Origin of the sequence: Pseudomonas sp. Sample_14 (genome assembly GCF_004307515.1) — a bacterium.
GTDB lineage: Bacteria > Pseudomonadota > Gammaproteobacteria > Pseudomonadales > Pseudomonadaceae > Aquipseudomonas > Aquipseudomonas atacamensis.
The window spans coordinates 15232-71672 of sequence record NZ_RCOC01000058.1 but is presented as its reverse complement, the minus strand read 5'-3'; the positions used below and the strand labels follow the sequence as shown (position 1 = coordinate 71672).

Annotated in this window: 53 protein-coding genes and 3 pseudogenes (1 of these 56 running past the window's edge); 29 read left to right on the top strand and 27 right to left on the bottom strand. The window is 57.2% G+C overall.

Features of this window, described 5'->3' with window-relative positions; genetic code table 11:
* The 3 genes in view from D8U61_RS13190 to D8U61_RS13180 are tightly spaced (at most 51 nt apart) and all read right to left on the bottom strand, a layout consistent with a single transcriptional unit that may run on beyond the window.
* Positions 1 to 51 carry the beginning of an acyltransferase gene (locus tag D8U61_RS13190; protein WP_125927120.1) on the bottom strand. It extends 855 nt beyond the left edge of the window, so the window shows 51 of its 906 coding nt (coding positions 1-51); the start codon lies at positions 49 to 51; its stop codon lies beyond the left edge, outside the window.
* Positions 52 to 2151 (bottom strand): phosphate acetyltransferase, encoded by a 2100-nt coding sequence (pta, locus tag D8U61_RS13185; protein WP_024011632.1) that lies wholly within the window; start codon positions 2149 to 2151, stop codon positions 52 to 54. It abuts the gene before it with no gap.
* 51 nt (positions 2152 to 2202) lie between these two features.
* Entirely contained in the window at positions 2203 to 2529 is a 327-nt protein-coding gene (locus tag D8U61_RS13180; protein WP_073473919.1) for a DUF3565 domain-containing protein, read from the bottom strand.
* Here D8U61_RS13180 and D8U61_RS13175 point away from each other — a divergent pair.
* The 3 genes from D8U61_RS13175 (at position 2498) to D8U61_RS13165 (ending at position 4848) form a co-directional block, all read left to right on the top strand.
* On the top strand, positions 2498 to 2983 hold the full coding sequence (locus D8U61_RS13175; RefSeq protein WP_016771661.1) for a peptidylprolyl isomerase: 486 nt from the start codon (positions 2498 to 2500) through the stop codon (positions 2981 to 2983). The genes D8U61_RS13180 and D8U61_RS13175 overlap by 32 nt on opposite strands.
* Positions 2984 to 3106: 123 nt before the next feature.
* Positions 3107 to 3589, top strand: coding sequence for a glutathione peroxidase (locus D8U61_RS13170; RefSeq protein WP_016771660.1), 483 nt, complete (start codon positions 3107 to 3109; stop codon positions 3587 to 3589).
* Positions 3590 to 3744: 155 nt separating this feature from the next.
* Positions 3745 to 4848 (top strand): NADH:flavin oxidoreductase, encoded by a 1104-nt coding sequence (locus tag D8U61_RS13165; protein WP_122601853.1) that lies wholly within the window; start codon positions 3745 to 3747, stop codon positions 4846 to 4848.
* A gap of 127 nt (positions 4849 to 4975) precedes the next feature.
* Here the strand turns inward: D8U61_RS13165 and D8U61_RS13160 are convergent, their stop codons facing one another.
* Both D8U61_RS13160 and D8U61_RS13155 read right to left on the bottom strand, forming a co-directional pair.
* The gene (locus D8U61_RS13160) at positions 4976 to 6175 is read right to left on the bottom strand and encodes a glycosyltransferase family 1 protein (RefSeq protein WP_130887176.1); all 1200 of its coding nucleotides are present in this window, start codon (positions 6173 to 6175) and stop codon (positions 4976 to 4978) included.
* A 40-nt stretch (positions 6176 to 6215) separates the two neighbouring features.
* Positions 6216 to 6437, bottom strand: a pseudogene (locus D8U61_RS13155) (EI24 domain-containing protein); the annotation flags it as partial.
* A 327-nt stretch (positions 6438 to 6764) separates the two neighbouring features.
* Between D8U61_RS13155 and D8U61_RS13150 the strand changes: the two are divergent.
* From D8U61_RS13150 to D8U61_RS13140, 3 genes are all read left to right on the top strand, one after another.
* Positions 6765 to 7130, top strand: a complete 366-nt coding sequence (locus D8U61_RS13150; RefSeq protein ID WP_130927082.1) for a helix-turn-helix transcriptional regulator — start codon at positions 6765 to 6767, stop codon at positions 7128 to 7130.
* Between the two features lie 11 nt (positions 7131 to 7141).
* Positions 7142 to 7690: an ImmA/IrrE family metallo-endopeptidase gene (locus D8U61_RS13145; protein ID WP_130927081.1), complete on the top strand. Its 549-nt coding sequence runs from the start codon at positions 7142 to 7144 to the stop codon at positions 7688 to 7690.
* 700 nt (positions 7691 to 8390) lie between these two features.
* Positions 8391 to 8798, top strand: a complete 408-nt coding sequence (locus tag D8U61_RS13140) for a hypothetical protein (protein WP_130927080.1) — start codon at positions 8391 to 8393, stop codon at positions 8796 to 8798.
* Between the two features lie 191 nt (positions 8799 to 8989).
* Here D8U61_RS13140 and D8U61_RS28090 read toward each other — a convergent pair whose 3' ends face one another.
* The gene (locus D8U61_RS28090) at positions 8990 to 9208 is read right to left on the bottom strand and encodes a hypothetical protein (RefSeq protein WP_130927079.1); all 219 of its coding nucleotides are present in this window, start codon (positions 9206 to 9208) and stop codon (positions 8990 to 8992) included.
* A 148-nt stretch (positions 9209 to 9356) separates the two neighbouring features.
* Here D8U61_RS28090 and D8U61_RS13130 point away from each other — a divergent pair, with 148 nt between their 5' ends.
* The 3 genes from D8U61_RS13130 (at position 9357) to D8U61_RS13120 (ending at position 11655) form a co-directional block, all read left to right on the top strand.
* Positions 9357 to 10433, top strand: coding sequence for an RES family NAD+ phosphorylase (locus D8U61_RS13130; RefSeq protein WP_130927078.1), 1077 nt, complete (start codon positions 9357 to 9359; stop codon positions 10431 to 10433).
* A 212-nt stretch (positions 10434 to 10645) separates the two neighbouring features.
* Positions 10646 to 11134 carry an ImmA/IrrE family metallo-endopeptidase gene (locus D8U61_RS13125; protein ID WP_130927077.1) on the top strand — a complete coding sequence of 163 codons (489 nt, stop codon included), beginning with the start codon at positions 10646 to 10648 and terminating at the stop codon, positions 11132 to 11134.
* 11 nt (positions 11135 to 11145) lie between these two features.
* On the top strand, positions 11146 to 11655 hold the full coding sequence (locus tag D8U61_RS13120) for a hypothetical protein (RefSeq protein WP_130927076.1): 510 nt from the start codon (positions 11146 to 11148) through the stop codon (positions 11653 to 11655).
* A 333-nt stretch (positions 11656 to 11988) separates the two neighbouring features.
* On the opposite strand, the gene D8U61_RS13115 is transcribed toward D8U61_RS13120, so the two are convergent.
* Positions 11989 to 12609 carry a recombinase family protein gene (locus tag D8U61_RS13115; protein ID WP_130927075.1) on the bottom strand — a complete coding sequence of 207 codons (621 nt, stop codon included), beginning with the start codon at positions 12607 to 12609 and terminating at the stop codon, positions 11989 to 11991.
* Between the two features lie 405 nt (positions 12610 to 13014).
* Between D8U61_RS13115 and D8U61_RS13110 the strand changes: the two genes are divergently transcribed.
* The gene (locus D8U61_RS13110; protein ID WP_206663086.1) at positions 13015 to 14637 is read left to right on the top strand and encodes an SEC-C metal-binding domain-containing protein; all 1623 of its coding nucleotides are present in this window, start codon (positions 13015 to 13017) and stop codon (positions 14635 to 14637) included.
* Between the two features lie 132 nt (positions 14638 to 14769).
* Here D8U61_RS13110 and D8U61_RS13105 read toward each other — a convergent pair whose 3' ends face one another.
* Positions 14770 to 15000, bottom strand: coding sequence for a helix-turn-helix transcriptional regulator (locus D8U61_RS13105; RefSeq protein WP_130927074.1), 231 nt, complete (start codon positions 14998 to 15000; stop codon positions 14770 to 14772).
* A gap of 96 nt (positions 15001 to 15096) precedes the next feature.
* Between D8U61_RS13105 and D8U61_RS13100 the strand changes: the two genes are divergently transcribed.
* Together D8U61_RS13100 and D8U61_RS13095 are read left to right on the top strand one after the other, a co-directional pair.
* Positions 15097 to 15471, top strand: coding sequence for a helix-turn-helix domain-containing protein (locus D8U61_RS13100; protein ID WP_130927073.1), 375 nt, complete (start codon positions 15097 to 15099; stop codon positions 15469 to 15471).
* A 10-nt stretch (positions 15472 to 15481) separates the two neighbouring features.
* A complete protein-coding gene (locus D8U61_RS13095; RefSeq protein ID WP_130927072.1) occupies positions 15482 to 15691 on the top strand; it encodes a hypothetical protein in 210 nt (69 codons plus the stop codon).
* Between the two features lie 823 nt (positions 15692 to 16514).
* Here the strand turns inward: D8U61_RS13095 and D8U61_RS13090 are convergent.
* From D8U61_RS13090 to cysZ, 4 genes are all read right to left on the bottom strand, one after another.
* A complete protein-coding gene (locus D8U61_RS13090) occupies positions 16515 to 17954 on the bottom strand; it encodes a hypothetical protein (RefSeq protein ID WP_130927071.1) in 1440 nt (479 codons plus the stop codon).
* Between the two features lie 1220 nt (positions 17955 to 19174).
* The gene (locus D8U61_RS13080) at positions 19175 to 20002 is read right to left on the bottom strand and encodes a hypothetical protein (RefSeq protein ID WP_130927069.1); all 828 of its coding nucleotides are present in this window, start codon (positions 20000 to 20002) and stop codon (positions 19175 to 19177) included.
* 241 nt (positions 20003 to 20243) lie between these two features.
* Entirely contained in the window at positions 20244 to 21563 is a 1320-nt protein-coding gene (locus D8U61_RS13075; protein ID WP_130927068.1) for a site-specific integrase, read from the bottom strand.
* 88 nt (positions 21564 to 21651) lie between these two features.
* Positions 21652 to 22404 (bottom strand): sulfate transporter CysZ, encoded by a 753-nt coding sequence (gene cysZ / locus D8U61_RS13070; RefSeq protein ID WP_130887177.1) that lies wholly within the window; start codon positions 22402 to 22404, stop codon positions 21652 to 21654.
* Positions 22405 to 22716: 312 nt separating this feature from the next.
* Here cysZ and trxB point away from each other — a divergent pair, with 312 nt between their 5' ends.
* Positions 22717 to 23679, top strand: coding sequence for a thioredoxin-disulfide reductase (gene trxB / locus D8U61_RS13060; protein WP_016771656.1), 963 nt, complete (start codon positions 22717 to 22719; stop codon positions 23677 to 23679).
* Positions 23680 to 23873: 194 nt separating this feature from the next.
* Here trxB and D8U61_RS13055 read toward each other — a convergent pair whose 3' ends face one another.
* The 5 genes from D8U61_RS13055 to D8U61_RS13035 all read right to left on the bottom strand — a co-directional run bounded on the left by D8U61_RS13055 (position 23874) and on the right by D8U61_RS13035 (position 26379).
* Positions 23874 to 24212: a HopJ type III effector protein gene (locus D8U61_RS13055; RefSeq protein WP_110600288.1), complete on the bottom strand. Its 339-nt coding sequence runs from the start codon at positions 24210 to 24212 to the stop codon at positions 23874 to 23876.
* On the bottom strand, positions 24205 to 24501 hold the full coding sequence (locus D8U61_RS13050) for a DUF1244 domain-containing protein (protein WP_056782977.1): 297 nt from the start codon (positions 24499 to 24501) through the stop codon (positions 24205 to 24207). The genes D8U61_RS13055 and D8U61_RS13050 overlap by 8 nt, the downstream gene beginning before the upstream one ends.
* A gap of 95 nt (positions 24502 to 24596) precedes the next feature.
* On the bottom strand, positions 24597 to 24968 hold the full coding sequence (folX, locus tag D8U61_RS13045; protein ID WP_016771653.1) for a dihydroneopterin triphosphate 2'-epimerase: 372 nt from the start codon (positions 24966 to 24968) through the stop codon (positions 24597 to 24599).
* A 72-nt stretch (positions 24969 to 25040) separates the two neighbouring features.
* On the bottom strand, positions 25041 to 25751 hold the full coding sequence (gene folM, locus D8U61_RS13040; protein ID WP_110600284.1) for a dihydromonapterin reductase: 711 nt from the start codon (positions 25749 to 25751) through the stop codon (positions 25041 to 25043).
* 58 nt (positions 25752 to 25809) lie between these two features.
* Complete coding sequence (locus tag D8U61_RS13035; RefSeq protein ID WP_073473745.1) at positions 25810 to 26379, bottom strand: antibiotic biosynthesis monooxygenase; 570 nt, start codon at positions 26377 to 26379, stop codon at positions 25810 to 25812.
* A 211-nt stretch (positions 26380 to 26590) separates the two neighbouring features.
* Here D8U61_RS13035 and D8U61_RS13030 point away from each other — a divergent pair, with 211 nt between their 5' ends.
* Positions 26591 to 27550 (top strand): MerR family transcriptional regulator, encoded by a 960-nt coding sequence (locus D8U61_RS13030; RefSeq protein ID WP_038861127.1) that lies wholly within the window; start codon positions 26591 to 26593, stop codon positions 27548 to 27550.
* 3 nt (positions 27551 to 27553) lie between these two features.
* Here D8U61_RS13030 and D8U61_RS13025 read toward each other — a convergent pair whose 3' ends face one another.
* Both D8U61_RS13025 and D8U61_RS13020 read right to left on the bottom strand, forming a co-directional pair.
* Positions 27554 to 28159: a hypothetical protein gene (locus tag D8U61_RS13025; RefSeq protein ID WP_024011639.1), complete on the bottom strand. Its 606-nt coding sequence runs from the start codon at positions 28157 to 28159 to the stop codon at positions 27554 to 27556.
* Positions 28160 to 28213: 54 nt separating this feature from the next.
* On the bottom strand, positions 28214 to 28690 hold the full coding sequence (locus D8U61_RS13020; RefSeq protein ID WP_125927124.1) for a PAS domain-containing protein: 477 nt from the start codon (positions 28688 to 28690) through the stop codon (positions 28214 to 28216).
* Between the two features lie 154 nt (positions 28691 to 28844).
* Between D8U61_RS13020 and D8U61_RS13015 the strand changes: the two genes are divergently transcribed.
* The 4 genes from D8U61_RS13015 to D8U61_RS13000 all read left to right on the top strand — a co-directional run bounded on the left by D8U61_RS13015 (position 28845) and on the right by D8U61_RS13000 (position 32224).
* Positions 28845 to 29300: a flavodoxin gene (locus tag D8U61_RS13015; RefSeq protein WP_110646375.1), complete on the top strand. Its 456-nt coding sequence runs from the start codon at positions 28845 to 28847 to the stop codon at positions 29298 to 29300.
* Positions 29301 to 29475: 175 nt separating this feature from the next.
* Positions 29476 to 30258 carry a class II aldolase/adducin family protein gene (locus D8U61_RS13010; RefSeq protein WP_024011642.1) on the top strand — a complete coding sequence of 261 codons (783 nt, stop codon included), beginning with the start codon at positions 29476 to 29478 and terminating at the stop codon, positions 30256 to 30258.
* Entirely contained in the window at positions 30258 to 31160 is a 903-nt protein-coding gene (locus tag D8U61_RS13005) for an alpha/beta hydrolase (protein WP_130887179.1), read from the top strand. Before D8U61_RS13010 ends, D8U61_RS13005 begins: the two co-directional genes overlap by 1 nt.
* A 152-nt stretch (positions 31161 to 31312) precedes the next feature.
* A complete protein-coding gene (locus D8U61_RS13000) occupies positions 31313 to 32224 on the top strand; it encodes an SDR family oxidoreductase (RefSeq protein WP_024011644.1) in 912 nt (303 codons plus the stop codon).
* A gap of 41 nt (positions 32225 to 32265) precedes the next feature.
* On the opposite strand, the gene D8U61_RS12995 is transcribed toward D8U61_RS13000, so the two are convergent.
* Positions 32266 to 32523, bottom strand: coding sequence for an immunity protein (locus D8U61_RS12995; RefSeq protein WP_122508245.1), 258 nt, complete (start codon positions 32521 to 32523; stop codon positions 32266 to 32268).
* On the bottom strand, positions 32520 to 34556 hold the full coding sequence (locus D8U61_RS12990; RefSeq protein WP_241663620.1) for an S-type pyocin domain-containing protein: 2037 nt from the start codon (positions 34554 to 34556) through the stop codon (positions 32520 to 32522). The genes D8U61_RS12995 and D8U61_RS12990 overlap by 4 nt, the downstream gene beginning before the upstream one ends.
* Positions 34557 to 35353: 797 nt before the next feature.
* On the opposite strand from D8U61_RS12990, the gene D8U61_RS12985 reads away from it, so the two are divergent.
* The 4 genes and pseudogenes from D8U61_RS12985 (at position 35354) to D8U61_RS12970 (ending at position 44848) form a co-directional block, all read left to right on the top strand.
* Positions 35354 to 37147 (top strand): DUF1302 domain-containing protein, encoded by a 1794-nt coding sequence (locus D8U61_RS12985; protein WP_130927066.1) that lies wholly within the window; start codon positions 35354 to 35356, stop codon positions 37145 to 37147.
* 23 nt (positions 37148 to 37170) lie between these two features.
* Positions 37171 to 38538, top strand: a pseudogene (locus tag D8U61_RS12980) (DUF1329 domain-containing protein).
* 138 nt (positions 38539 to 38676) lie between these two features.
* The gene (locus tag D8U61_RS12975) at positions 38677 to 41232 is read left to right on the top strand and encodes a LuxR C-terminal-related transcriptional regulator (RefSeq protein WP_130927065.1); all 2556 of its coding nucleotides are present in this window, start codon (positions 38677 to 38679) and stop codon (positions 41230 to 41232) included.
* A 151-nt stretch (positions 41233 to 41383) separates the two neighbouring features.
* Positions 41384 to 44848, top strand: coding sequence for a DUF6543 domain-containing protein (locus D8U61_RS12970; RefSeq protein WP_130927064.1), 3465 nt, complete (start codon positions 41384 to 41386; stop codon positions 44846 to 44848).
* Between the two features lie 27 nt (positions 44849 to 44875).
* On the opposite strand, the gene D8U61_RS12965 is transcribed toward D8U61_RS12970, so the two are convergent.
* Positions 44876 to 45655: an IclR family transcriptional regulator gene (locus tag D8U61_RS12965; protein WP_024011648.1), complete on the bottom strand. Its 780-nt coding sequence runs from the start codon at positions 45653 to 45655 to the stop codon at positions 44876 to 44878.
* Positions 45656 to 45818: 163 nt separating this feature from the next.
* Between D8U61_RS12965 and hmgA the strand changes: the two genes are divergently transcribed.
* Genes hmgA through maiA form a run of 3 tightly spaced genes read left to right on the top strand, consistent with a single transcriptional unit; the run spans position 45819 to position 49079 of the window.
* Complete coding sequence (gene hmgA, locus D8U61_RS12960; RefSeq protein ID WP_122750886.1) at positions 45819 to 47123, top strand: homogentisate 1,2-dioxygenase; 1305 nt, start codon at positions 45819 to 45821, stop codon at positions 47121 to 47123.
* A 3-nt stretch (positions 47124 to 47126) separates the two neighbouring features.
* Positions 47127 to 48431 (top strand): fumarylacetoacetase, encoded by a 1305-nt coding sequence (fahA, locus tag D8U61_RS12955; protein WP_130927063.1) that lies wholly within the window; start codon positions 47127 to 47129, stop codon positions 48429 to 48431.
* 12 nt (positions 48432 to 48443) lie between these two features.
* Positions 48444 to 49079 carry a maleylacetoacetate isomerase gene (maiA, locus tag D8U61_RS12950; protein ID WP_016771636.1) on the top strand — a complete coding sequence of 212 codons (636 nt, stop codon included), beginning with the start codon at positions 48444 to 48446 and terminating at the stop codon, positions 49077 to 49079.
* Positions 49080 to 49219: 140 nt separating this feature from the next.
* Here the strand turns inward: maiA and D8U61_RS12945 are convergent, their stop codons facing one another.
* A complete protein-coding gene (locus D8U61_RS12945; RefSeq protein ID WP_024011653.1) occupies positions 49220 to 50023 on the bottom strand; it encodes a transglutaminase family protein in 804 nt (267 codons plus the stop codon).
* A gap of 184 nt (positions 50024 to 50207) precedes the next feature.
* On the opposite strand from D8U61_RS12945, the gene D8U61_RS12940 reads away from it, so the two are divergent.
* Positions 50208 to 51227 (top strand): Glu/Leu/Phe/Val dehydrogenase dimerization domain-containing protein, encoded by a 1020-nt coding sequence (locus tag D8U61_RS12940; RefSeq protein WP_130888940.1) that lies wholly within the window; start codon positions 50208 to 50210, stop codon positions 51225 to 51227.
* Between the two features lie 184 nt (positions 51228 to 51411).
* Here D8U61_RS12940 and D8U61_RS12935 read toward each other — a convergent pair.
* Positions 51412 to 51651: pseudogene (locus D8U61_RS12935) on the bottom strand (YebG family protein); the annotation flags it as partial.
* 346 nt (positions 51652 to 51997) lie between these two features.
* On the opposite strand from D8U61_RS12935, the gene D8U61_RS12930 reads away from it, so the two are divergent.
* Complete coding sequence (locus D8U61_RS12930) at positions 51998 to 52498, top strand: phosphate-starvation-inducible PsiE family protein (protein WP_016771633.1); 501 nt, start codon at positions 51998 to 52000, stop codon at positions 52496 to 52498.
* On the opposite strand, the gene D8U61_RS12925 is transcribed toward D8U61_RS12930, so the two are convergent.
* Positions 52495 to 52812 (bottom strand): DUF3509 domain-containing protein, encoded by a 318-nt coding sequence (locus D8U61_RS12925; RefSeq protein ID WP_016771632.1) that lies wholly within the window; start codon positions 52810 to 52812, stop codon positions 52495 to 52497. The genes D8U61_RS12930 and D8U61_RS12925 overlap by 4 nt on opposite strands.
* Before the next feature lie 263 nt (positions 52813 to 53075).
* Positions 53076 to 54452, bottom strand: a complete 1377-nt coding sequence (locus tag D8U61_RS12920; RefSeq protein WP_130927062.1) for an L-serine ammonia-lyase — start codon at positions 54450 to 54452, stop codon at positions 53076 to 53078.
* A 135-nt stretch (positions 54453 to 54587) separates the two neighbouring features.
* On the opposite strand from D8U61_RS12920, the gene D8U61_RS12915 reads away from it, so the two are divergent.
* Both D8U61_RS12915 and D8U61_RS12910 read left to right on the top strand, forming a co-directional pair.
* The gene (locus D8U61_RS12915) at positions 54588 to 55535 is read left to right on the top strand and encodes a LysR substrate-binding domain-containing protein (RefSeq protein ID WP_130927061.1); all 948 of its coding nucleotides are present in this window, start codon (positions 54588 to 54590) and stop codon (positions 55533 to 55535) included.
* Between the two features lie 200 nt (positions 55536 to 55735).
* The gene (locus D8U61_RS12910) at positions 55736 to 56143 is read left to right on the top strand and encodes an HPF/RaiA family ribosome-associated protein (protein ID WP_016771629.1); all 408 of its coding nucleotides are present in this window, start codon (positions 55736 to 55738) and stop codon (positions 56141 to 56143) included.
* A 106-nt stretch (positions 56144 to 56249) separates the two neighbouring features.
* Here D8U61_RS12910 and D8U61_RS27905 read toward each other — a convergent pair.
* The coding region (locus tag D8U61_RS27905) for a hypothetical protein (protein WP_206663085.1) at positions 56250 to 56441 on the bottom strand (192 nt) is incomplete at its 5' end.

The following is a 56441-nucleotide window of genomic DNA, read 5'->3' as shown; positions in this document are numbered from 1 at the left end:
CAGCAGCGAGGCGATTACGCCGCGCACGGGTGCGGGTAGAAAATCCAGCATTTACACATCCATAGGTCGGTTGGCGGCTTGAATCGCGGTGAGCGCGATGGTGTAGACGATGTCATCGACTTGCGCGCCGCGCGGCAGGTCGTTCACCGGTTTGCGCAGGCCTTGCAGCATCGGCCCGAGGCTGACGCAATCGGCGCTGCGCTGCACGGCTTTGTGCGTGGTGTTGCCGGTGTTCAGATCGGGGAACACAAACACCGTGGCGCGCCCGGCGACCTGACTGTTCGGCGCCAGTTGCCGCGCCACGTCGGCGTTGGCGGCAGCGTCGTACTGCAACGGGCCGTCGATCAACAGCGAGTTTTGTTGCTCATGGGCGAGCAGAGTTGCCTCGCGGACTTTCTCGACTTCTTCACCGCGCGCCGATTCGCCGCTGGAATAGCTGATCATCGCCACCCGTGGGGTGATGCCGAATGCGGCTGCCGAGTCGGCGCTTTGCAGGGCGATCTCGGCCAGTTCCGCGGCGCTCGGGTGCGGGTTCATCACGCAGTCGCCGTAGACCAGCACTTCTTCCGGAAAAAGCATGAAGAACACCGACGACACCAGCGTGCAGCCCGGTGCGGTCTTGATCAGTTGCAGGGCCGGGCGGATGGTGTTGGCGGTGGTGTTGATCACACCCGAAACCAAGCCGTCGACCTCGTCCAGCGCCAGCATCATGGTGCCGATCACCACGGTGTCTTCCAATTGTTGCTCGGCCATCGGTGCGTTGAGGCTTTTGCTCTTGCGCAGGGCGACCATCGGCTCGACGTAACGCTCGCGGATGTGGTCCGGGTCAAGGATTTCCAGACCCGGCGGCAGCACGATGCCTTGCGCGCGGGCGACCGCTTCGACGTCTTCGGGTTTGGCCAACAGCACGCAGCGGGCAATCCCGCGTTCCTGACAGATCGCCGCCGCTTGCACGGTGAACGGCTCGCTGCCTTCGGGCAGCACGATGCGCTTGTTCGCCGCTTGCGCGCGCTGGATCAATTGATAACGGAACACTGCCGGCGACAGGCGCATCTCCCGAGGCGTACCGCAGCGCTGATGCAGCCAGTTGGCGTCGAGGTGGCTGGCGACGAAATCGGTGATGATCTCCGCGCGCTCGCGGTCATCGATCGGAATTTCCTTGTTCAGGCCATTGAGCAGATTGGCGGTGTCGTACGAGCCGGTGCTCACCGACAACACCGGCAAACCGGCCTGCAACGCGCCTCGGCACAGGTCCATGATGCGCGGGTCGGGCAGGGTGTCGCTGGTCAGCAGCAGGCCGGCCAGCGGCACACCGTTGATCGCCGCGAGGCTGACGGCGAGGATGATGTCGTCGCGATCGCCCGGGGTCACCACCAGCACGCCGGGCTTGAGCAGCTCGACGGTGTTGCGCATGGTTCGTGCGCAAATGATGATTTTGCTCATGCGCCGGGTTTCGTAGTCTCCCGCGTTGAGCACTTGCGCACCCATCAGGTCGGCGACGTCGCGGGTGCGCGGCGCATTGAGTTCCGGCTGAAACGGGATGCAGCCAAGCAAGCGGAAATCACCGCTGCGCAGCAACGGCGAATGCTCTTTCAGGCGTGTGGCGAAGGCGTCCATGCTCTCGTCGGTTTTGACCTTGTTGAGGATCACTCCGAGGACTTTCGGATCTTTCGGGCCGCCGAACAATTGAGCCTGAAGCTCGACACGGCCAGAAAGCTCGGCGAGCACTTCGTTTTCCGGCGCCGAGACCAGAATCACCTCGGCATCCAGGCTCTTGGCCAGGTGCAGATTGACCCGCGCGGCGTAACTGGCGCTGCGGGTCGGCACCATGCCTTCTACCACCAGCACGTCTTTGCCGACCGCCGCTTGCTGATACAGGGCGATGATTTCTTCGAGCAATTCGTCGAGCTGACCGTCGCCGAGCATGCGTTCGACGTGCGCCAGCCCCAACGGCTGCGGCGGTTTCAGGCCATGGGTGCGCGCCACCAGTTCGGTGGAACGCTCAGGGCCAGTGTCGCCCGGATGTGGCTGGGCGATCGGTTTGAAGAAGCCGACTTTGAGACCGGCGCGTTCAAGCGTGCGCACCAGCCCGAGGCTAATGGAGGTCAGACCCACGCCAAAATCGGTGGGGGCGATAAAAAAAGTTTGCATGGGAATTCTCTATGCAAGGGTGTCAGCCTATGTCTGGCCGACTACCGAAATTCAGTCGCCAAGGTTAGCGCTAACCGAGCCTTGTGCACACCAACCGCAGGCAAAGGGTTGACCTGTTTTTTCAATACGTTGCGCCGGATCCAGGACCCAGGCACGGGTTTGCCACGGCGGTTGGTGGCGCAGGTGCTGGGTGTGGCCACAGGAAAGCTCGACCACCCAATGGCCATCTTCGTCCTGATGGAAGCCGGTGATGGTCGAAACCCGTTTGTCCGGGTTGTGGTCGCTTTCACGCGATTGCTTCGCTAAACTTGGCCTTTCTATATTCTTATGCAAAAGGTCTCGCCCCATGCTGATCGCCGCCAATAAGGCTGTCTCCATCGACTATACCCTGACCAACGACGCTGGTGAGGTCATCGACAGCTCCGCCGGCGGCGCTCCGCTGGTTTACCTGCAAGGCGCAGGCAACATCATCCCGGGCCTGGAAAAAGCCCTTGAAGGCAAAGCTGTCGGCGACGAGCTGAAAGTAGCCGTTGAGCCGGAAGATGCTTACGGTGAATACGCCGCTGAACTGGTCAGCACCCTGAGCCGCAGCATGTTCGAAGGCGTTGACGAGCTGGAAGTCGGCATGCAGTTCCACGCTTCGGCGCCGGACGGCCAGATGCAGATCGTCACCATCCGTGATCTGGACGGCGACGACGTCACCGTTGATGGCAACCACCCTCTGGCCGGTCAGCGCCTGAACTTCGAAGTGAAGATCGTTGATATCCGTGACGCCAGCCAGGAAGAAATCGCTCATGGTCACGTCCATGGCGAAGGTGGCCATCACCACTGATTTTCTGCGCTAAGCTTCGAGTACTGGAGAGGCGCCTGTGGGCGCCTTTTTAGTCCGCGGCTGTCCTTGGTGGCCTCGCCAAGTGGCTGTTTCGAGTAGAACACGAGAATCCTGGAGTTCGGCATGAGTGCTTTTCACGACCTTAAGTTGACAGCCCTGGATGGTCAGGAGCTACCGCTGGCGCCGTTCAAGGGCCAAGTCGTGCTGGTGGTCAACGTGGCCTCCAAATGCGGCTTGACCCCTCAGTACGCGGCACTGGAAAACCTCTACCAGCAATACAAAGATAAAGGCTTTGCTGTGCTGGGCCTGCCGTGCAACCAGTTTGCCGGTCAGGAGCCAGGCTCGGAGAAAGAGATCCAGGAGTTCTGCAGCCTCAACTATGGCGTGACCTTTCCGTTGTCGAGCAAGCTCGAAGTCAACGGCCACGAGCGGCATCAGTTGTATCGCCTGCTGGCGGGCGAGGGCGCCGAATTTCCCGGTGACATCACCTGGAACTTCGAAAAGTTTCTGCTCGGCAAGGATGGCCGGGTACTGGCGCGGTTCTCGCCGCGCACGGCGCCGGATGATCCGACAGTGATTGCCGCGATCGAAAAAGCCTTAGCCTGAATCAGAAAATCGCAGCATTGAGCTGCGATTTTTTTTGCCTGCCTTTTGACCCTTAATCATTCAGATCAATAGTGCTGTCACGCAAAGGACGTGGCGGATATTATCGCCGTCATATCGATTCATGCCTGTCGCCAACGTTTTCGTGGAGCCTCTCGATGCCTGTTCAAGCCCTGTTCAAACCGTTCCATCTCGGTGCCCTCGAACTGCCGACCCGCGTGGTCATGGCGCCAATGACCCGTTCGTTTTCGCCGGGCGGTGTGCCGAATTCCAAAGTCATTGAGTACTATCGCCGTCGTGCGGCCGCCGGGGTTGGTCTGATCATCACCGAAGGCACCACCGTCGGCCACATCGCGTCCAACGGCTATCCTAACGTGCCGCAATTTTTCGGTGACGCGCCGCTGGCCGGCTGGAAAAAGGTTGTCGACGCCGTGCACGCCGAGGGCGGCAAGATCGTCCCGCAACTGTGGCATGTCGGCAGCGTACGTCGCCTCGGCACCGAGCCGGACGCCAGCGTGCCGGGCTACGGTCCGTCGGAAAAACTCAAGGACGGCCAGGTCGTGGTGCACGGCATGACCAAGCAGGACATCCAGGACGTGATCGCCGCGTTTGCCCAAGCTGCCAAAGATGCGCAAAGCATCGGCATGGACGGTGTGGAAATCCATGGCGCCCACGGCTATCTGATCGACCAGTTCTTCTGGGAAGGCAGCAACCAGCGCACCGACGAATACGGTGGCAGCCTGGCCAACCGTTCGCGTTTTGCCATCGAATTGATTCAAGCAGTGCGCGCGGCTGTCGGTGAGGGTTTCCCGATCATCTTCCGCTTCTCGCAATGGAAGCAGCAGGATTACACCGCGCGTCTGGTGCAAACCCCCGAAGCGCTGGGCGAGTTTCTCAAGCCGCTGTCTGACGCTGGCGTGGACATTTTCCATTGCTCGACCCGACGCTTCTGGGAGCCGGAGTTCGACGGTTCGGATCTGAACCTCGCTGGCTGGACCCGCAAGCTGACCGGCAAACCGACCATCACCGTGGGCAGCGTCGGCCTGGACGGCGAGTTCTTGCAGTTCATGGTCAACACCGACAAGGTCGCGCAACCGGCCAGCCTGGAAAACCTGCTGGAGCGTCTGAACAAAGAAGAGTTCGACCTGGTAGCGGTGGGCCGTGCGCTGCTGGTCGATCCGGACTGGGCGCAGAAAGTCCGTGAAGGGCGTGAGCAGGACATTCTGCCGTTCAGTCGTGAGGCGTTGATGACCCTGGTCTAAGCTGCGCCAGTTCGAACCATTCGCGAACAGGCTCACTCCCACCTTCGACCGCATTCCATCTGAAAGAATGCAGTACCCATGTGGGAGCGAGCCTGCTCGCGAAAGCTGTTTCTAAGTCGCCGAAAATCTAAGGTTGTGTCTGCGCCCCAGGCACCACCAGCTCCCCCACACAAGCCCCACGCAAATAACCCTCGAACTGCTCGATAATCGCCGCCCAGCCCTGGCGACTGCCATGCTGCCGCGCATTCAGCCGCACACAGCGCAACCGCTCATCCTCCTCCAGTAACCACGCCGCCGCTTCGCAAAACGCCTGCTCATCGCCGGGCATGGCTGACACGCCGTTGTAGCCGTGGCGAATATGCTGCGCCGCGGCTGCCTGATCATAGGCAACGACGCCGAGTCCCGAAGCCAGGGCTTCCAGCACCACATTGCCGAAGGTTTCGGTCAGGCTGGGAAATACGAACAGATCTCCTGAGGCGTAGTGCGCCGCCAGGGCTTCTCCCCGCTGCGCGCCGCAGAAGATCGCCTCCGGCAGTTCTTTTTCCAGCGCCGAACGCTGCGGGCCATCTCCGACCACGATCAGCTTCAGATGGCGCTGTGGATAAGTTTCGCGCAGACCTTCAAAGCAGTGTTTGAGCAGGCCCAGATTTTTCTCCGGGGCGAGCCTTCCTACGTGGATGACCGCGATATCCGTCTCAGAGAGTCCCCATTGCTCACGCAACGCGGTCTGACGTTTGCTCGGATGAAACAACTGGCTGTCCACACCCCGCGACAACAACGCCAGCCGCTCGAAATGCCGCCGCTCCAGTTCCAGGCGCTGACTGACGCTCGGCACCAGAGTCATTGCCGAACGATTGTGAAACCAGCGCAGGTAATGAGTGAGCATCCGCGTCAGCAGACCGAGGCCGTACTGGCTGGTGTATTGCTGGAAGTTGGTGTGAAAACCGCTCACCACCGCAATCCCCAGGCGCCGTGCGGCGCGCAGTGCCGACAACCCGAGCGGGCCTTCCGTGGCGATGTACAGCACATCCGGCCGCTGGCGTTTCCAGCGGCGCAGCAGTTTATGCATCGACGACTGGCCCCATTGCAGTCCCGGATAGCCCGGTAGTGGCCATCCGCGACACAGCAACAGTGCATCGTCTTCGCTGCGTTGCGGATCGGTGGCCTGGCGCGGGCGCACGAGCTCTACCTGATGCCCACGTGTGCGCAAACCCTCGCACAAGCGGCCAAGGGTATTGGCCACGCCGTTGATTTCCGGTGGGAAGGTTTCGCTGATGAGGGTGATATGTAGAGCTGTCGTCATGACCTCAGTGTCGGCTGAGGCCATGTCGAGCTTGTTACGGTCGGATGATGGATTTGTGACGCGATCAGTGTTGGATCACCAGATTTTCGGCACCACGCTCGCGCACCCAGAACAACGTCGCCCCGGCTACCGCCGCCGGCATCATCAGGATGTTGACCACCGGAATCAGCAGCACCAGATAGACGATCCCGCCAAAACTCATGCTCTGCCAGCGCTTCTGCCGCAGCCAGGCCAGCATCTCGTTCCAGCCCAGTTTGTGGTTGTCCGCCGGGTAGTCGATGTACTGGAAATCGGGCCTATATCGGCTGAAAGCCACGTCATTCACTGCCCCTTCCCAAGAGAGTGAGTAAGAAATGTATCAGGCATATGAACGTTCTGAAAGGCCTTAGATGGAGCGTCTTGCCATCCAGTTCGTGTGATTTATCCTGCTTCGCAATGACGCGGGTTACCCGTGTCGAAATCAACTTGGATCGGCGCCGAAATTCTACGGTCGAAAGTTTAGATTGAGATGGCAGGAAGGTAAAATCTTCTTGGTCATAGGTTGCATCGTTAACCTTTTGGGGTTAATCTCTTTTCCAGATCGGTCATAGAACCGTCTAAGGGGACGCACAGCATGTTTACAGAATTTGGAAAACTCATCAGGAAAGCAAGGATAGATCGAGGGCTGCTATTGAAAGACATGGCTGAAGGGCTCGGTGTTAGCTCCGCCTATCTGTCAGCTGTGGAGACCGGCAAGAAAACTGTATCGGACGAACTCACTCGTAAGGTGGCCAGCTATCTTGGGGTATCCCTAGACTCGCCAGAGTTCAGGGAAATCGAGGACTCGGCTCAGATCAGCAGGGGCCAGATAGCCTTGGAAGTTAGGGATCTTTCTCAGAAGCATCAGGAAACGGCTCTGGCTTTTGCTAGACAGTTTGGTGAAATGAAGTCAACGGAACTGGACAAGCTTCTGGCTCTTTTGCAGAAGCCCAAGAGGTAGGAGGCAAATCAATGAGCGGCCCTTCATGTGAAGTGCCACCTCGTAGCCAGGACAGCGTATTCGGGGTGGCCATGGCGGTAAGGCGAGAGCTGGGTATCCAGACCGACGCCTTCCCCATTGCGGAAGTCTTAGAGTTTGCAATGCCACAGGCGTTTACAGGGTTTGCCCTAGAGGTGGCTGAGATGCATGAGATGGGCCCGAACCATGGGCTCACGATTCCAGCGGAGAACGTCATTCGTTTACGAATAGATGTATACGACGGGATGGTAGCAGGCAGGGGACGAGATCGGTTTACGGCTTCGCATGAGCTTGGGCATTACTTAATGCATCGCAATGTTCGAATCCAGTTCCACAGAGTCGAACTTGGCAAGCTTCCCGCTTACAAGGACAGTGAGTGGCAAGCTAACCGATTTGCCGGGGCGTTATTGATGCCCATCGACAAGATGGTTACCTGTCGAAGCCTCGACGAAGTCGTAGAAAGGTTTCAGGTTTCGCGTGATGCAGCTGAAGTGCATAACAGTATTCTTGCTAACAAGAATCTTATGAAAATTTTGGGCTAATTCGGAGTTGCAGCTCCGATCAGCCCTGCGAGTTTAGGGGGAGAAACTCGCGCTTGCGGACATCAATCTGCGAACGGAAGATTAGTCATTTCTCAGCAGAATGCAAGAAAAAATCCCCTCCCCTAAGGAGGTGAAGATGGCTAATGCCCAAGAAACCGGCCCCTAAAGGGTTCCGCTGGGTGTGCTGCCGCTACCGTCGAGTGAAGAACTCGGATCGCGTACTGGATGCCCACGAGTACGGTCATGAAGCATGGTGCTTCCTGGTCCGCTCTTAACAGCGTGCCCTTGCAATACCCCATCCGTGGACTAGTCGCGGATGGGCTACTTTACACATAAGTAAATCTTTTCTCACGGGAGAATTATATGAGTACTTCCAACAAGCGGGGCCGGGATTCTGGAAGCGGACGCTTTATCACCATTGAGGAAGCTAAGCGTCGTCCAAAGATTACTACGGTCGAAACCATTAAGCCTCCACCTAAGAAGAGGTAGCTAACAACGAGGAGGGTTCGGCGTTTTTACCGTACTTACTCATCTTGCTCCATTTGGGATTTCTCTTGCCGATACGCGTTAATCAAAGATTTATCGTGTTGAATCTTGCCCAGATAGGTGTGCAACGCATGGCAATGTTAGGGATGTAGTAATCGATAAACGAATCACCAACTTGGTTCAAGTTGGTGATTCCACTTTCAAGGACGTCAGCATGAAAACACCTACCGATCTCAAGGTCCTCAGCACCATCTACAAGCTCTACTATGAGGAGTTTAAGAATCACTCACACGAACCAGGCATCGAGAATGGTCGAGAGACGAAAATCTTCGTACCTATCGACTGCAAGATGATCGCAAAGGAATTGGATGTTGACGGTGACATCGTTTACGGCAGGCTCTACTACCATCTGGAGCAAAAGCACGGTTACACCAGAGGTGATGGTAGTAACGTCGCTTTCTTTTCAATGATGGTTGGGTCGGATAGACATTGCGTCAATTTTCCACTGCTCGCGTCAGTCCTGGCGGGACTTCAAGAGGAAAGTAGTAAGTTTCAATTGGCGACATGGCTATCCACATTTGCCATTGTGATATCCCTCGCGGGCCTTGCACTGGGCAAATAACCAAAACCATTTCTACAACCCATGGGAATCACGCTGAAGTCAACTGGCGTTCCGCCCATTGAAAGAATTGTGGAAACTCCTAAGTGGTAATCCACTTTCCATAGTGTCCATGCCCTTCTCACCGCAAGAGCAGTGCAACTCTTGACGTGATCCCGAAGCATCTGGAGGTTGGAGCTCCTCTTAGTCGTTGCCTACAACTGCCGCAGTCGCATGATCGCATCCGTGATCGCTTGTGCGTTGGAGTCTAGCGTTTCCATGGCCGCTGTAGCGTTAGCAGCGACACTCGCTACTCCACTCTCTGAGAGCCACTTGGTCACCTCTTCTATGGCCGCACAGATAGCGTGCTGGTTGTGCAGGAGCAATGTGAGTGCGTCTGCTGTGGCGATCTTGGCATCTGGGTTATCTGTCATTGGTATCGTCCTTGAGTGGTGATGCGGGAATCCTAGTTCATCCTGCCGTTGGCTGGGGCTAGGCTGGTAAGGCTTTTGACCGATAGTTGCCTGAATCATCCGCTATATTTTTGGCTTCTCTTTCCAACAAATTCTCTGTGGAGCTGACATGACAGACGAAAGCGAGAACGATAGTCAACCTCTCCTGTGTTCTAACTGCTTTACAGATGAGGGGCTGCGGATTGATGCGTTTAAACATGGCCTTGAGCAGCACGGCGATTGTCCGAATTGCAAGAGTCCAGAAGGGCGAAAGCTAACGAAAGTACATGTTGAAAGCCTTGCCTGGCGCTTCTTTGTTAGTGGCACCACAATCCGCTGTGAATATGGCGGAGCGCCGGTGATCCAGTGCAATGAGCATCACTACGGCAAGAGCGATATCTCACCTTCATCATGGCTGAAGAACGACATCAAATTGATTGAGAGCGCAGCGAAAATCGGGTTCTTCCACTATGGCCCACGCCTTTGGATGATCGGCGAAGTAGAACCTCTCAAGGCATTGCAGAATAACGTGACGCGGCGGCAGATCATCGATCGTGTACTGAGGGAGTACCCAGAAAGGACGCTTGCCAAGAGCACAAAGTTTTATCGCCTTCGAATCAGTCCTCAACGTCCTGCTGACCCGCAGGAGTACGACAGCCCGCCGGCTGCTTTCGTGGGAAAAGGGCGCTTAGACTCTTCCGACTTCCCAGTGATGTATGGGTCTCAGGATATCGATATCTGCATCCACGAATGCCGTGCCACTACTGAGGACGACATTTATGTCGCCACTTTGAAGTCGCAGCAGGACCTGCGCCTTTTAGATTTGACTCAGGTACTTGAGGAAGAAGGATCGGAGTTCGAGAGTCTAGATATGGCTATCCACATGCTTTTTCTTGCGCGGTCTCATTCATATGAAATTTCCCGAGCAATAGCACTGGCTGCGAGAGACGCTGGTTTTGACGGCGTAATATATCCTTCGTTCTTCAGCTTGGTACGTACGGGCGGCCGTCCTTTCGAGACATCCTATGGCCTTTCCATACGCCGCTTTCATCCTGAGCGGAACAAATATGCAGAGGCATTCACTATCCAGAACTTTGCCCTGTTCGGCCGTCCGTTGGAGAGCGGGTTGGTAGGTGTCGAATGCATCAACCGTCTGATCCTCACCCAAGTAGGTTATTTAGGGCATTTTGGGCCGGTGGAGTATTGATTTCTAGTGCCAAGGTAAATCGGGTAGCCTTGGGGAAATGTCTGCTCCTGCCGATTGTAGCCTGTCGTGAAGGAATGCAATCGACCTAAACCGATCAGCCATGATAGGCAGAAACGACTCCTTTCTGTCATGGAATCATGTGGTTCGATATGGGATCATAGTCCGCTAATCTTTAGTCCATTCTCAGCCCACAACTGAAGGAGGCGTTGCGTATGTTGAATGACATGGCCTTTGCCAAGGCCTCCCAGGTGCTCCAACAGCTATGGAATGGCTACCTGCCAGTTGACCCTGTTCAGCTTGCTCAAGGCATGGGGGCGCGGGTTGTTTTTGATCAAAACTTGTATCGCGAAGGGATTAGCGGCTCATTCGAATTTGACAGCTATGGCCCTTTGATCAAGGTAAGCGCGTTCGATCCCCCGGTTCGCCAGCGATTTACTATTGCTCATGAAATTGCCCACTGGCTTTTGGAGCATGTACAGCCTGGTCAAATGGCACACAGGGACCCGACTGATCTGTATGCAGTACTGGACAGTAGAGAGATAGACGCCAACCGCTTTGCTGCTCAATTGCTGATGCCTGAGCATGTCGTTAGGCACCTTGCTTCGCAGGTACCTCCTGCACAAAAAGTCAGCATTCTTGCCCAACAGTTCGCAGTCTCTGAAGCGGCTATGGGCTATCGACTTCAAAATTTAGGCTTATAGGAAGGGAACCTTTGTCTATTGCTCCCAACGAGAATGAAAGCACGAGCGTGCAACAATTCACAACTCCTGAGACACCGGAAGGACTTGCCCCTCTGCCCAAAGCCACTTCTGAAGTGCGTGAAGTGGCGTCGGATGCTAAGAGGTTCAATTGGCTGGCTTATTCCTTCACTAGCAAACTTCTGAAAGAATACGCAGTTATTGGTGTTGCGGTTTGGGTTGTGTACATGCTTGTCACAACGCTCGTTACCTTTATGAAGGGCCTAACTGAGCTTTTTACGCAAGCGGTTTACTTCAAGAGTGCGCCAGTATTGATGGTCAAGACAGTTGATTGGCATATCCTTCTATTAGGAGGAACGCTCATTATTTCAATAACAACCATCTTGATGGTCATGCTGCGGAGTGTGCTGGCTAGCAATGCGGTGAGCCCTGAAGAGAAAAAACAGCACAATTCGTGGGATGATATGCCATTGGCGAACTTTGCGTCTTGGGTTGTCGATCAAATCAAAAGCCGATTCAAGTAACATTTGCTGTAGGCAATTGCAAGCGCCATTTTTTCCTGTTGGAACACTATTGTCTACGGCAGCTTTTGGTCGATCTCTGTCGGTCGTGAAGTACTCAATGAACTTTGCTTAGTCTCAAACTTTTCAAAAGGGACATCAGCAGTTGGTCTTTGCAGGTTGATTCTCTGGTGGCGAAATATCACGAGGCAATCTGGCTGAACTGATGAAATCACGGCCAATGGTGGTCGAGGTTAAGAGCGATTCCCGTGCCACCTCGCTTTCGGCGCCTAGAATCGGCAAATATCACTGGCACGAAATAGCTGTCGTAGGCGGCTGTTGCCACGCTGGTGGGGCTTACAGAGTCAGTTCCCGCTTGATACGGTACACAGTTGCGATACCCACGTCGGCAATCTTGGCGATTTCTTCCACGGTGTTGCCGTTCCGCTTAAGCAAGCCTGTAACCTTGTCCCACTTCACTTGATTGCGTCCCTTGCCTGTTGGTTTCCACTCAGGTTCGGCCGCACGCTTGTTCTTCAGACCTTCCCGAATTCGCTGTACTCGCTTCTCTTGATCAAGGCGGGCCATTGTCGCCATCAGATCCAACAACATGCTGTTGATAACTTCCATGATCTGGCCCGTGATGCCCTTGTCCTCAACCATCATATGACTGGTGGGCAGGTCGGCTACTACCAGGCGAAGCCCCTTGGCCTTAATGGTTGCCTTTAGAGTGTCCCAGTCGGTTTGCGACAGACGACTCAGGCGGTCTACTGACTCTACCAGCAGCACTTCACCCTTCTCGGCAGTGTCCAGCAGACGCATCAATTCAGGACGGTTGAGTTTGGTCCCGCTGATGTTCTCGGCATACACACCGACGATGCTCAATCCCTTATCAATAGCGAACGATTCTAGTGCGACTTTTGCACGATGGGCGTCCTGATCCTTGGTTGATGCACGTAGGTAAAGATGGGTCTTCATGATCTACTATCCTTTGTTCTAAAAAACGATAGGCTAATGATAATGGAGTTATATAGCTATCCACAATAGTCATTTGATAGTGGCTTTGAGGGTGTTGCTGGGCTACCAGACTTGTCTACTTCTCTGATAGCGGGTGGGCCAACTTACTGACGCTTGAGTGCTGAAATCCGACGACCTTTGGTGGTTTGCAGCAATGACGTCAATGGGCAGGTGGTTGCGGGTCTCTGGACGCCTGCTTCATGTGTTCTTCCGCCGTCTATGATGTTTTCTTCAGCCTCATGCAAAGCTGGATGCTTGATCCTCTGGGTGTTCTGTGGAAGTGCAAGTTCGGCACCTACTGATGGTTGTTTCACCGCCAACGCGATGACCAAGCTCTCGTTTTCACATTCCGGGATGAATAAGAAAATGACTAACAAAATTGGTCGAAATGATCCTTGCCCTTGCGGTAGTGGTCGGAAACTCAAGAAATGTCACGGGTCTATCGAAAGTCTCGACATGGCGCTAAAGCTCAATGGGCCGCATATGCATCAGGAGCTGCGTGCGGCGCTCTTGCGTCATGAGGCCAATGAGTTTCAGAGGCGTGAGCAACAAGGTCTGGGTAAGCCGATTATCTCCACTGAATTCCAAGAGCACAGAGTCATAGTAGTCGGAAGGGAGATCCATTTCTCACGGAAATGGAAGACTTTTCACGACTTCCTCAACGATTACCCAAAGATCGTTTTAGGTAGAGACTGGTGGATGTCGGAGCTAAGCAAGCCTCCGCCACAGAGACATCGCATTCTCACCTGGGCTGTCCGTAGCTACGAGCAAGCGAAAGTTCACATGGAGCAGATGGGAGCAGGGGCCGCCCAAGTAATGACTGGGGCCATTGAGGCTTATATGCACTTCTCATACGGCCTTTACAGTCTTAAGCACTCTGTTGAGATTCAGAAACTTCTGATAGACCGAATCAAATGCCCCGATAACTTCCCTGGTGCGTTGTATGAGGTGCGGGTGGCTGCTGCTCTGCTTCGGGCTGGCTTCAGTTTGCAGCACCAAGATGAAACTGACAGACGTACTACCCATGTCGAGTTCATCGCTACGCACGCGGCGTCAGGTGCAATCTACACTGTTGAGGCAAAGCGGCGAGAAGGCAAGCGGATGAAAATCAATAGGCAGATGCATCGAGCCTTGAGCAAGCAGTCGGATCATCCTCGAATAGTCTTCATTGACACGAACGATGCGCGCCTAGAACTGGGAAGGAAGCAGTCCTATCCGGTAGCACTAGTGGAGGCTGAAGGCCAGCTCAAGCGCTTTGAGTTGGATCCGGTAGCTAAGGCCCTCCCAGAAGCCTACGTCATCGTAACGTACGACCCGCATGAGCATCACCTTGATGCCATTGATCTGGCTTCTGGGATGCTGCTGTGGGGGTTTCATCTCGATGATTTACACCCTGGGGTTAAAACCCTAACTCAACAGATTGAGATTAGGCGACGGCATGCACCAATTTTCTCCTTGCTGGAGTCTATGCAGAAGCACAGGCGCATTCCCGCTACATTCGATGGACAACCAGACGCGTTCGCAGGTGGAACTGCCGAGGCGAGGCTACAGGTTGGTCGCCGGATGCAAGTCCCTGGTCCTGACGGAACTCAGGTCGAAGCGACGTTGGAGAGTGGCGTCGTCATGTCCGAGCAGAGAGAAGCATGGTGTGTCGTTTGCAGTGACGAACAGCAGCGCTTCGTTATCAAGCTTCCACTCTCGGATGAAGAGTTACATGCCTACTCCCAGCACCCTGAAACCTTTTTTGGCGTCATTGACAGGAATGCAGGTCGCTCGGGCCCGAAAACTGACTTGGACTGGTTCAACTTTTTATGGGAAACCTACTCGAACACTCCTAAAGACACACTGATTGAATTCATGGAGCACGCTTCCGACATCGAGCGATTGAAAACGCTGACCCAGAAGGAATTGGCCACCGAATACTGTGCTCGAATGGCAGGTGCGATGCTAAACCACAAGGGCGATGGCACACACGGGGACCTAGCTTAGTCCATCTGCACTCAATGCCAGTGGTTCCGGGGCTTCCGATGAGCATAGCCCTAGGAATGCTGGGTCGGCACAGGGTTGGTGGATGGATGTGCATTAGTTACAGCAATAGCTATTCGCCGGGAAATCCTCTGCTCACATTCCTTCGAACAGATCCGAGATGCTAACGCCCAAAGCATCGGCGAGCACCTTGATGGCATTGATCGAAGGGTTGGCGCCTCCTGTTTCAATGCGAGACATGTACGTCCTGGCGAAGCCGCACCGATCAGCAAAAGCTTCTTGGCTCATGCCCATAGCTACACGGAGCTCCCTGACTCGGGTGCCGAACTGGTGTTGAAGCGCTGGAGAGGGAGGTGGTGCTGGCATTCCCCTATGGTCAGGTGATGTGCTCTAATCGGACACACACTAATCGTGACATTGCGATTGAGCGGTCAGCCCTCGCAGTGTCCTTGGAGCAGAGAAATGACCAAGCGAATCGTGGCACTACCCGCAGATACTGATGAGATTGGCGAAAGCTATTTCTACAACCCGTCCCTGTTCGAAGAGCTGAGTAAGCTGAATCGGACCAACCCTCAAGCGGTGTCAGTTATGCTGAATCTGGTAGCCGGTATCGATGACGACGGCGCTGTACAGATCACCCAGGCAGCAATAGCTCGTCAGTGTGAGATCACCCTGCAAGAGGTCGTGAAGGCCATTGCTGACCTTGAGGCTGCTGGTTTGATCCGCTCGGTTCAGACTGGCAGCGAGCCAGGTGGATCCCTTGCCTGTTTGGTGAATCCGAATCTAGCCCGAGCCGAGAAGCCTGACGAGCTTGGCTCGCTGTCCGTAGCAGGGTAGAGAATCGCCGATGACACCCAACGACCAAGTAGTACATGTTCCACGGTATGCATTTGAAGCTCTGGCGGCTTTTACAGCAGTGGGCGAGGACATGGTGGTAGTGATGCTGCTTCTACTGATGCGAATGGACAGTGACCGGGCAGTGAGGATCGACACCTCAGTGTTGCCCAATTTCCTGACGCTTAGCCATGAACGGCTGGAGTATGCGATCTCGCTTTAAGAAAGGCTGGGTAAATTCGGTTGATGAGCGAGAGAAGCGATACCGTATCCTCGATTGCGTTGTCCCACCCAGCGTTCATTCACGCAGATTTCGATACGCTGATGGGGGGGATGCACGCCCGCTCAACGGCGGTGGATGTTCACTAGGCGATTACTGTTCCAAGCCCATCTCTGCCCACGTCTGGACGTTAACGTGCGTGGGATGGGTTACCTATGGTTATCCGAAGACAATCCTGCTCTTCAGTGATCTAGGCTCCTTAGGCTGCTCGGCATGGTCAGGATCAAGAGCAGGGTGGTGGCTGAGCCCTATCCATCCTTCTGAACAGAATTGCTATCTTGCCTCACGGCAGAACATGAACTCAGTGAGACAGGGGAGCAAAGCCCCACAGGCTTTTGATCTGAACTGTACCGGGGATATGGTGACTGAAAGTCACGGATATCTGCCTTCTAAGTCTTCATTACCCAAGTAGTCAGCTGTGCCCAAGGCACGAGTAACAACTGTACAGGTCCGAAGGGGAGGATAGGGGGAGACCCCCTCCCGCTCTTGCTTGTAATTGTGTGGGGAGAACTTGTGCCCATAGGCACAGACTTATCCACTGTGACTGCGTCACTGTTAATTCTTTTGGTTGGTTAATAGTGGCTCTCGCCACAAATTGATAAGCAACGTTAAGAGCAAAAGCAAAGCGGGGAGGGCTTTCTGCCCCATCTCCCCTCTTACTATGTAGAGTGGTCATCCGTGTCAAAAGGCACGAGCTTGTAGCGATGTTTGGGGTGTAACCTTTCCTAAGAAGTCTTTTAGTATAGGTTACACCTCATCGCAAAGGTTAAGCTGCTTTATATGCCTCCTTCATCTTCTGTATCTTCTTGCGTGAAACTCCAGTCTGTCGATGGATCTCAAGGGCTGAAGTTTCGAGGGATATCAGACGTTTAACTTCTTTTTCAGTCTGTTCATCAAGCCTCCTGCCATCTCGCCTACTCGGTATGGTATATGCGAGGGACCAATCCACTGTTGCATCAGGGAAGTAAGTGGATAGCAGATAATCAACAACACGGTAGTCCTGAACATAGAAACTAGTTTTCTTTACGTTGTCACGGGAACGAACTGCCGTACGAGTTACCGCCTGTAAGGTTGGTTCAAGCAGCCTGTTAGTAATAAATGCCTCTTCGAAATCTCGTCCGTACTTTGCCTTTAGGTAGGCTAATCCCCGTCCCTCAGATGGACTTGGATTGCCACCAAACAGGACTATCACCTCTGTTGCATTGGCGTAACTGTTTAACCCTCTGCAATCCTTATCGACATATACAACGCCTCTGGTGGTGCTAAAACCAGCCCATTTGTTTGCCAGTAGAAGCGGTGTGCTCCTGACATGCTCCATGGTTGTGGCAAGGACTATATCAATCAGTCGCTTATCCTCGTGTTCCGCGATCATCGTCCCTTTACTGAACTGCCGGCCATTCGGAACAACTGGGCAGATTGTGACAAGATTGCTTACAGGCTGCCATTCCGTAGTGAACTCTGAGTCCACGAAGCGAAAACCATGCACCTGTGCAAATACCTCGAACTCACTGTTCTTGATGCTCGCTGCTAGTACGTGTGATTCAATCGCCGAGGAGAAGATATCCCACCAGTCGAGATACTCCTCAACGGCACGGATATGCCGTGTGCCATCGGACATGGGCTGATCGATAAAAACTTCCACCTCTGAAAGTAGCAGTCGGAAGATGTTGGCCGCAGAGGATCCCAGTGTTGAGCAATCCGTTCCTCGTGCATCCGCACGGTTAGTAGATACTTGTTCCCGGACTTGTTCTTCTAAGCCGTCAATGATCCAAAGTTGCCCATCACGTTCTACCGTGAACTGAAGTATGCGTGGGATTTCGGAGGGTTTGATTGGGTAATCCGGGTAATCCACAACATTTGGAAGCTCATCAAGCACCAGAATCCAACCGTGAAGCAACGATGGGCGGACCCGCCGGATTGACTCTTGGGTGCAGACAATGAAGTTGTCCACTTTCTCTTCCAGTGCTTTCTCCAAGCTCCTGACAACCAATTCGCCGTCACGATGATCAATCGTTCGACATGGTATTTCTTTGCTGGAGGCCCGCTGAATAATCTCATCACTCAGAGCTAGTGTCGGTATCGCGAGAACTAGGCGTTTTCCTGAGCTTATTAGGGTGGGAAGTTTGGACAACAGAGCTTCGGTTTTACCCGCACCTGGGGCGGCAATTGCGGTGTGGATGGGTTTGATTCGTTCAATCCGTGACATGGTTCCTTCCTTTTATTTAGTTGTTCGCAACTCCTCGATGTATTCCGGTCCATTGTATTTGGAACTCATAACCCTATATCGCAGACAGCACGAAACCCACTCTGCTCAGTGGCCTATTGGCTTGAACAAGCGAGGTAGTGGTCTATTAGTAGGGGAGGTGGTGCTGTGCCAGCGTCGTTGGCTGGGAAGCGAAGAATACGGGTTCTGAATGAGAAGTCAAGCAGGATTGAAAATTTTTTTTGCTGGTAGAGCAACTTACAGTACGCTGCTTACTGCAAAAAATTGCAAGGAGTATATAAGAAGCAAATGGATTGAGTTCGAGCTGTGATTGCCCAGTTAAAACTTTATGGAGTGCGTGCAGGGCTTGCTAGAGCGTTCATATCTCCAAGCCTAGCCTCAGGCTTATTGTTGTTTCGTACGCCCTTTGGTGAGCATTGTAGATCCTTTGGGGCGATATCTAATATTCTTATATTGATGGTCATCACTTCCACCTAATAACTTTGCAGTCGATGTTCAGTTTTTGTGCTTCTAAATGTTTGCGGTTGTCAAAGACATTAGCTGTGCAGTTAGAACTTACAGCAGTACTTTGCAAAATGGGTTTCCAACTGACGTAGACGCACAAGGCGGTAGATGTCTCGTTCAGGGATGATTTTCAGTGTTCGGACCTGCCCCGAGGATTCCCCGGCCCAGCTCTGGCATGCTCTTAACTGTCCAGACCTGACCCGCCATTTCGGCGGAGTAGGTATTAGCGGGGAGCGGACTAAGGCGCCAATTTTGGCGTACTAACTCTCTACAGTGGTCGATGACCTTGGCTCGCAGTGGCACGCTGTAGCCGGTGAGCAGGATGTCCGTCTTTCGACGGGGCAGGCTGTAGCACCAATAAGTGTTTCCGCGTGGGGTTTGGTACGTTCCTAGAAAGCCAGGGCGTTCCCCATATCTTTCCGCATTCACGCTAACAGGCGGAAATCCGCCCTTTTCAGCTTCGGATACAAGGGCCTGTGTGTGGGCATTTTCCAACCAGTACTTAGGTCGGTGCTTCTGATCCTCCCCGCTCGCCTTGTGAACATCGTTCAGGCAGTAGTGGCCCGCCGGAATCTTGAAATAACACATACGCGCCGTACCGGTTCGCAATGCTGCTGAACCTCCGGCGCTGTCCGCCAGCGCCCCACATGGATCCATAGAAAACTAGGTTCAGTACGCTCGGGACTCTGATGAAGTTTTCACTGCTGATCATCCAGCAGCAGGGATATCTGATCTAGTACCTTCACAGCAATGTACAGTTTGTTTTTCTGTGATAGCCGCAACTCACCGAATACGAGCACATAGGATCCTGCAAATTTCTCAGGATCGAAAATAGGGTAGCGCTTCTGGAATGCCTCACCGAGATCAGCATCAACTACAACAGATACAGCATCCCGCCCACCACTGTTTAGCCACAAGCTTTCGTTTCCTTTGGGATACATCGCTGCATCGGACACCATGCCCCAGAAGCCCCGGTAAGAGCCGACCATGGTTTCAGAGACCGAAGGAAACTCAACGAAAAGTTCCTTTACTCGATATTCACCCTTCGGCAGGGCGATTAATTGCTCAGAATTACGGAAAGCAGGGCTGTAGATCAAATTTTTGAGCAGCGTACTGAGCCGCCGATGCTTTTGCGACTGTCGCCGCCCAGTTCCTGGAGTGAATCTTCTGCCTCGTCCATTTGGGTCGACAACCTGACCCGGGTCGTCAGGGTTGACTTCCTCATGTGCCCCGTAATTGAAATCTACAAGTATTCTCTCGATTGGCTGAATCGACTCCTGTTCGCCAGGCCCCATCGTGCCAGCCCGCCGCCCCTCAGCCGCCCCTAAACTGCACTTCAAAGCATGGGGGCGAGCACCGAAACATGCGGCTTGGCCCTTAGTCGATTCTCGACGGTAGAAAGCGGGCCCGCCACATTCAGGACACGCTAGGAGCCTTCTATATTGGGAAACAAAGCTGTCGCCCCTGCCCTCGAAGAGTTCAACCGTGTAGACAATTCCGTCAGCTGTACAGCGAGCAACATCCATACCAAGGACTCCATGCCATCAAGCTTTTAATGATGGCATGAAAACCCTTCCGCCAGACTACCAAAACTATTGACCAGAGCACGATTGCTGCGGAACTACCTACATGCTCAGCCACGCTAAAAGCTCCATACGAGCAGCAACCGATTTACGCTAAGCCTCCTCCGGTCCACCAGCAGTTCCTGGTGCCCGAGTGGGTTGCGACTGCCGTAGACTGTATACCCGGCGACGTGCAGAAAAACCGTCAACTCCTGCTTTCACCTATGTGTACTTCCGTTTCCACTGGTAGCAGACCGGCTGCTTTTGCAAGGCTGGGAAGCTTCTGTATCTCTGAGGCCATTCGCGACAGCGGGTTGATGCCATAACTGTCACCGATGTGCCCTGAAGCATGCCCGGTGATCCAGTCACTCACTTCTTTGGGAATGCCGTGCTCTCTGGCCAGAGTTTTGAAACTGTGTCGGAACGCGTGAAGGGGATGACGGCCTGGTTGATACACACCGCAGAGCTGAGTAATCGGACGCCATGATTTGGAGACGATTCCCGCAAAACCATCGGAGACTTTGAGCAGCTGAGGGAAAACCCTCGTTCCCGGCTCGCGTCCCTGTACGAGTGTCAGCAAGCCAAGGGCGATCAGGTCAGGATGGACAGGAATTTCCCTGCGACTGCTGTCCGTCTTTACGGACTTGTCGGGTTGGTCGTCAATGACGCGGATGAACCATGAGTTCCCTTCGTGCTGGTGAATGTCTTCAACATACAGCTGAGCCAGCTCTTCGCGACGGCCACCAGTGTAAGCGGCTATCAGCGGTATCCAGAACACTGCGTTGCCCGGACGGCCCTCGGCGGTTCGAAGTCGCTGAAACTCGGCATGACTGAAGAGTTTGATCAGTTCGTTCCAGCTGTACCCCCGGTTGTCGTCCAAGCGGCGTTTCGGCTTACCTGAGCCAAGATGCTTGTGAATCCGCGATGAAATTACGGGGTTCGTTTCCATCAGACCGGAGTCCACGCAGAACGCCAGTACTGAGGACAGTCGTGCTAGCAGAAGGCGCGTGGATGAGGTGGCCAGTGGCTTAACCTCGGGAGCCGAAGGCTGAATCAGGTTGGAAGCGAACTTATGAATGTCCAGAGGCTGGATCGCCCCAATGGGCATGTCGCCCATGTCAGTGATGTAGCGATTGACGGCACGGCTGTAGTCGACCGCGTGACGCCGCGACACGTATTCCGATCTGCCCGACATGGAGATGGACTGAACATAACGTGCTAGTGCTTCTGAGAGCATCAGGCAGGGTTCTGCCTGCGGTGCCGGTAAAGGAGAAGGCCGAACCTTCGCGACTACTATCGGTTCGTGGTGCTCCATGCCGATTCTTTGGCGGGCATCATTGAACAATCGCTCCGAGTCCGCATACGCAACGGCAAACGCTGCCTTCGCTTGCTGGTGATTTCGAGTGTTCAGCGAACGACGAATTTCGGTCTTGCCGATGATCTGCCGAAGACCGTCCGGCACCCTGCGTCGGAGGTAATAGATACCTGAATCAGGATGCCGGAAGGGTTGCGCGATGAGTGCCATTGTGTACCAGCCTTGTGTATCAGTTGGCTGGGAAAGGGCAGGGGACGCGTGATCAGCAAACGAGGTCTTTCGAGCATTTGTGACGCGGTCAGTGTTGGATCACCAGATTTTCGGCACCACGCTCGCGCACCCAGAACAACGTCGCCCCGGCTACCGCCGCCGGCATCATCAGGATGTTGACCACCGGAATCAGCAGCACCAGATAGACGATCCCGCCAAAACTCATGCTCTGCCAGCGCTTCTGCCGCAGCCAGGCCAGCATCTCGTTCCAGCCCAGTTTGTGGTTGTCCGCCGGGTAGTCGATGTACTGGATGGCCATCATCCACACGCCGAATAGCAGCCATAACGGCGCGGCGACGATATTCACCACCGGGATGAACGACAGGATGAACAGGCCGATGGCGCGCGGCAGGAAGTAGCCGAGCTTGCGCATTTCCCGGGTGAGGGTGCGCGGGATCATCGCGATCAGTTCGCCCCAGCTGAACGCCGGGAAATCATCAGTGCCGCGCACCACCACTTCGACTTTTTCCGCAAGGAAGCCGTTGAACGGTGCGGCAATGATGTTGGCGAGCATGGTGAAGGTGAAAAACACCATCAAGGCCACTAGGACCACGAACAATGGCCAGAGGATATAGCTGAGGAAACTCAGCCATTCAGGCAACGACGGCATCAGCGTGTCGACCCACAGGCTGAACTGGTGGCCGGCCAGATAGATCAATCCGACGAACAGCACCAGATTGATCGCCAGCGGCAACAACACGAACAGGCGCAGGCCAGGGCTCAGGACCAGTTTGAGGCCTTCGCGCAGGTATTGCGGGCCGGACAGAACAGGGGCGGGCATAAGGTGCTCCGAAGCAAGGGAAAACGCGCCGACGTTACCGGCTTTGCCCTAGCGGCGAAAGCGCGGCAGAGCAATCGACATTCACTGTAACAAAGAGGTCTATCTCGTCAGCGTCTCGGCATAGAGACCACCTATGAGCTGGATTGTTAAACCGTATTTCCTTAATCTTGCCCCCCTCGATACGCTGCACCCAACTTTTTACAGGACTGTCGAGTTCAAGCCTTCCCCAAGGTGTCCACGGTCCTTTTTTATTCCGCCGGCCGTCCGGCGTCCGCGCCAGATTTTTCATGGCCGGCCAACAGGAGCAGATTCATGTCTGAAGTCCGTCATTCGCGAGTGATCATTCTCGGTTCCGGCCCCGCCGGCTACAGCGCTGCGGTCTACGCGGCCCGCGCCAACCTCAAGCCACTGCTGATCACCGGCATGCAGGCCGGCGGTCAACTGACTACCACCACCGAAGTCGACAACTGGCCGGGTGATGTTCATGGTCTGACCGGCCCGGTGCTGATGGAGCGCATGCGCGAGCACGCGGAGCGTTTCGAGACCGAGATCGTTTTCGATCACATCAACGCCGTGGACTTCGCTGCCAAGCCATACACCCTGACCGGCGACAGCGCCGTCTATACCTGCGATGCACTGATCATCGCCACCGGTGCCAGCGCCCGCTACCTGGGTCTGCCGTCGGAAGAAGCGTTCATGGGCAAAGGCGTGTCGGCCTGCGCGACCTGCGACGGTTTCTTCTACCGCAACAAGCCGGTCGCCGTGGTTGGCGGCGGCAACACCGCTGTCGAAGAAGCGCTGTACCTGGCCAACATCGCCAGCACCGTGACTCTGATTCACCGTCGCGAAACCTTCCGCGCCGAGAAGATCCTGATCGACAAGCTCAACGCCCGTGTGGCTGAAGGCAAGATCATCCTCAAGTTGAACGCCAACCTGGACGAAGTCCTCGGCGACAACATGGGCGTCACCGGTGCGCGTCTGCGCAATAACGATGGCAGCTTCGACGAAATCAAAGTCGACGGCGTGTTCATCGCCATCGGCCACACCCCGAACACTTCGCTGTTCGAAGGCCAGTTGACCCTGAAAGACGGTTACCTGGTTGTGCAGGGCGGCCGCGAAGGCAATGCGACGGCCACCAGCGTCGAAGGCATCTTCGCTGCCGGTGACGTGGCTGACCACGTTTACCGTCAGGCCATCACCTCGGCCGGCGCCGGTTGCATGGCGGCACTGGACACCGAACGCTACCTGGACGGCCTGCAGAACGCCACGTTCTAAGACCGCAGGGCACAAAAAAACCGGCCAGAGATTGGCCGGTTTTTTTGTACACGCTCTTCCTGCTCCAACGCAATTCGATCGTTCCCACGCTCTGCGTGGGAATGCAGCCCGAGACGCTCTGCGTCCCAAAGCGGACGCAGAGCGTCCAATGAGGCATTCCCACGCGGAGCGTGGGAACGATCCGAATCCAGTTGTTAGCGGCGGGTCAGGGGTTGTGCGGTGAATTTCACCCCAGCCAGGCCGTGCTTGATCAACGCGCGAATATTGCCGTGATCGCTGCCCTCAGGCGTCGCCAGTACCGAACGGTAATGCTCGCCGAACGCCAGCAGCGCTTCTTCATCGCTCAGACCTTCCAGCAGTGCCAGACCCAGGGTCTTGCAGGAGCCTTCATTCTGGCCGGCAGCGTTTTCCACGCCGCCGTTGTTGAATGCTTGCGGCTGGTAGTCGTAACCGGCGGCGATGAACGCCAGGGTGTCGGCGAAAGCATGCTCGCCACTCTTGAGGCTGGCGCGCAGGGTGTTCAGATCAGTCATTGGGTTTTCCTTTGGCAAACGCCGCTTGTTGTTCGGCGCTGGCTTCTTGCTGGTATTGGGCTTTCCACTCGGCGTAGGGCATGCCATACACCACTTCGCGGGCGTCATCGAGGCTGACCTCGATCTGGCGTTGATCGGCTTCGGCCTTGTACCACTTCGACAGGCAGTTGCGGCAGAACCCGGCAAGGTTCATCAGGTCGATGTTCTGCACGTCCTTGCGGCTGTCGAGGTGGGCGACCAGTCGGCGAAAGGCGGCGGCTTCGAGTTCCAGGCGTTGTTGATCAGTCATGGGGGTCTCTTCGAGACAGCTTTGAGCGGCAAGCTTCAAGCTGCAAGATGGGTGTCTGTGAGCAAAGTTTACAGCTTGCGGCTTGAGGCTTGAAGCTAGCGACTCGCCGCGAGCGTAATCGATACCGACTCGGCGAAGCGCAGGGCGTGCGGTTTGTCGACTTCGACTTCGGCGTACAGCACCGATGCATTGGTCATCACCAGGTCGAGCAATTCCTGGGTCAGGCGTTCGAGCAGGGCGAAGCGGTTACCTTCGACGTGGGCGATGATCGCTTTGGTGATGGTGCGGTAATTCAGCGCGTGGTCGATGTCGTTGTCACGCACCGCCTCCTGCGCCGCGTACAGAATGGTCAGGTTGATCAGCACATCCTGCTTGTTGAGGATTTCGTCCTCGTTGATGCCGATAAAGGTGCGCAGGCGCAGATCCTTGACCCGGATGCGCGCCATCCCCGGTTGAAGTTGTGGCATTGATTTGCTCCGTCCAGTCTATTGCAGGCGTTCTGGTGGATCTTACTCGACTCGCGGCCGAAGCGGGACGGCCTATTTGACGTGCCGTCCACCGTTGACGGTGAGGGTCGTGCCGGTGACATAGGGATTGTCGAGCAGATAGCGCAGGCTCTGATAGATCACCTCGCTGCCGGGCTCGATACCCAACGCGGACTTGGCCAACGCCTTGGCGCGGTACGCCGCGTCATCGTCTGGGTTGAACAATAACAGCGCCGGGGCGATGCCGTTGACCTTGATGGCCGGCGCAAAGCGCGCGGCAAACGACAGGGTCAGACTGTCGAGCCCGGCCTTGCTGGCGCAATAACCGATGTGCTTGCTGCTGCCTTTGCGGGTGACATCGTCGCTGATGTGGATGATGTCGGCAGGCGTCGAGCGCTGCAGCAACTCGGCGCAGTGCAGGTTGATCAGGTAAGGCGCGAGCATGTGAATGTTGAACATGCGATTGAAGGCTTGTGCTTCGCTGCCCTGGGTTTCCGCCAGCCATTCGGAGGCGTTGTGCACGACGGCGCGCAAGCTGTCGGTGTGGGCTTTCAGCGCGTCGATGAAGGCAAGAATCCCGGCCTCGCTGGAAAAGTCCGCGAACAGCGCTGTCGCGCCAAGATCGCGAAGTGCCTGCACGCCCGGTCGCTCGGTGCGGTAAGTGAAAATCAGCGGGTGGCCGTCCTCGATCAAGCGCTGCGCGCAGTGCAAGCCGACACGCTGGCCGGCGCCGGTGATGAGGATCGGGGCTGCGGAATCTGGCATGGGCGGCTCGCATCGCGGTTGAAGCGAAAACTATAACAGGCTCGCCGCCCGCAGCAGATCAGCGATTTTGCGCCGACGGTGTGGCCGCCAGTGGCCGGGTCGGCGTGCTGTTCAACCAGTTCGCCAGCAGGCGCGTCGACAACGGGATGAAGAAATACACCATCAGCGGCGTCAGGCACGCCGTGCCGATCAATATCCGCGGCAACAGGCTCAACTCAGCCAGCAGCGGGCCGAGGATAAAGTTGAAAATCAGCGACACCGGGAAAAACGCGAGCCAGATCGCCACGGCCTGTTTCCAGCGCGGTGGGCGTTGCCCGGCAGCACCAAACCAGCCTTCAATGCCGCTGACCCGGTGCTCCTTGGGATGTTCGAACAAATCGCTGCCGCGGTTCAGCCAGGCGGTACGCGACGCCGAGTATTCCCAAGCATGCAGGGTCTGCTCATCGACAAAGCGAAAGATGATCTGGAATTCGTTGTCACCGGGCGGTGGCGCAAGGACGCCGGAACCCAGGTAGCCGGGGAAGTCGGTGGCCAGTTGTTCGCCTTCGCGCAACCATGCAATGAGATCGTGATAGCGGCCATCAGCGACGCGACGCGCTACCATCAACGTAACGGGGGAAGTAGACATTTTGTATCTCCGTATTTCGAGCGCGTCGTTCCGGGTAGGAGCTTCGCCTGACGCAGGCCGGGGTAGAGGCCTGCGCTTTACAACAAGCAAGGATTATTCCTGATTTTGTCGATTAAACCAGCCATATTCGTCGCAGATCACTACTTGAAGGTTTCCAGTCCATCATGTTTAAAATGGGATCCAATAAACCGACATGGAAGTTGACCGCCAGATGCCTGTAATCACGGATACTCGCCCGGCCTCAACAGCACCCGGCACGCTCGAACGCGAAGAGCTGTTCCCCATCCGCGAAGTGGCGCGCCTCACCGGCGTCAATCCGGTGACCCTGCGGGCCTGGGAGCGTCGCTACGGATTGATCCAGCCGACCCGCACCGAAAGCGGGCATCGTTTGTATTCCATGAACGATATCGAGCGTGTTCGCAGCATCGTCGACTGGATTGATCGCGGCGTGGCCGTGAGCAAAGTCGGCAAGATCCTGGCGAAAACAGAGCCTCTGAAGGTGCTGGCAAACTTTATCCCCGATGATCATGTGCAGGCCGATTACAAGCAATGGCAGGAGCAGGTTCAGCAGGCGGTCAGTGAGTTCGACGATCAGCAGCTGGATCGCGTCTACGGACAGATTTTCTCGTCGTACACGCTGCCAGTGGTGTTCGAAGCCATCATCATGCCGTTGTGGCGGCAATTGCTGCAGCGCCAGGACGCTTTCGGGCAAACCAGCGAATGGTTGTTTCTCGACGGATTCCTCAGGGCGCGCGTGCTGCAGCGCATCGTCATGCTGCGGGGGGCTCAACCGCGCCGGGTGGTCGTCAGTGCGCTTGCGGGGCAATGCAGAGAGCTTGAGTTGCTGGTCGCGGCGCTGTTTCTCAGTGGCAACGATTCTGGCGTGCGGGTGCTGACCACGGGCCAGCCTTTCGATGAATTGACGCTGGTCTGCGAAAAGGTCAAGCCTGACGCGCTTGTGCTGTTTTCAAACCATGCCCCCGGTCCGGAGCTGCCCCGGCGCCTGAATCGTCTGGCACTGAGTCTGGATTGCCAATTAATGTTGGCCGGCGATGCCTCGGAACTGGCCGAAGACAGCCTGGCCGGTTCATCGGTGGCATGCCTGGGAAATGAGGGCGCGACAATGCGTCAACGCATGAAGCAATTCATGGCAGGCAAACTGGATACCTGAAACTCAGGCGTGAAGGGCGGGGTGGGTCAGGCGATGCTGTTGCAGGATGAACTGGCGCAAGCGCTCGGTTTCGTCGGCATCGGTCTGGCTCAGTTCGTAGGCGAAGAAACCTTGCTCGGTCTCACGCTCGAAATGGCCGCGCAACGAAATGCGCTCATAACCGGAAGGGCTGAACCACAGGGCGAAATGTTTCGGTGGTTTGGTCTTGTTGCGCACTTCCAGCAACACACCTTTGTGCGATACCTCGTGTACCCACAGCGTGCCGGGCTGGCCTTTGGCGTTTTCCAGCGCCACCGGCTCTTCCAGTACCAGGCGCCATGGGCGCACCATCGGGCCGTCTTCGTAGATGCTCGGCACACCGAGACGCAGATGCAGCGCGTGGAACTCGTCTTCCACCAGATGCAGCGGGAAAGTCATCTGTTGATTTTCGAAGTTGGCCTGGATCGTCACCTGCTCGTGAGCAGCCAGACGTGTCAGCAGGTCACGGATCTGCGAGCCACCATTAACCAGCAGACTCGACGTTGCATCCCGCACGTTAAGTTGCGGGTTGTGCTGCATGGTCTGGATGAAATCCAGCTCGTCCTGGGTGAGGAGGGCGTCGCGCTGCATGGCTAACTCGAAGTGAATAGTTACAAAGTCATTGGTGATTGTAGTTAATGACCATCAGTTCGCGGTTTTGTTTGCGCCGTTCGTCGCTTTCAACGCCGCTAGCTCGCTTTGCAGCGCCGCCACTTGTGCTTCCAGCTGCACAACCCGCTGCTGCGCCTTGACCTGAAGCGTTACATCTTTTTGCACGCCGATGAAATAAGTCTGCCCGTCATCGGCATTTTTTATCGTCGACAATGACAATTCGTTCCAGAACGGCGTGCCATCCTTGCGATAGTTGCGCAGGATCTCCCGGCAGGAACCGCCTTCACGCAATGTCTCGCGAATCAGCTGCAGACTTGGTTGATCACGGTCTCCAGCCTGCAAAAAACGACAGTCCTGGTAGAGGATCTCCTCACTGCTATAACCGGTCATGCGCTCGAAGGCAGGGTTGACGTAAATAAGGATGTTGTCCTGCTCGCCTTCCTTTTCAGCGACCACGATTCCGTCATTCGACGCATTAATCACCATTTGCAGCAGGCTGGCGTTGATCATCCGAGAATCCCTTCCGTTATGTCAGTGGCAGGCATTCTAGAAGAAAGCCGCGGACTGTCTATAGGCCAGCAGCTTGCATTGAGAGCCAATCGCAACTTCGCGGCGTGGGGCTGTTACTATCGCGGCTCTTTTTTTCAGTTTCAGGATCAGATTGATGAAAGTCGCCATCCTCTCCGGTTCGGTCTACGGCACCGCCGAAGAAGTCGCCCGCCACGCCCAGAACCTGCTGAAAGCCGCCGGCTTTGAAACCTTCTACAACTCGCGCGCCGCGTTGGCCGATATTCAGGCGTTCGGTCCCGAGGCCCTTCTCGCTGTGACTTCGACCACTGGCATGGGCGAGCTGCCGGACAACCTGCAACCGTTGTATTCGACCCTGCGCGATCAGTTGCCTGCTTCGTTGCGCGGCCTGCCCGGCGCGGTGATCGCCCTCGGTGATGCCAGCTACGGCGACACCTTCTGCGGCGGTGGCGAGCAGATGCGCGAACTGTTTGCCGAACTGGGGGTAAACGAGGTTCAGGAAATGCTGCGCATCGACGCCAGCGAAAGCGTCACGCCGGAAACCGATGCCGAGCCGTGGCTGGCGCAGTTGATTGAAGCGCTCAAGGGCTGATCGCGGGCAATAATCGCTGCACCTTCTAAGCGTTGTTGCATTGCAACGGATCCAGGCTGTTTGCCCGGCTGACTCGTTCAGTCATCAAGCTGGCTGCCAATGCAACTACGCGATGCCCTGCGCCTGACTAGACTGCTGACACGAGCAGAACAAGAAGAACGCAGAGGTGCATACAGTGAGCGTAGCCCCCGTCCAATCGTCGCCGAACGTCAAAGATCAGGTCAGCGCTGCCGAGTGGCAGACCCGCGTCGATCTTGCCGCCTGTTACCGTCTGGTCGCGCTGCACGGCTGGGACGATCTGATCTTCACGCATATCTCGGCCAAGGTGCCCGGCACCGAAGATTTCCTGATCAATCCGTTTGGCCTGATGTTTCATGAGATCACCGCTTCGAGCCTGGTGAAAGTCGATCAGGCCGGCAACAAACTCATGGACAGCCCGTACGAGATCAACCCCGCCGGTTACACCATTCACAGCGCCGTCCACGAAGTGCGCCACGATGTGGTTTGCGTGCTGCATACGCACACTGCGTCAGGCGTTGCGGTGTCGGCGCAAAGGCAGGGGGTGCTGCCGATCAGTCAACAGTCACTGTTTGTGTTGTCGAGCCTGGCCTATCACGCCTACGAGGGCGTGGCCCTGAATCATGAAGAAAAGGCGCGCCTGCAAGCCGACCTCGGCGACAACAGTTTCCTCATGCTGCACAACCACGGTCTGCTCACCTGCGGCGGCACGATCGCCGACACTTTTCTGATGATGTTCACCTTCCAGCGAGCCTGCGACATTCAGGTCATGGCGCAGACGGGAGGGGCCGAACTGATCGCTATCGAACCGCAGATTCTCGCCGGCGCCAAGGCAATGATTGCCGGCGTCACCAAAAGCGCTCAAGGCATGGGCGGCGCGCTGGCGTGGCCGGCGCTGCTGCGCAAACTCGACCTGCAGGATCCGGGGTATAAATTCTAATGCCGCTCGCCGAGATTCCTCTGAGTGTCTGGCGCAAGCGCAGCCGGACATTCGTTTTTCATGGCCAGTCGATCCGCTACTGGACAGTCGGGCAGGGTGAACCGTTGCTGTTGATTCACGGTTTCCCCACTGCCAGTTGGGATTGGCATTACCTGTGGCAGCCACTGGCGCAGCGTTATCAGGTGATCGCCTGCGACATGCTCGGTTTCGGCGATTCGGCAAAACCGCGCAATCACACCTATAGCCTGCTGGAACAGGCCGATCTGCAACAGGCACTGCTCGCGCATCTGCAGGTTGAACAAGCGGTGCACATCCTCGCTCACGACTACGGCGACAGCGTCGCTCAGGAACTGCTCGCGCGGCATTACGAAAAACGCATCGAAGTTGCCAGTTGCGTATTCCTTAATGGCGGTCTGTTTCCGGAAACCCATCGTCCGCTGCTGATGCAGAAACTGCTGCTCAGCCCGATTGGCTGGCTGCTCGGCCGCGCCTTCAGTCGTGAGGCGCTGGTCAAAGGTTTCCGGCAGATCTTCGGCGCGCAGACCCAGCCCACTGAAAGCGAACTGGATGATTACTGGAGCCTGGTCGAAAGCAACCATGGCCCGCGCATCCTGCATAAATTGATCACTTACATCCCCGAGCGCCGGGTGCAACGTGAGCGCTGGGTGACGGCCATGCAGCAGGGTGACATTCCCTTGCGGGTGATCGATGGCGCATTTGACCCGATCTCCGGCGTGCACATGGTCGAGCGATATCGCGAACTGATCCCTGATGCAGACACCGTGCTCTTACCCGGCATCGGCCACTATCCGCAAACCGAGGTGCCGGCGCTGGTGCTCAAGCACTATCTGGCGTTTCGCGATCGTCTGGTATTGCCTCCGCGCAAAGTGGCTTACTCCTGATTCTCGCCGAGAGCACGGGCTCTCGGCGTCCTGACACTCGATCATCCCTCAGCCTTATCGCGCACCATTCAGCCGCAGCCGTGTTCGTTGTGACCCAAAGCGCCGTGCCTGACACTCGGGGCAATATCCCTTGGCCTGCTGGAGTTGCCGCGATGAATGAACCTGTGCGTTTCGAAGATAAAGTCGTGATTGTCACCGGCGCCGGTGGCGGCCTCGGGCGTGCCCATGCGCTGCTGTTCGCCAGGCACGGCGCCAAAGTGCTGGTCAACGATCTCGGTGGCTCGACGCAGGGCGAGGGCGCCAATGCTTCGGCTGCCGACCGCGTAGTGGCGGAAATCCGCGAGGCCGGCGGTATTGCCGAAGCCAACCACGACTCGGTGACTGACGGCGACAAACTGGTACAGAACGCCCTCGATGCCTTCGGCCGCGTCGACGTCGTGGTGAACAATGCCGGGATCCTGCGCGACAAGTCGTTTCACAAGATGGACGACGCCGACTGGGATCTGGTCTATCGCGTCCACGTTGAAGGCGCCTACAAAGTCACCCGTGCTGCCTGGCCGCATCTGCGCGAGCAAAACTACGGTCGCGTGATTTTCACTGCGTCGACTTCTGGCATTTACGGTAATTTCGGTCAGTCCAACTACGGCATGGCCAAACTCGGGCTTTACGGGTTGACCCGAACGCTGGCGATCGAAGGGCGCAAGAACAACATTCTGGTCAACGCCATCGCCCCGACCGGCGGCACGCGCATGACCGAGGGCCTGATCCCGCCGCAAGTATTCGAGCAATTGAAGCCGGAACTGGTCAGCCCGCTGGTGGTGTATCTGGCCAGCGAGCAATGCCAGGAAACGTCCGGCCTGTTCGAAGTCGGCGGCGGCTGGATGGGCAAGGTGCGCTGGGAACGCAGCCTCGGTGCCGGCTTCGATCCGCGCGAAGGGTTCTCGCCAGAGGATGTGGCGGCGCACTGGCAGCAGATTTGTGATTTCGAAGGCGCGGCGCATCCGAAGGACAATATTGAAGCATTGAAGGAAATGATGGCGAATTTGCAGAAGTATTCGATTTGAGTGAAGAGGCCACCAGGCTCAGGCTTGGTGGCCTCGTGAATTCATGAGTATCTACGTTCAGTAATAAACTTCGGCGCCTTCCAATTTGGTCCCTTGATTGGAATTGGACCATCACCATTTGCCAGCACGCCTTCTTTGAAAAGTTGTGCATATGTCGTTAATAGCTCGCCGCTCGCGATAAGCTCGAATTTATATCGCCCAATCATTCTATCCAAGGATGGGTATGCCATGCCGATGCCGAAAGCCGTCAATACATCAGCAATTGGTTCGTGCTTGAGAATTTCTTCGATAGGAATCATTGGCCTGTTCCTTTAAGCAATTGTTCATATATGCGTTGCATTTGCTTGTTTCCCGCCCGCAGCGCGTCAGGTGAATAAAAGACATGATCCTCGCTTCCGAGCTTGAAGTCCTCCAGCGTGGCGGTATGGGCATTATTCCAGGCGGGAGATCCGTTTTCGGGCTTGAAGTCATCGCTAAGTCCCATTGCTCGAAATCTTTCCAGTTCACGAATCTCATGGGTGTAATAACGTAAGTCCGTATCAGTAAGCTCCCAGTGGCCGCTTAAGATCTTTTCCAGCCGCTGAATCATGATGTCGTTGGCGTCTGATTGATCGAGCCGACCGATGTGCAGTTTTACCAAGTCTATACCTGACTTTGTAATAACCGCCGTACGCCAATCCAGATCGAGAATCGCTCCTCCCGCCGCCTCTGGATTGAAGTAGCGGCCGCTGTATTTGCCTCTGACTGAAGCTCCTTCATAGGGATTGCTGAACACCACATACAGCGGTGCAATCCCGGAGTCATCAGGGAATACGATAATGAATCTCTCCCAGCCTTCGACGAGGATCGGGTTCAGGTCCAGTCGCCCTTCAAGCGGAAGAATCGGAGCCCCCGAGTACGCGGATGGTCTTTTCCCAAAGATGGGCAATTCAGTCGAGCTGTCTTGCGGTGAAATGGCGGGCGTCCATGTCAGGAAGTCAGTGGGAGAATCCGGTAACGCGACTTCATAAACATCATTGAGCGAGTCATACGCCGCATTCAGGACAGGGATGCTTGAGCGAATATGAAAGTCATCGTTGGTCGCAGCAAAGATTTGTACACCGGCATCGATTTGCCGGGCACCCAAGCCGATATGCATCTCAAATATGCCCCGTTGATCGGCAATTTCACGCAATGCTCCCGCGGGCTCCGACGATAATTCAGCAAGTGGAACGCTCACCACAAACCGCTCGCCGTTGCCCAAGCGTGATGGCATGAGCAGCGCCGCAAATCCGACCAATGCCGGACTGCTCAACAGCGCGGGGCCGCCCGCTTCGAGTGTATGCAGGGCGGTACGCAGCGCTGCGAGAATTGACGAGGATTTTTCCGGACTCAGTACAGCAGCGACTGACGCACATGAAAAAGCCGGACCAGTCGTTGCCTGCGCGCCGGATGCGGGAAATTCACGCTGAGTTTCGGGTGTTTCCACCCGCTGATCGCGCGATTGCTTTTCGCGTTCAGCCTGGAGGTTCTCTCTCTGGCGCTGAGCCTCTGCCAGTGCTTCCAACTGAGCGCGCTCCGCTGCCTGCTGTCGTTGCGCAGCTCGCGCCGCAAGCCTTGCTTGTTCTGACTCCAGACGCCTTGCTTCTGTCCTTGCCGCCTGTTGAATGCGCGCACGGATTCGTTGTCGCTTGGCCTCGGCGACTGCCATTTGGCGCTTTTGCTCGGCATCTGTTTGCGCTACCTGCTCCCGGCGCATCGCTTCGGCAATGTCACGCTGGCGCTGTTGCTCAGCGGCAATGCGGGCACGTTCTGCAGCTTGGCGTTGCGCCTCTGCCGCTGCCGCCTGGGCCTGTTCCTGGGCTTGTACGGTGGCCAGCCAATTGAGTACGCCAGCCTGTTGCTGGTTGAGCAGCGCCAATGTCTGGCCCAGCAGCCGCGCTTCGTGGGCGGCCCGAAAGGACTCGCTCCACAACGCTCTGCTGCGGACCGCTGCGCCCTGCGCGCGCCGATTGGCCGATGCCTGATTCAGGTAATCCTTGAAGGTTTTTCCCAGTGGATCGCTGCCATAAAAGCGGTTGGCGATGGCAGTCTGCCGTTGAAACTCGGCGCTCTTGCGTTGAATCAAGGTGTTCCTGACGCCCACTTCGCGGGCCAGTGCTGCGGCAGGTGGCAGAGGATTGGTCGGTCCTTCCAGCCTGGTCGCCGCCAGTTCGACCTCAATGGTTTGGGGAATCGAGGCGGTTCTTGCGTTGAATTCCTGTTCCACGGCGACTTGCGTTTCATGCATCAATTCACGCGTCTGCGGATTGGCGCCGGCAGGGCCGAACATGCCGCTGTAGGAGTAATTCATGTCGCGTTCTTTGAATGGTTCGAAGCCATCAGGGCCGAGCTCCCTGATATGTACTGGATCCAGTTCCAACGGTGGAGGCTTTGGCATATTCATGTCCTTTTGAATGTGCGTTTGCACTCGCTCGAAAAGTGCGCACGGATGGCGATGACATCCGTGTCACCAGCGAATGGTTGAGGTGTTTCAAGTTACATCAGAGTGACGGTTATCAAATCCGAGAAGCCCGTCAGTAACAGGGCCTTGTGTCGAAAGGGTTTTCGCTGGTTTTCATCGATGCAGAGGGAATTCGTCCGAGCTTCGAAGAAATGTCTGACGCGCTGATCGGAAGCTTTGCCGAACCGCTATCCAGCCTTTTTAAACGCCCATAAAAAAGGCCGCTGCAAACGCAGCGGCCAAGGTAAGACGTTGGATCAAGGAGCTACAAATCAACGTCAGTGAACAGCGGGGCGGTAAACCGAAAACATCGATTTATCCAGAATCTGTAGCCAGTCGCTCGCGATTCAGCGTAGCGGGCTTCGCGCTTTCCGACCTGGGCGGGGAAAGCGCGATCAGAATACGGGCTTGAGTGTGTAGGAAAAATACCGATTCCAGACATGCACTGTTACGGGGCGCGCAACAGTGAGGTGCCCATGAATGGCGCTGATGATGCGCCATCCAGCCAACCCATGAACCTCTCAAGGCCCCGCCGCGCAAGGCCATTCATCCTTTCGAGCGACAACGCAAATACCTCCTTGGTGCGCTTATCGACCGCAGCGACCGGCAGTAGGGTGGGGCCTTCTGTCACTCACCGGGGAAGACGCATGACAAAAACAACAATGCGCGCCATCTTCACACCGCAGGCGCTGGCCGCTGCGGTGGCTCTGGGTTGCGGCGCCCAGGCGCACGCGGTCGCCTTCAACATCGGCGAAATCGAAGGCACCTTCGACTCGTCACTCTCGGTCGGCGCGAGCTGGGGCCTGCGCGATGCCGACAGTTCGCTGGTCGGCACGGTCAATGGCGGCAGCGGACAATCGTCCACCGGTGATGACGGGCGGCTGAATTTCAAGAAGGGCGAAACCTTCTCGAAAATCTTCAAGGGTATCCACGACCTCGAACTGAAGTACGGCGATACCGGCGTGTTCGTGCGGGGCAAATACTGGTACGACTTCGAACTCAAGGACGAAGACCGCGAGTTCAAACAGATCAGCGACAGCGGCCGCAAGGAAGGCGCCAAGTCTTCCGGCGCGCAGGTCCTCGATGCTTTCGTCTATCACAACTACGCCATCGCTGATTTGCCCGGCACTGTGCGGGCCGGCAAGCAGGTGGTGAGCTGGGGCGAAAGTACCTTCATCGGCAACTCGATCAACAGCATCAACCCGGTCGACGTCTCGGCATTCCGGCGTCCCGGTGCCGAGATCAAGGAAGGCCTGATTCCGGTGAACATGCTGTTTGGTTCGCAGAGCCTGACCGACAAACTCTCGGTCGAAGGCTTCTACCAACTGGAGTGGGACCAGACCGTTCTCGACAACTGCGGCACCTTCTTTGGCGTCGACGTGGCGGCGGACGGTTGCAACAACGGCTACACCGTCGGCAGTCCGGCTGTGGCGCCACTGGTGCCGCTGACCACCGCGTTCGGCCAAGGCATTCAGGTCACCCGCGAGGGCGTGGTGATCCCCCGTGGCGGTGATCGCGATGCGCGCGATTCCGGGCAATGGGGCACGGCGCTGCGCTGGCTCGGCGAAGACACCGAGTACGGCCTCTACTTCATGAATTACCACAGCCGTACGCCGACGGTCGGCACCACCACGGCGGGGCTGTCGACACTGGCGGCATTGCCAGGCATGGTCGGCATTGCCAACGGCCTTGCGCCTGGCAGCGGTGCGGGGCTGGCGCAAAGCGTGATGCTCGGGCGCGGTCAGTACTACCTCGAATACCCGGAAGACATTCGCCTGTACGGCGCGAGTTTCTCCACCACTCTGCCCACCGGCACCGCGTGGACCGGCGAGGTCAGCTACCGGCCGAACGCGCCGGTGCAGGTCAACACCAACGACCTGACCCTGGCGCTGGTCAACCCGATTGCCGGCGGCACCGCATCGCCACTCGCTACTTCGCCGGGTGCCGACAACAAAGGCTACCGGCGCAAGGAAGTCACGCAAATCCAGAGCACCCTCACGCACTTCTTCGATCAGGTGCTCGGCGCCGAACGTTTGACTGTGGTCGGCGAAGCGGCGGTGGTGCATGTCGGTGGTCTGGAGTCCCGCAGTGAGCTGCGTTACGGCCGTGATTCGGTCTACGGTCAGTACGGATTCGGCGGCGATACCGACGGCTTCGTCACCTCGACTTCGTGGGGCTATCGCGCCCGGGCGATTCTCGATTACGCCAACGTCATCGGCGGGATCAACCTCAAGCCCAACCTGTCATGGTCCCATGACGTCGCCGGTTACGGCCCCAACGGTCTGTTCAACGAAGGTGCGAAAGCCATCAGCTTCGGCGTCGATGCCGACTACCGCAACACCTACACCGCAAGCCTGAGTTACACCGACTTTTTCGGTGGCGACTACAACGTCCTCGAAGACCGTGACTTCGTGGCCCTGAGCTTCGGCGTGAACTTCTGATCTGCCCGAGAAGGATGACTGCAATGCGCAAAACGATTCTGCAATGTGGCGTGCTGGCCTTGAGTCTGCTGGCGGCCAACGTGATGGCGGCGGTGTCGCCGGATGAGGCGAACAAACTCGGCACCAGCCTGACCCCGCTCGGCGCCGAGAAGGCCGGCAATGCGGACGGTTCGATCCCGGCCTGGACCGGCGGCATCCCGAAAAACGCCGGCGCAGTTGACAGCAAGGGCTTCCTCGCCGACCCGTTTGCCAACGAAAAACCGCTGTTCACCATCACCGCCGCGAACGTCGAGTAGTACAAAAGCAAGCTCTCCGATGGCCAGGTGGCGATGTTCAAACGTTACCCGGAAACCTACAAGATCCCGGTCTACCCGACCCACCGCACCGTGGGGGCGCCAGCGGAAATCTACGAGTCGGCCAAGCGCAGCGCGCTCAACGTCAACGCGATCAACGACGGCAACGGCCTGGCCAATTTCACCGGCAATCGCTACTACGCCTTTCCGATTCCGAAGAACGGCGTCGAGGTGCTGTGGAACCACATCACCCGTTATCACGGTGGCAATCTGCGGCGGATCATTACCCAGGTCACGCCGCAGACCAACGGCAGCTACACGCCGATCCGCTTCGAAGAAGAGATCGCCGTGCCGCAACTGATGAAAGACATCGACCCGGAAAAAGCCGCCAACGTGCTGACCTTCTTCAAGCAATCGGTGACCGCCCCGGCGCGGTTGGCCGGTAACGTGCTGCTGGTGCACGAAACCCTCGATCAGGTGAAGGAACCGCGTCTGGCGTGGATCTACAACGCCGGTCAACGCCGGGTCCGGCGCGCACCGCAAGTGGCCTATGACGGCCCGGGTACAGCGGCCGATGGCCTGAGGACTTCGGACAACTTCGACATGTTCTCCGGCGCGCCGGATCGCTATGACTGGAAACTGGTCGGCAAGAAGGAAATGTACATTCCCTACAACAGCTACAAACTCGACTCGCCGAAGCTCAAGTACGACGACATCGTCAAGGCCGGGCACATCAATCAGGACCTGACCCGTTACGAACTGCACCGCGTCTGGGAAGTGATCGGCACGGTGAAACCGAACGAGCGGCACATCTACGCCAAGCGCCACATGTACATCGACGAGGACAGCTGGCAAGTGGCACTGGCCGATCACTACGACGGTCGCGGGCAACTGTGGCGCGTCGCGGAAGGTCACGCCCAGTACTACTACGATCATCAGGCCCAGGCTTACACGCTGGAAGCGCTCTACGACATCATTGCCGGCCGCTACATTGCGTTGGGCATGAAGAACGAAGAAAAGCACAGCTTCGAATTCGGCTTTGAAGCCAAGGCCGCCGATTACACCCCGTCGGCTCTGCGCGCCGAGGGCGTACGGTAACGGGTCTGCTGCACCGCTGGGCAAAAGGCGACCGCACGGTCGCCTTTTTTATGGCCATCAATCAGCGTGCTGAATACTCGTCAACAAGGGCGCGGGAGAGGGCTAGGGTGAGCGCACAACGATAAGAAGGCTCACCCGATGACCGCCATGACCCCGTGCCTGGATCGACCCGGATTTTTGCCCAGGCTTTCTTCGCATCATCAACCTCGCAGCCGTTTGAGCGCACCTTTGCTGGCATCCAGCGCGCGGGTGAAGCTGTTGTGCGCGCCCGCAGGCAGTGGCAAAACCGCACTGCTCACCGAATGTCTTCTTCAGGTGCGTGCAGAGTGCGAGGCCATCTGGCTGCCGCTGGCGGGCGCGGCGCTCAGCAGCGAAGAATTCTGCCAGCGTCTGACGCGGGCGCTCGGGCTGGTCGAAGGCCTTGACGATACGCAACTGATGGCGGAGCTGGCTCATTGGTCGAGGCCGACGTCGCTGTTCATCGACGATTACAGTCGTCTGCCGGATCCGGCTGTGGATGCGCTGCTGGATCGCCTGCTGGCGGTCAGCAGCCCGGCGCTCACCTGGTGGGTCAGCACTCGGCGCCGGCCGCAGTGCAACTGGCCGCGGCTGTTGCTCGATGACGAACTCTACGAATTCGAAAGCGCCAGCCTGGCGCTGACTCACGATGAAGTGGTATCGGTGTTGCACCATTTGCCGCCAGACCAGGCCGAGCGTGTCGCTGCCCGTATCATCCAGCGTACCGGCGGCTGGTGCGCGGGGGCGCGCATGGCGCTCCTGCAAAAGTGCGACTGGTCGCAAAACCTGCAGCCGCAGCAGCGTGTCGACACTCTGCTCGATTATCTGCAGCACGAACTCTTCAGCAACCTGACGCCGGAGCAGGACGAGGCATGGCGTGTGCTGGCTCATCTGCCACGGTTCAACGCGCCGTTATGCGAGCATTTGTTCGGCCCTGGCGAAGGCGCTCAGTTGCTGCGTGATCTGCAAGTGCTGGGCTGCTTCATCGAGCCTTGGCAAGCGTCCGCTGACTGGCTCCAGGTGTTCCGCCCGCTGTCGCGAATCATCCAGGAGTCACATTGGCCGTGCGCGCGTTCCTGGCACCGGCGCGCCTGTCAGTGGTTCAGCGCGACGCAGGATTGGCGAGCGGCGTTCGAACAAGCGTTGTTGGCCGAGGAATACGAAACTGCCGTCAGCCTGTTGCAGCATTTCAGCTTCGAAGACTTGTTCGAAGACCAGACGGTCGTCCTGCTGTTGCGTTTGCACGAGGAGCAAAGCCAGCAGCTGACCCTGATGACACCCCAGCTGATCGTGCTGGTCACGGGCGCCTTATTGTTTGCCGGCCGGTTCGAACAGGCCGGGCAATGCCTGGCTCATCTCGGCCGCTTCATGCCACAACCGACAGCGCAGCTGGAGCAGCAACTGCTGGCCCGCTGGCAGGCGCAACAGGGATGGCTGTTTCACCTGCAAGGGCAAATGGAGCCGGCACGCGCCTGCTTTCAGGAGGCGTTGTCCGCACTGGCTGACGATGCCTGGCAGGCCCGTGTGATGTGCCTGTCGGGACTGACCCAGCAGGCGTTGCTGTGCGGTGAGCTCGATCAGGCCCATGCCCTCAACCGCGAGGCGCTGTGCCTGGCGCGGGCTCACGGCTCGTTGCTGTTCGAAGGCTTGCTTGAGCTTGATCATGCGCAATGGCTCGAGCAGCGAGGCGCGCCTTTGCGTGCGGAAAGCCTGCTGGTGGAGATCGAGCACTTGCTGCGTCAGCGCAGCATGGTGCCCACGCCGCTGCTCGGCCGTATCGCCTTGCGACGCGGACGACTGGCGCTGTGCATGGGCCTTGAAGAGCAGGCTGCGCAGTTGTTCAGCCAGGGTCTTGAAGATTGCCTGCGCAGTGCAGACAAACGAGTCTTGTACGGCTACCTCGGGCAGGCGCAACTGGCCGGCAATCGCGGCGATTATGCCTGCGCTTTCGAGCGCCTGCGCGAGGCCGAAAGGGTCATGCAGCAGCGGCAGATTCCCGATACGGTCTATCGCGGTGTTGTGTTGCAGGTCAGCAGCCAGTTCTGGTTGCAGCAGGGCCGACCGCATCTTGTGCAAGAAGCGTTGAGCCGACTGTTACGGCATTACCGGGGACCTTCTGCGTTGCAGGCGCCACCCGCGACGTTCGAACTGATTATTCGCATCGAATACCTGCTGGCCTGCGCGAATGCGCAATCGATCCCTGACGAAACCGCTCTGCCCACCATTGAACGATTGCTGAAACGCGCTCAGGCCAAAGGCATGTTGGCGGCGGAAACGGAATTAATGCTGGCCTTCGCCCAGTTGGCCGAATTGCACGGTGACACGGTGGCGGCGCAGCAAGCTTTCCAGCGAGCCGCAATGCTGGCGGAGCGCTGCCGGTTGCAGCAAGCCATGCGCGAGTGGGAATTACGCCGAGGCAGCGCCGGCACGGCGTCTGGCAAGCAGATTCCTGTCTGGCTGAGCGATAACGCTGATCATGCCCCGGGCCTCAGTCGACGCGAGCGCGAAGTGCTGACATTGATTGCTCAAGGTGCTTCGAATCAGCAGGTTGCCGAACAACTGTTTATTTCATTGCATACAGTAAAAACCCATGCGCGACGTATTAACGGAAAGTTGGGTGTGGAGCGCAGAACTCAAGCGGTGGCAAAAGCAAAGTTGATGGGGATACTGATTTAGATTATGAAGTTTTGCAGTACAAAAGATTGCATGTGTTTGTTGGCATGTTTTGTAAATTGTTCGCCCTTCAAGTTGCCTGGAAAAGAAACTACCTTGCAGCTATCTACAGCGGCTGTGTTCGCAGCTCTGGATAGTCAAGTAAGGAAAAGATGTGGTCAAGTTATATAAAAGTCTGATGCGTGGTTCTTTGGGTGAGCAAGTTACCTGGCCTGAAGAGTGGGAAAAGGCAATCCAGGCAAAGGAAGATCTATTCAAGATCGTCGACGCCATGCCGAGCGTGCTGGATATTCTTCGCAGCATGCTTGACAGTGAATTGAAGCGTTTGGGCAAGACAATCGATATTGACAATGTTTACATCAATACGGACTCGGCTTTTCCCGATAATGGAAGTCGTCCTTCTGGCACTTTTTGGGAAGTGACTGTTCATTGTCTTGATAATAATGTCAGCCCCGCTTACATAATGGGCGGTGATGGGGTTTATTCTCTGCCGGACACCCGGAATGAGCAGTTCAAGGTCAATGCTCTCAATGTCCTTATTGTCGAGGATCTGATTGCTGCGGTGACCACCGGGTTGCAAAAGACATTGCAAACCGAGATCGCAAAGTTCTGGGCGGCGCCAGTCAGGTCCATGCGACCGGAAACGGCACCGTTGTCTAATAAGCAGGCTTTCATCGAAGCCTGCGCCGTGGTCACCAGTGCAGAGCTTTCGCTGTCGGTCATGGCCAACAATTTTGACGCCTGGTTGGGCGAGCGATTCGCTCATCTGCTCGACGCAGATGGCGGTCGCGCAGCGTTTGAAGTCAGGCTGCAACCTGAACGGGATTACCTGGTGTCGCTTCAGCCTTGTTTCGTTCTGGACAACGCCGAGCGTGCGGATGCAGAAATGCCGCTGGTGAATGAGTCAACCTCTTATCTCCTGCATACGCCGGAGAACGGCTTTGAATTTTTTGAAAAAAATATCGATCTGCATAGCAAACTTCAGCAGCGACTGTCCTTGGGTGGAGAACAGATCAGGTATCTGAAAGCTGCGCAAAGTCCTCATGCGTTTTGTGCCGAGGCACACCTCAAAGGTCAGCTTGAAAGTGTTTCACTCTTGATCGGCGGCCAGGAACAACTGGCAAAACCGCTGACTTCCATGCTGCAGGACAATCAAGGCCTGCATGTGCTGCGTTACGGCATCGAAACCCGCTTCTATCTGCTTTGGGCTGCATTGAAACGCACCGACTGGCCGCTATGGCTGCATGCCGCGGGTAGCGATATGCAACAGCGCTATAGCGAGCTTGAAGAGTCGCGGGATCAATACCAGGCTGTCTACTCAAACACCTTCGATGCCTGTTTTTCATTCAAGGATTATGTAGTGCGCACATTCGCCGAATGGGCGGACAGGGTACTTGGTGAACAACTGGATCCGGAATCGATAAGTGTCCATAGCTCGTACAGTCTGCAAATTGCCGGGCGTACTATCGAACAGGAAGAAACCCGGACGCTGACGGAGTTTATTGTTTTCGGGCTGCACGACACTGGTTTTAAAGCGGCTCTGACTATCATCGGCGCTCCTGCCGGAAGTCGGCTGACGGCAGTAGCGCTTGAACAGTGGCTGGAAAATCGTAACCTGCGACTGGAATTTACCGGCAGTCTTGCATACTCGCCCTCGCTGGCTTACCAGGAGGCTTATCGCAACTATCTCTGCAGTCAGATGGAGTTCGCGGCTTTTGTTGCTCGTCACTCCGGGAAACTGGATTCCACTGATGCCAATATCATCGCCCGGGCCATGGCCAATGATCCTGCGGTGACTATTCAGGGGTTGAAAATCAGACTGCAAGCGCCAGCGCTGAAAGACGTTCTGATGATTTCGGCCAAAGAATACGTGCCGTCGCTGATGCTGGTCAAAACAGCTGGAGGACAATTCGAACTGCAGAAATTTCCCGATATCTACGCCGCGAACCGCTGGCTGGAGTCGGCATTGTCGGCGGATCGTGAATACGCCGCATTGATGATCCATCCAGACTACCTGCAAGAGGCGGGTGAGTTGCTTGGCAGCGCTGGCACTCAACTGAGCTATCGCTACACGATTGATAGCCGGCCGGTCGATTTTTATCTGAACGCCAAAGCACCGTTGGCGGACTACGCGAATGTCGCCTACCGAGCCGAAGTTGCCCTGCACAAAGCCATTGCACCGGCCGGTTATCGCGCGCTTGGCTTCGAGGGCCGCAAGCGCTATTCGCGTCTGAGCACCGAATTTAAGGCACTGTCCATGGTTGAGGCGCGAGACAATGGTTTTCCGACATTCGAGCAATTCACTTACGACTCGGTGAAAGCTCAGATCGAAGACATTTTGCGTTCGCGTGGCAGTTACGTTTCGGTCAATCCCGACCAGATCATTGTGCAAACCGAAGACTTTCGTAAGAGCGTTACCGACGTTTTGCTTGAAGGACTCGCTTTTGAAGCGGCGCATCCAGCCTACGAAACGAAATTCAGCCCGAAATACTATTTGGTCAACGGCCATCCCATCGTTGAAAAACTGGATATCCGCGACCTTTCCTCGCTGTCGAAAACATTCCGACCCGGCGACAGATATACCGCGATGCTGAAAGAGCAATATCAGAACAAGGCGCATCCTGATTACTCATTCAAACGCGCTGTACACGCCCGGAAAATCCGCTGTGAGATGTACCGCAATGCATTTGCCGACTATATCAACGGCAGATTAACCACTGAATCTTTCTCTGCTGTCCAACGGATTATCGACAATCTGAAAGAAGGTGGCGGCTATCCATCAATCGTCAATAGCGTCTCCGAAGGCGACATCGGGCTGTATAAATTCAACATCGGCACGCTGGGTCTGACGGCTGCCGGTGACCGTACAGTTGGCGGCGTTTATATTTTTCGACTGAAGTTATCGTCAGGTTTCTTCGACTTGCTCTATACGCCTGACGCGCCGGATCAAGTCAGCTTCCGGCCGATCGCTGATTTCATTCCTTCGATTCGTTTTCGCAAAGGCCCGTTCAGGACCTACTACAGCGAGCGGATACTGCTGGTTGACCAGAAAGTGATCAATGATTACTTCGATAATCTGGTCGCAACGGTTGATACCCGACCGGTCATTCGCACGCAGCAGCGTTCGTTACTGCCCGATCTGTTCACTTTCCACGACGAGCGAGTGCGCCGTGTATTGAGTGACATCGACGAACGGACCACCAGTCTCAATGAAATAATTGCCGCCCTGGTTTATGAAAACCTGTTGAAGGCCGCAAACATCGTCAGCCTGGTGGTGCCACCCGTAGGCACTGTGGTGGTGGCTGTGCAGGTGATGAAAAGCATCTACGACGCGTCGCAGTCGCACCGACGGGGTGATTATTCCGCCGCGCTGGGGCATGTGCAGGATGTATTGAGCGGACTGCTGACATTGGGTCAGGCTGCAGCGGCAGGGGCGCCGGTTAAAGAACTTACCCGTGCGCAACGCTCGTTTCTAAGTCTGTTTGAAGACGCCCGCACGGTCGCGGAACTCGTCACGTATTACACCGGCCATGAAGACCCCGCCGATGAGCTGATCGGTTTCTTCAAGTCACTGATGCAAGAGGGTGACAGCGCATTGAGCAAGACCACGGTGCGTTGAGTCGTTTCGAGCGCACATAAGCATTACTTAACTTTCGTAACCCATGCGCCAACTCACGGCCCGCGTCGCAGCCAACAACCGCTGCGCCGCCGGGCCGTTTTCGTCGGCGTGGAACAACGAGGTCGGGCCGACGATGGTCAGCACCGCAGCGATCTGCCCGACCGCGTTGAACACTGGCGCAGAAAGCGCATCCACACCCGGCATCAACAAACCATGCACGTGATGCAGACCGCGTTCGCGGATCTGTTCACACAGCGCTGCATAGGCTGTTTCATCCTTGAGCGGATGCTCCGCGACAGCGATTTCCTGCTCGCGCAATTCATCGGTTTCCCGGTGCGGCAGGTAAGCGCTGAACACCAGCCCGGTGGACGAGCTGAGCAGCGGCAGCACCGAACCCAATTGCGTCACCACCGTCACCGCGCGCACCGCCGGTTCGATATGCACCACGGTTGCGCCCTGATTGCCCCACACCGCGAGAAAGCAGGTTTCGTTGAGTTCGTCGCGCAACTCGGACAGCGGCAGGGCGGCGACTTTTAGCACGTCCATGCTGTTGAGTGCGGCCAGGCCCACCCGCAGCGCTTCGCGACCGAGGCCGTAATGGTTGGTGGCGGCGTTCTGTTCGGCAAATCCCGAAGCAATCAACGCCTGCAGATAGCGATGCACCTTGCTCGCCGGCATCTGCACGTGTTCGGCCAGACGCGACAGCGAAGTCGACGGTGACAACTCGGCCAAAGCCTTGAGGATGTCGGTGCCGACCTCGGCGGAGCGGACTTTCTGTTTGCCGTTGCTGTCGCTGGTTTTTTCCATGGGGCTGGCGGTTCCGGTTCGAATGGGCGTCTTTATAGCTTGACGCTGGATAGCGAGCAAATTACGTTATGCGTAATCAGATTACGATAATAACAACCCCGGCGTGCCGAGACCTCTGAGCCAGAGCGATGGGCCATTGCCGACTCCCTGTTCAGGAGGCTCCATGAACCTCGATTCAACCGCGCAGGACCTGGTTTACCAGTCCGGCTTCGGCAACGAATTCAGCACCGAAGCGTTGCCCGGCGCGCTGCCCGTTGGCCAGAATTCCCCGCAAAAAGCCCCGTATGGCCTGTATACCGAATTGTTCTCCGGCACCGCGTTCACCATGCCGCGCAGCGAAGCGCGCCGCACCTGGATGTACCGGATTCAGCCATCGGCCAACCACCCGGCGTTCGTCAAACTGGAACGGCAACTGGCCGGCGGACCGTTGGGTGAAGTGACGCCCAATCGCCTGCGCTGGAATCCACTGGAGCTGCCTACCGAACCGACGGATTTCATCGATGGCCTGGTCAGCATGGCGGCCAACGCCGGCGCCGAGAAACCGTCCGGCATCAGCATTTATAACTACACCGCCAACCGTTCGATGGAGCGGGTGTTCTTCAACGCTGACGGTGAAATGCTGCTGGTGCCGCAACTCGGTCGCCTGCGTATCGCCACCGAACTGGGCGTACTCGAGGTGGCGCCGCTGGAAATCGTCGTGCTACCGCGTGGCCTGAAGTTTCGCGTCGAGCTGCTCGATCCACAGGCACGCGGCTACCTCGCCGAGAACCATGGCGCGCCGCTGCGCCTGCCGGATCTGGGGCCGATCGGTAGCAACGGTCTGGCCAATCCACGGGATTTCCTTACCCCGGTCGCCGCCTACGAAAACCTCCAGCAACCGACCACTCTGGTGCAGAAATTCCTTGGCCAGTTGTGGGCCACCGAACTCAATCACTCACCCCTCAATGTGGTCGCCTGGCACGGCAACAACGTGCCGTACAAATACGACCTGCGCCGTTTCAACACCATTGGCACGGTGAGTTTCGATCATCCGGATCCTTCGATCTTCACCGTACTGACCTCGCCGACCAGCGTGCACGGTCTGGCCAACCTCGATTTCGTGATCTTCCCGCCGCGCTGGATGGTCGCCGAAAACACCTTCCGGCCACCGTGGTTCCATCGCAACCTGATGAACGAATTCATGGGCCTGATCCAGGGCGAATACGACGCCAAGGCTGAAGGCTTCGTGCCCGGCGGCGCGTCGTTGCACAGCTGCATGAGCGCCCATGGCCCCGACGGCGAGACCTGCACCAGGGCGATCAACGCCGAGCTTGCACCTGCAAAAATCGATAACACCATGGCCTTCATGTTCGAGACCAGCCAGGTGCTGCGCCCAAGCCGTTTCGCCCTCGACTGCCCTCAATTGCAATCCAGTTATGACGCTTGCTGGGCCTCGCTGCCCGCCACGTTCGACCCGACCCGGAGATAACCCATGACACAGAATTCCATCACCCGCAGTTGGGTCGCTTCGGCCAACGGTCACAGCGATTTTCCGTTGCAGAACCTGCCGCTGGGCGTGTTCAGCCTCAAGGGTTCTGCGCCGCGTGCAGGCGTGGCGATCGGCGAGCACATCTTCGATTTGCAGGTGGCGCTTGAGGCCGGTCTGTTCGACGGTGTCGCACGCAGTGCGGTGGAAGCCATGCAGGGCGGGCAGTTGAACGCGTTCTTCGAACTTGGCCGTGAGGCGCGGGTGGCCCTGCGCGAACGCCTGATCGAACTGTTCAGTGAAGGCAGCACGCTGCGTGGCAGCATCGAAGCGCAAGGCGCGAAAGTCTTGCCACTGGCTGCCGATTGCCAGATGCACCTGCCGGCGCGAATCAGCGATTACACCGACTTCTACGTCGGCATCGAGCACGCGCAGAACGTCGGCAAACTGTTCCGTCCGGATAACCCGCTGTTGCCGAACTACAAGCACGTGCCGATCGGTTACCACGGTCGCGCTTCCACGGTGCGAGCGTCCGGCACCGACGTGCGCCGGCCGAAGGGCCAGACGCTGCCGGCCGGGCAGACCGAACCGGTATTCGGCCCATGCGCACGTCTGGATTACGAACTGGAGCTGGGCATCTGGATCGGCCAGGGCAATGAGATGGGCGAGCCGATTGCCATCGGTGACGCTGCCGAGCACATCGCCGGTTTCTGCCTGCTCAACGACTGGTCGGCGCGGGATATCCAGGCTTGGGAATACCAGCCACTCGGCCCATTTCTGTCGAAAAGCTTCATCACCAGTGTTTCGCCCTGGGTGGTGACGGCCGAAGCACTGGAACCGTTCCGCATGGCACAGCCGGCGCGCCCTGAAGGTGATCCGCAGCCGCTGCCGTATCTGCTCGACAAGCGTGATCAGGATGGCGGCGCCTTCGACATCGAGCTGGAAGTGCTGTTGCGTACCGAAACCATGCGCGAGCAGAACCTGCCCGCCCATCGCCTGACCCTGAGCAACACCCGCTACATGTACTGGACCGTCGCGCAAATGGTCGCGCACCACAGCGTCAACGGTTGCCAGTTGCAGGCTGGCGACCTGTTTGGTTCGGGCACTTTGTCCGGCCCGGAAAACGGCCAGTTTGGCAGCCTGCTGGAGATTACCGAGGGCGGTAAGAAACCGATCGAACTGGCTTCCGGCGAAGTGCGCAAGTTCCTTGAGGACGGTGACGAAATCATCCTGCGCGCTCGCTGCGCCCGCGACGGTTTTGCCTCGATCGGCTTCGGCGAATGTCGCGGCACCGTGATCGCTGCACGCTGACAGGAGCGGCTTATGGATCTCTATGGCTATTACCGTTCCACTTCATCGTACCGGGTGCGAATCGCACTGGCGTTGAAGGGCCTCGATTACCAGGCGCTGCCGGTCAACCTGATCGCACCGTCGGGTGGTGAACATCGGCAGCCGGCGTATCTGGCGCTCAATCCCCAGGGCCGGGTGCCAACCTTGCGCACCGATGACGGTGCGCTGCTGATTCAATCGCCGGCGATCATCGAGTATCTGGAAGAGCGTTATCCACAGGTGCCGTTGCTGCCGGATGATCTGCTGACGCGCGCGCAGGTGCGCGGTGTCGCGGCGGTGATCGGCTGCGATGTGCATCCACTGCACAACGTCAGCGTGCTCAATCGCCTGCGCCAGGCGGGGCAGGATGAAACGCAGGTGGTGGAGTGGATCAGTCACTGGATCAGCCAAGGGCTGGCGACGGTGGAGCAGTTGATCGGCGAAAGCGGTTTCTGTTTTGGCGAATGGCCGTGTGTGGCGGATGTGTATCTGATTCCGCAGTTGTATGCGGCAGAGCGGTTCAACGTCAGCCTGGAGGCGTATCCGAAGATTTGCCGTGTGGCTGCGTTGGCGGCTGAACATCCGGCGTTTATCAAGGCGCATCCTGCCAATCAACCAGACACCCCGTAATTCCTGTGGGAGCGAGCCTGCTCGCGAAGACGGCGTGTCAGTGGCCTTTCATTCAGCTGACACACCGCTTTCGCGAGCAGGCTCGCTCCCACACAGGTTTGTGTGGGCCTCAAGGATGGGGGCAAACCTGCAAAAAGCGGTCAATGCACGACGGAGTTGGGCGGCAGATGGCCGAGGCGTTCGGTCAGGCGCAGCCGCTGGATCGGGTCTTCGCTGAGCAATAACGCATGCTCCAGATCGAAGCGCTCAGCGTTCGGGCAATCCAGCCGTTGATACAGACTGGCCCGGGCCATGTAATCAGAGGCTTTTGCATCACCCAGTTCGAGCACTCGTTCTGCGTCGATCAGCGCGGCGATGTGATCGTCGTGGGTCAGGTGCAATTGGCGCAGATTGCGTGACAGACGCTGCAGCATCTGCACTGGCGTGGCCGTCAGCAGATGCTCGGCGCTGAGCTGCATGTTCGGCCCGTATTGGCGTTGCAACAGTTCGCGACAGTCGTTGGGATACAAGCGTCGACCGCCGCAAGGGTCGAGCAAGTGGTCGGCGCCGGGTACCCGCAACAGGAAATGCCCGGGGAAGTTGACCCCGACCAAAGGAATCTCGAGGCCATGCGCCAGTTCCAGTGCGATCAACGCCAATGCCAGCGGCTGACCGCGCTGGGTGTGCAACACACGATGCAGCAGCGCCGCCTGCGGGCGCAGCGGCAGGAAATCATCCTGTGCGAAACCGAGATCGACCATGCGCCGCAACAGCGGTTGCGCCAGTTCGCTGACCGGCAGCATCGGCAGCCCATAGCTGACGCGTAGTTGCAGATCCTTGAAGGTGCGCAACCATGCCTCGGGCTCGAGGGTTTTGTCGTGCTCGGCACTTATCCACAGCGCAGCTTCCAGCAGGGCCGGCGGTGAACGATGCAGGCATTCGAAAAAGCGTTGGCGCGCACTCATCTGAATCTCCCTCCAATGCCTCGTTTTAGCCCCGTCCGTGTTGTTCGTCCAGTGCCGGGCGCGTTGAGCGCGAGTTATAGCGGCGCAACATTGTCCGCTCGGCGGCTCATGCCGGTGCGCACCAGCAATTTTCAGGGGCAAGCCTATACTGGCGTTCTACAAGAAGTGATTCGGGAGCCTGTCGATGTTCGCTCTCATGCAAAGCACTCGCCTGGAATCGCTGCACCTGAGCGTGGACCCGGTCACCGGGTTGAAGGCGGTCATTGCCATTCATGACAGTCGCCTGGGGCCAGCCCTGGGCGGCTGCCGTTACCTTGCCTATCCCAACGACGAATCTGCGGTCGAGGACGCCATTCGCCTGGCGCAAAACATGAGCTACAAAGCGGCGCTGGCCGGCCTTGCGCAGGGCGGCGGGGTGGCGGTGATCGTGCGCCCGGCCCATGTCGAGAATCGCGCCGCATTATTCGAGGCTTTCGGCCGTTGCATCGAGCAGCTCGACGGTCACTACATCACCGCCATCGACAGCGGCACTTCAGTGGCGGACATGGACTGCATTGCCCAGCAGACCCGGCATGTCACCAGCACCACCTCGGCAGGCGATCCGGCACCGCACGCGGCCATGGGCGTGTTCACCGGCATTCGCGCCACGGCGATGGCGCGTCTGGGCAGCGACAACCTCGAAGGCCTGCGCATCGCGATTCAGGGGCTTGGCAATGTCGGTTATGCACTGGCCGAGCAACTGCACGCTGCCGGCGCCGAGTTGCTGGTCAGTGACATCGACCACGGCAAGGTGCAACTGGCGATGGAGCAGCTCAATGCTCACCCGATCGCCAACGACGCATTGCTCAGCACGCCTTGCGACATTCTTGCGCCTTGTGGGTTGGGCGGTGTGCTCAACAGTCACTCTGTGTCGCAACTGCGCTGTTCTGCTGTGGCCGGTTCGGCGAACAATCAACTTTCCCATCTGGATGTGGCGGATCAACTGGAACGGCGCGGGATTCTTTATGCGCCGGACTATGTGATCAATGCCGGCGGGCTTATTTACGTTTCGCTTAAACATCGTGGCGAGGAGTTGCCGACGATTACGGCGCATCTGTCGAAAATCAGTTCGCGGCTGACCGAAGTCTTCGCCCATGCTCAGGCGGAAAAACGTTCGCCGGCGCGGGTGGCGGATGAGTTGGCGGAAAAGGTTTTGTATCGCTGAAAGCAAAAGATCGCAGCCTTCGGCAGCTCCTGCACTCGAAATGCAGTAGCTGCCGAAGGCTCGGGCCGCGATCGGACGATCTTTCTGATTACTTCGGCGCTTTCGCTGCTTTGGCGGGCTTCGCCGGCGCCTCGTCAGGTTCTGCCGCTTCAGCTTTTTCGACAGGCTCGGCCGGCGCATTGATCAGCTCCGACAGCGCATCGGGCTGGCTCTTGAATGCCCGGGCGAACACATCACGATTCTTCGCCATGTAGATCCCGGCTTCTTCCACTTGCTGTTCGGTCAGGGACGGAACGGCTTTTTGCAGCACATCGGCCAGATATTCGGCCAGTTCGAGCATTTTGTCATGACGATCAGCTTCGGCTTTATCCATGAACAAGCGCTCCAGATCTCGGCTGCTGCGGTATACCACTTCGACGGCCATTCACCACCTCACATGCCTTCACGTTAAGTTGTCTTGACGACTACTGTATCCATATACAGCGAAAAGGATAAGCGAATCCCTGCGCCATGGGTAGTGGCTTTTCAATGTAGACCGGATTTGGCGTTTGTCAGTGAGCCGTGTCGCTGCTGTTCGCGAGCAGGCTCGCTCCCACGGGGATTGTGCAAAGCCGCGAGCCTGCGACCAAACGCCACGGCGCGGGATTTGCGGCGGATCGCCATGATGCGTGGCCCTGAACCTGCATGAAAACCGTTGCAACAAGGCGCGCGCGCAAAACCGTCACGTGCGATACGCATCATCCGCCCGAAACGGGCTAAGGAAACTCATCGTGAAAATAAACTGGGCCGAGAAACTGCGGCGTAACGTGCATCAACTGGCCGAGTCTCTGGGCAACCTGTTCGTCGAAACCTTCCACTATCTGGCGCTGTTCGCCATCGGTGCGGTGACGGCGTGGGCGGCGGTGATGGAGTTCCTCGGCATGCTCGAAGTCGGGCACATCAAGATCGATGACATCCTGTTGCTGTTCATCTATCTGGAACTGGGCGCGATGGTCGGGATTTATTTCAAGACCAACCACATGCCGGTGCGCTTCCTGATCTACGTGGCGATCACTGCACTGACGCGCCTGCTGATCTCCAACGTCTCGCACCACAACCCGCCGGACATGGGCATCATCTACCTGTGCGGCGGCATTCTGCTGCTGGCGTTTGCGATCCTGGTGGTGCGTTACGCTTCGTCGCAATTCCCCTCAGTGAAGATCGAGAACCCGCAGCGCAAGATCGGTACGGGTTCCAGCGAACATCCTGAAGTGGAGAAGGGCGAGCTCTAAAGGCCCGCCGCCTGGCCGGGCTGGCCTTTGACCCGTGGCGGTGGCGGGGTCAGCCCGGCGCCGCTGGTCATGGCTTCGAGAATCGACATGGCGCTGTGACCCTGTTCGATGGCGATGCCGAACTGGATGCTTTGTACCAGCCGTTTCAAACGCTCGGGATCGTTGCGCTGTTCGGCGCTGATCATGCGCTTGGCCACGATGCGGCCGGCGTTGGACAGGGTCAGCATGATGCTGCCGTCCAGGCCCTGAATGCTCAGATTGATCTGATAGTCCGGCGCGAAGGCATCGGTAATGATTTGAAATGGGTTGTCCATGATGCGTCACCGCCTGATTGAACGTGCAGTTGTTGACCGGCCATGATCTGATTTGGTTCGCAACACCAGACCACTGGCATCTCGTTCGCTGAGGTTTGCAATGTCCGTTTGCCTCAAGGGTGATGTAGCAAGGGGCATGCCGGAAAAATTGTCGAACAATAAACACGGCGAAAAAAACGGCGAGCCTCGGGGCTCGCCGTTTTTTGTGGCGCGTTTTCAGGGCAGGAATGAGCCGATGATCGCTGACAGTGCAGTCAGGCCGATCAACACTCCACCCAGTTCACCGCCAGCCCGCCGCGCGAGGTTTCCTTGTATTTGTCGTGCATGTCGGCCCCGGTGTCGCGCATGGTGCGAATCACCCGGTCGAGGGAAATAAAGTGATTGCCGTCGCCGCGCAGGGCCATTTGCGTGGCGTTGATCGCCTTCACCGCCGCGATGGCATTGCGCTCGATGCACGGCACTTGCACCAGGCCACCGACCGGATCGCAGGTCAGGCCGAGGTTGTGTTCCAGGCCGATTTCGGCAGCGTTCTCCAGTTGCTCCGGTGTCGCGCCGAGGACATCGGCCAGGCCGGCGGCAGCCATTGCGCAAGCCGAGCCGACTTCGCCCTGACAGCCGACCTCGGCACCGGAGATGGAGGCGTTTTTCTTGCACAAAATGCCGACAGCGGCTGCGGCGAGAAAGAACGCGACGACGTCATCATCAGACGCATCCGGATTGAATTTCATGTAGTAGTGCAGAACCGCCGGAATGATCCCGGCGGCACCATTGGTCGGCGCGGTGACCATGCGCCCGCCGGCTGCGTTTTCTTCGTTGACGGCGAGGGCGAACAGGTTGACCCATTCCATGGCCGACAGGGTCGAGCTGATCACATTCGGTTTGCCGATTTCCAACAGGCTGCGATGCAGTTTTGCCGCGCGACGCGGTACTTTCAGACCGCCGGGCAAGATGCCTTCGTGGCGCAAACCTTGTTCGACGCACTCGCGCATTACTGACCAGATGTGCAACAGGCCCTGACGGATTTCGGCATCGCTGCGCCAGGCGCGCTCGTTGGCCATCATCAGTTCGGACACGCGCAGATTATGTTGTTTGCACAGGGCGAGCAGTTCGGCGGCGCTGGAAAAATCGTAGGGCAACACCAAGTCGCTGATTGGCGCCACGCCAGATTCGGCTTCAGCCGCTTCGACGATGAAACCGCCGCCCACCGAGTAATAGGTTTGCGTGAACAGCTCGGCGCTTTCGCCAAAGGCGCTCAGCGACATGGCGTTGGGGTGGTAGGGCAGGCTCTCGTCGAGCAGCAGCAGATCGCTCTGCCAGTCAAAAGCAATTGAACGCTGACCGGCGAGGGACAGTTGCCCGGTTTCGCGCAGTTGCTGGATGCGTAGATCGATGGTCGAAGGATCGATGCTGTCCGGCCACTCGCCCATCAGGCCCATGACCGTTGCGCGGTCAGTGGCGTGGCCAACGCCGGTGGCCGAGAGCGAACCGTACAGGCGGATCTGCACGCGTCGCACATCATTGAGCAGATGCTGATCGACCAGAGCCTGGGCAAAGGTCGCCGCTGCACGCATCGGACCGACGGTATGGGAACTGGACGGGCCGATGCCCACTTTGAATAGATCGAAAACACTGATAGCCATGCTAAACCCTTACAAGCAATGGAGTAGGAATCGCTGCCATTTTTTGTCGGACAAGCGCAATGTCGGCGATACTGCCTGCCTCGGTTCGAGGTGACCAACGAAACCTCCTAAGACAGCCTTTAGCAGGACTAAACAATGAGTCGTCAATTGCATGCCCAGAGCTATGTCTGGCTGCAGGTGTTTGCCTGTGCCGCGCGGCACCTGTCGTTCACCCGTTGTGCCGAAGAGCTGCACATCACCCCGGGCGCGGTCAGCCAGCAGATTCGTCAATTGGAAGAGCGCCTGGGCTTTCGCCTGTTTCATCGGCGCGCGCGCGGCGTTGAGTTGAGTGCACAGGGGCAGCGGCTGGCGATTACCGTCAATGAAGCCTATGGCAGCATCGATGCGGAATTGCGCCGGCTGGACGCCGGGATGATCAGCGGGACTCTGCGGTTGCGCTCGATCCCGTCGTTTCTCGGCAAGTGGCTGACCCCGCGCCTGCCGCGCTTGCAGCAACGCTTTCCAGATATCCAGTTGCGCCTGGTGGCCGAGGACAGCAGCGTGCCACTGCATGAGGGCGATTTCGATCTGGCCATCGACCTCAACGATGGCAGCTACCCCGGATTGTTATCCACAGCCTTGCTCGACGAGCAGATATTTCCGGTGTGCGCGCCGAGCCTGTTGCGTGGGCGCCCGCCGTTGCACGGGCCGGCCGATCTGGTGCATTTCCCGTTGCTGCACGACATCACCGCCTGGCGTGGCAGTTACGAGTACGCGGAATGGGAGTTCTATTTGAATGCGATCGGCTTCGACGGCGCCGATGTGCGGCGCGGCCACACGTTCAACCGCAATCATCTGACCATCGAAGCGGCGATCGCTGGCATGGGCGTGGCGATTGCCCGGCGCACGTTGCTCAACGATGAGCTGGAGCGCGGCACTTTGATCGTGCCGTTCGGCTTGTCGGTGCCCAACCATAAACGCTATGTGCTGCTGTATGCACCGGGGGCGTTGAGCCATCCGGGCGTGCGCGCTGTGCATGACTGGCTGGCGGAGGAGGCGGGGATTTTTCGCAGTTTGCACCCGCTGAACGAGCAGCAGATGTGAGCAGATTTTTCTGCGGAGCGGGTCGACCCAACTCCCGACATTAACAGCGCCTCGCTCGGTTGTCCGGCTTTTTTTGCGAATGAATATTTTTCTTTTTTCAGGGGTTGAAATGTTCGCCGCTCGGGCCGATTGTTGTAACCAGGAGGTCAGGAAATTCACTTCAAGGCCTCCAGCGAGCTAGCTGAAATAAGGGATGAACTATGCAAATCCAAGTCAACAGCGATAACCATATTCAAAGCAGTAAGCGACTGGAGGAGTGGGTACGTACAACTATTGAGAGCACGCTCGACCGTTATGAAGAAGACCTGACCCGTGTCGAAGTCCACCTGAGCGACGAGAACGGCGAGAAACCAGGTCCCCATGACTTGCGCTGCCAACTGGAAGCGCGGCCAAAAGGCCACCAACCGATTTCCGTGACCCACAAAGCCGATTCGCTGGAACAGGCGATCGACGGTGCCGCCGAGAAACTGGAGCACAAACTGGATCATCTGTTCGGCAAACTGCGAGGTAAACCACGCGCCGCTGTAGTGCCATTTACTGGCAAGGCCAACGACAAGCTGTTGGCGGAAGAATTTGACGAGAATGAACAGGCAGCGATCAACAGTTGATGCGCTGATTTCACAAGTCACACAAGGAGAACGGGCCTGCTGATGCAGGCCCGTTTTTTTGTTTGTGGTGTTGGTGATTGCTCGCAGGGTTTAAGACCGTAGCCCCTCACCCCAGCCCTCTCCCGAGGGAGAGGGAGTCGATCCGGTTGTTTTCAAGTCCAGCGTTCGGCTCGATATTGCAGGCGAGCGTAAATCGTAAATACACCTCGGTCAGTCCCTCACCCTCTGGGAGAGGGGGCCGATTCCGGTTGTTTTCAAGTCCAGCGTTCGGCTCGATATTGCAGGCGAGCGTAAATCG

Bases quoted from the DNA above. Each gene is read 5' to 3' on its own strand.
- maiA (WP_016771636.1), top strand. From the start codon at position 48,444: ATGGATCTCTATGGCTATTACCGTTCCACTTCATCGTACCGGGTGCGA.
- D8U61_RS13125 (WP_130927077.1), top strand. From the start codon at position 10,646: ATGTTGAATGACATGGCCTTTGCCAAGGCCTCCCAGGTGCTCCAACAG.
- D8U61_RS13110 (WP_206663086.1), top strand. From the start codon at position 13,015: ATGACTAACAAAATTGGTCGAAATGATCCTTGCCCTTGCGGTAGTGGT.
- fahA (WP_130927063.1), top strand. From the start codon at position 47,127: ATGACACAGAATTCCATCACCCGCAGTTGGGTCGCTTCGGCCAACGGT.
- folX (WP_016771653.1), bottom strand. From the start codon at position 24,968: ATGCCACAACTTCAACCGGGGATGGCGCGCATCCGGGTCAAGGATCTG.
- pta (WP_024011632.1), bottom strand. From the start codon at position 2,151: ATGCAAACTTTTTTTATCGCCCCCACCGATTTTGGCGTGGGTCTGACC.
- D8U61_RS12925 (WP_016771632.1), bottom strand. From the start codon at position 52,812: ATGGACAACCCATTTCAAATCATTACCGATGCCTTCGCGCCGGACTAT.
- D8U61_RS13145 (WP_130927081.1), top strand. From the start codon at position 7,142: ATGAGCGGCCCTTCATGTGAAGTGCCACCTCGTAGCCAGGACAGCGTA.
- D8U61_RS12985 (WP_130927066.1), top strand. From the start codon at position 35,354: ATGACAAAAACAACAATGCGCGCCATCTTCACACCGCAGGCGCTGGCC.
- D8U61_RS13150 (WP_130927082.1), top strand. From the start codon at position 6,765: ATGTTTACAGAATTTGGAAAACTCATCAGGAAAGCAAGGATAGATCGA.
- D8U61_RS13140 (WP_130927080.1), top strand. From the start codon at position 8,391: ATGAAAACACCTACCGATCTCAAGGTCCTCAGCACCATCTACAAGCTC.
- D8U61_RS13055 (WP_110600288.1), bottom strand. From the start codon at position 24,212: ATGACTGATCTGAACACCCTGCGCGCCAGCCTCAAGAGTGGCGAGCAT.
- hmgA (WP_122750886.1), top strand. From the start codon at position 45,819: ATGAACCTCGATTCAACCGCGCAGGACCTGGTTTACCAGTCCGGCTTC.
- D8U61_RS13015 (WP_110646375.1), top strand. From the start codon at position 28,845: ATGAAAGTCGCCATCCTCTCCGGTTCGGTCTACGGCACCGCCGAAGAA.
- D8U61_RS13080 (WP_130927069.1), bottom strand. From the start codon at position 20,002: ATGGATGTTGCTCGCTGTACAGCTGACGGAATTGTCTACACGGTTGAA.
- D8U61_RS12975 (WP_130927065.1), top strand. From the start codon at position 38,677: ATGACCGCCATGACCCCGTGCCTGGATCGACCCGGATTTTTGCCCAGG.
- D8U61_RS13105 (WP_130927074.1), bottom strand. From the start codon at position 15,000: ATGCCAGCACCACCTCCCTCTCCAGCGCTTCAACACCAGTTCGGCACC.
- D8U61_RS13050 (WP_056782977.1), bottom strand. From the start codon at position 24,501: ATGACTGATCAACAACGCCTGGAACTCGAAGCCGCCGCCTTTCGCCGA.
- D8U61_RS13090 (WP_130927071.1), bottom strand. From the start codon at position 17,954: ATGTCACGGATTGAACGAATCAAACCCATCCACACCGCAATTGCCGCC.
- D8U61_RS13025 (WP_024011639.1), bottom strand. From the start codon at position 28,159: ATGCAGCGCGACGCCCTCCTCACCCAGGACGAGCTGGATTTCATCCAG.
- D8U61_RS13035 (WP_073473745.1), bottom strand. From the start codon at position 26,379: ATGTCTACTTCCCCCGTTACGTTGATGGTAGCGCGTCGCGTCGCTGAT.
- D8U61_RS12940 (WP_130888940.1), top strand. From the start codon at position 50,208: ATGTTCGCTCTCATGCAAAGCACTCGCCTGGAATCGCTGCACCTGAGC.
- D8U61_RS12995 (WP_122508245.1), bottom strand. From the start codon at position 32,523: ATGATTCCTATCGAAGAAATTCTCAAGCACGAACCAATTGCTGATGTA.
- D8U61_RS13005 (WP_130887179.1), top strand. From the start codon at position 30,258: ATGCCGCTCGCCGAGATTCCTCTGAGTGTCTGGCGCAAGCGCAGCCGG.
- D8U61_RS13095 (WP_130927072.1), top strand. From the start codon at position 15,482: ATGACACCCAACGACCAAGTAGTACATGTTCCACGGTATGCATTTGAA.
- D8U61_RS13175 (WP_016771661.1), top strand. From the start codon at position 2,498: ATGCTGATCGCCGCCAATAAGGCTGTCTCCATCGACTATACCCTGACC.
- D8U61_RS12915 (WP_130927061.1), top strand. From the start codon at position 54,588: ATGAGTCGTCAATTGCATGCCCAGAGCTATGTCTGGCTGCAGGTGTTT.
- D8U61_RS13030 (WP_038861127.1), top strand. From the start codon at position 26,591: ATGCCTGTAATCACGGATACTCGCCCGGCCTCAACAGCACCCGGCACG.
- D8U61_RS12965 (WP_024011648.1), bottom strand. From the start codon at position 45,655: ATGGAAAAAACCAGCGACAGCAACGGCAAACAGAAAGTCCGCTCCGCC.
- D8U61_RS13075 (WP_130927068.1), bottom strand. From the start codon at position 21,563: ATGGCACTCATCGCGCAACCCTTCCGGCATCCTGATTCAGGTATCTAT.
- D8U61_RS12920 (WP_130927062.1), bottom strand. From the start codon at position 54,452: ATGGCTATCAGTGTTTTCGATCTATTCAAAGTGGGCATCGGCCCGTCC.
- D8U61_RS12910 (WP_016771629.1), top strand. From the start codon at position 55,736: ATGCAAATCCAAGTCAACAGCGATAACCATATTCAAAGCAGTAAGCGA.
- D8U61_RS13020 (WP_125927124.1), bottom strand. From the start codon at position 28,690: ATGATCAACGCCAGCCTGCTGCAAATGGTGATTAATGCGTCGAATGAC.
- cysZ (WP_130887177.1), bottom strand. From the start codon at position 22,404: ATGCCCGCCCCTGTTCTGTCCGGCCCGCAATACCTGCGCGAAGGCCTC.
- D8U61_RS13115 (WP_130927075.1), bottom strand. From the start codon at position 12,609: ATGAAGACCCATCTTTACCTACGTGCATCAACCAAGGATCAGGACGCC.
- D8U61_RS13130 (WP_130927078.1), top strand. From the start codon at position 9,357: ATGACAGACGAAAGCGAGAACGATAGTCAACCTCTCCTGTGTTCTAAC.
- D8U61_RS12945 (WP_024011653.1), bottom strand. From the start codon at position 50,023: ATGAGTGCGCGCCAACGCTTTTTCGAATGCCTGCATCGTTCACCGCCG.
- D8U61_RS13100 (WP_130927073.1), top strand. From the start codon at position 15,097: ATGACCAAGCGAATCGTGGCACTACCCGCAGATACTGATGAGATTGGC.
- D8U61_RS13160 (WP_130887176.1), bottom strand. From the start codon at position 6,175: ATGGCCTCAGCCGACACTGAGGTCATGACGACAGCTCTACATATCACC.
- D8U61_RS13000 (WP_024011644.1), top strand. From the start codon at position 31,313: ATGAATGAACCTGTGCGTTTCGAAGATAAAGTCGTGATTGTCACCGGC.
- D8U61_RS12990 (WP_241663620.1), bottom strand. From the start codon at position 34,556: ATGAATTACTCCTACAGCGGCATGTTCGGCCCTGCCGGCGCCAATCCG.
- D8U61_RS28090 (WP_130927079.1), bottom strand. From the start codon at position 9,208: ATGACAGATAACCCAGATGCCAAGATCGCCACAGCAGACGCACTCACA.
- D8U61_RS13170 (WP_016771660.1), top strand. From the start codon at position 3,107: ATGAGTGCTTTTCACGACCTTAAGTTGACAGCCCTGGATGGTCAGGAG.
- D8U61_RS13180 (WP_073473919.1), bottom strand. From the start codon at position 2,529: ATGGAGACAGCCTTATTGGCGGCGATCAGCATGGGGCGAGACCTTTTG.
- folM (WP_110600284.1), bottom strand. From the start codon at position 25,751: ATGCCAGATTCCGCAGCCCCGATCCTCATCACCGGCGCCGGCCAGCGT.
- trxB (WP_016771656.1), top strand. From the start codon at position 22,717: ATGTCTGAAGTCCGTCATTCGCGAGTGATCATTCTCGGTTCCGGCCCC.
- D8U61_RS13165 (WP_122601853.1), top strand. From the start codon at position 3,745: ATGCCTGTTCAAGCCCTGTTCAAACCGTTCCATCTCGGTGCCCTCGAA.